A 56029-nucleotide genomic window follows, 5' to 3' on the forward strand; every position below is an offset into this window, starting at 1 on the left:
CGTGTGCGCGATCCCCGCCTTGGGCATCTTGAGCCCGATCCCTTCAACGATCTCCTTGAACAGTTGACGATCCTCCGCACGGTAAATCACCTCGCGGTTCGCCCCGATCATCTCCACACCCAGCCGCTTGAGCTCACCCGAATCGTGCAGCGCACACGCCGTGTTCAACGCCGTCTGCCCGCCCAGTGTCGGCAGCAGCGCATCAATCGGCTGACCCAACTCCGCCTCGCGCTCAATTATCTTCACTACCGCCTCGGGCGTGATCGGCTCGATATACGTCCGATCGGAAAACTCCGGGTCGGTCATGATCGTCGCGGGATTCGAGTTGATCAGCACCACCCGATACCCCTCCTCCCGCAACGCCTTGCACGCCTGAGTCCCGGAGTAATCGAACTCACAGCCCTGGCCAATCACAATCGGGCCAGAACCAATGATGAGGATGGTCCGCAGGTCATTCCGCTTGGGCATGGCGCAGCTGGGCTCTCTGGGCTTGAGGTGGGAAACGCGCGAAAACCGCGCCATCCCTTCCAATGTAGCCGCACCCCCCCAACCATGCCAAAAAAGCAGTCCCTAAGCCGCCGCCGACGTCCCCTCACCACCCAGGTGTAGCTGCTCGCCCCAAGCCAAACACTCCGAATACGCGCGGATCGCCACCCACGGGTCCAGACCCAGCCCCCCGCACAACCCCGCCGCAGCCACCCCGTCGCCTCGCTCACAAGCCCGTGCCAGCGACAACACCCGCCCTATCTCCGACTTGCTCCCCAGCAAAGCCAGCCGAACCTTCCGCGACAAACCCAGGCTCATCGTCAACTCGTCCGCCGACTGCGACGTGATCACCTCAAGCAATGACAACAAGCCCGTCAAGTAATACTCCAGCTTCATCTCAGAACGGTTCATCAGGTCCGCAGCCGTCTCGCAAAACCGACCTCGCACCAGCGACAGCATCGACAGATGCTCAGGCTTGCCGTCCGACAGCTGCGCCATCACCAATGTAGAAGCCCACTTGCGAACCTCCGTCTCCCCCAACAACACCAACGCCTGATGCAGCGAACTCACCCGCTCACGCAAGCCCACCATCGGTGAGTTCAGATACTTCAGTAGCTGCGTCGACAGGCTGATGTCCGACTTAATGATCGCCTCAAGCTCCTTGAAATCGACCTGAGAGCTGTTGAGCTTCGCGATCAACTCCATGTAGTTAAAGGTCACGGGCTTGACTTCACTCCGCGGCAGAATCGTTGGCTTCAGAAAGTAATAACCCTGGCACAGATCGATCTTCAATCGATTGGCCATCACTCGCTGACGCGCATCCTCAACACCCGTCGCAATCACCCGCAGCTTGTATCGATGCAGCGCCGCCACCGCAGAACCCAAACGGTCCTCGTCCACAGCACTGCCCAGATCGATGCGAACAAACGACACCAGACCAAGCAGCTTCCGAAACCCTTCTCCCTCACCCAGCCCATTGAGCGCCAGCCGATACCCACGCCTCGTCAGGTGACCGTAGGTCTCAACCAGTTCTTCTGCAGAACGCCCCGAACCCGGCACGCACAGCACCACGCGGTCCTTTGGAAGCTCCTGGGCATGACCCGCCAGCACATCCGTCAGACCCATCCGAAGAAAGATCGGCTTGCTCGTCGTCAAGGTCTCATCCCGCAGCAACTTACTCACCGCACGGTAGTGATCCAGCGCCTCGCCCCGACCCCGCTGCAGGTCAAGCTCCCACCCCACCAGGTGCTCCGAACGATCCAGCAACGGCTGGCGGCCCGCCAGCAGATCAATCCCGCCAGGCATCGCCGTCTTAGGTGGTGAATCACTCATGCCGCAAGACCCCCTGATAGTTCATCTTCTTCCTCAGCACTCTTGATTCCCGCGATAAACTGCTCCGACAGCCGGGCGAGTTGCTCAACCTCCATCCACGCACTCCGCAACCCCTGATTATCCTTGCCCTCCTCCGTCTGCAACAAACGACTCAGCTTCCCTAAAGACTCCGACATCACCGGGAAACCATACCCCCCCGCTGCATTCCTGATGCGCACGACATCCGCGATCACTTCCTCCGCAGAACCCTCCTCACCCAGCTTCGACCTCACCTCATTGAGACTCTCGGCCAGCCGCTCCACAAACGCGATGATCACCGGTCGCAACTGACTGTCCGACCAGAACGTCGAACACATCGGCTCACCCGAGTTGATCCGATCCGCCGTCGGCAGATACGTCGCCAACAACTGATAAAGATCACCCTCCTGCACGGGCTTCTGAACCAACGCCTCACAACCGCTCGGCAGCGCATCACCAGAATCCGAATCCTCCGACGTCAACGCCAGAATCGTTGGCTTCGGCTTCATCTTCGACAACTTTTTGATCACTAACTCCCCAGGCATGTCCGGCAGCGATAACTCAAGCAGAACTGCATCAAAATCAATCTCCTCCATCATCTCGAGCGCCTCGCCCCCGCTGTCAGTCGTCGTGATGTTCACGCCCATCCGCGCACACTGAAACCGCAGCAACTCCCGAAAATCCACCGAAGGCTCCACATACAACACCTTCCCCACCAACTCCCGACGGACCGACCCGCCGTCCGCATCCGCCCTCAGAAAATCATGAATCGGGATCGACGCATCGAACTTCACCCCCAACTCGTGGACCCGCGACTCGAAATAACTGCACCGAACAATCACACCCCCAAACCAGTGCCGATCTCCCTGCACATTCTTGAGGCCCACAAAGACCCGGGTCCCCGTGTGCAGAAAGCTCCCGTGCAAGATACTCACACCACCCGCCGAAATGTCTCGTGGAAGCACCATGCACTGTGCCGTCGATCCACCCGGATGCGTTACCCGCATCAACACCGACCCGCAATCCTTTAAGGCCTGACGCGTGTGGCGACGCTGATCACTCCCCGCGTGCATCTTCTCACGACCCTTGAGCTTCGCGAGAATCTTGTCCACCGTCACCGGCGGAAGCCTCAGCGTGTCAAGAAACTGCTCTTCTTCACTAGGTCGTGACACAGCCGATCCTTCACACCCGAAATTACAACAGCATCAGTTATCCCCCTCTTCATCGGCCAGATCACCGGCCCGCTTCTCCTCACAACGAGAGGATCAGACCCAACCCCACCCACCCGATAACCCGCCAATAACCAACTCAGCACAACGGTAAACCCCTATAGTCCTCACAGTTGACCCTCATCGCACATGGAGAAAAACCATGCCTCGCTCCCTCACGATCATCCTCGCATTCCTCACCTTCCTCTCCCCCGCCATCGCTCAACCCCCCGCCGAGCCCGGCCATCCGCGCCAGAGCCCGTTCATCAAACGACCCTTCGACCCCACCGTCAATGGTCAGTGGGCCGGCGAAGCCATCTGCTACGGACCCCACCGCGACGGTCAGTCCCCCGATGGCCTCCAACCCACCCCCGACCAGGTCCTCGAAGACCTCCACATCATCACCCGACACTGGAACATGCTCCGCATGTACGGTGCCCGCGGAGCCACCGAAACCAGCCTCCAACTCATCCGCGAACACGACCTGCCCCTCAAGGTCGTCGTCGGCGCCTGGATCGCCACCGAAACCAGCCTAGACGAAGGCGGCAACCCTCTGGAAACCTTCCCCGAGACCATCGCCAACAACCAGGCCGAAGTCCAAACCGCCATCCGACTCGCCAACCAATACCCCGACATCGTCGCCGCCGTCACGATCGGCAACGAAACCCAGGTCGACTGGTCCTTCCACCCCGTCCAGCTCCCTGTCCTCATCAACTACATCCGCCATGCCCGCGCCCACACCTCCGCGCCCGTCTCCACCGCCGACGTCTCCACCTACTGGGCCACCCCTGAGAGTAAACCCCTCGCCGATGAGCTCGACTTCATCATGACCCACATCTACGCCATGTGGAACAAACAGTCCCTCGACACCGCCCTCGACTGGACCCGCGATCAATACAACCAGGGCACCACCACCCACCCCGATCACCAGTTTGTCATAGGCGAAGCCGGGTGGGCCACCACCTCACGCAAAGCTGGCGAAGAAGGCGAGCTCATCACAGGCGTCGCCAGCGAAGCCAACCAGACCACCTTCTACCGCGAGTTCGTCGACTGGACCACAGCCGAAAAAATCCCCAACTTCTTCTTCCAGGCCTTCGACGAAAAATGGAAAGGCGACGAACACGCCGACGGAGCTGAAAAACACTGGGGCCTCTACTTCTCCAACAGAACCCCCAAACAAGCCCTCCGCCAACCCCAACCCTGAACCCTCCCCTCACCTCCTGACGCAGGCCCCTAAGGCCCCGCGTACACCTCCACCACATCCGCCTTCAGCGTCTCCAGGTCCAGCAACGCCACCGTGCATCGATCCGTCACCCACCCGCAACACTCCCCGGGATTCAGGCGCAACTGCTGCTGTCCTCCCACCTCCACGACCTCATGCCCCGCCTCGTGCGTGTGCCCCGTGATCACCACATCTGCCCCCATCATCTCCTCAGGCCGCAGCCACTCAATGAAGTGCGACATCACCACCACGCGCCCCCCCACCTCCACCCGCAACGACCCCTCCACCACCTGCGGCAGCATCGCCTTCAACCCCGCACGCTCCCCATCGTTGTTCCCCAGTACGCAATGAACAGGCGTTTCCCCGAGCCCGCTGACCTCAGGCAACAGCAACTTCGCCGCAAATGGAGCCACGAAATCGCCCGCATGAAACACGGCCCCCACCCCCACCTGACGGAACATAGCCATCGCCCGACGAAATGTCGGCAGCCGGTCATGCGTATCACTGATCACACCAACGCGCATAAACAAGACTATCGGACCTCCCGCCAAAACACCATAAATCCCGCTGAGCCTTCACCCTAAAGAAAAATCCCCACCCCGCCCAGCAACCGCCCGAGTGGCCGGAGTCGAGTGCAGCGAACCCGGGACCCAACGAACTCTCACCTCGGACAACCCCCTTTTCCGCCCTCAAAGCCCAAAAATTCTCGATCCCACCCCACCGCCGGGGTAGAGTTCATCATCGTGACACTCGAAGTTCCCACCATGCCCCGCACCCACCTCGCCCTGCCCAGCTACGTCGCCCTGCTGGCACCCGCCCTCTTCCTCCTCGCCCTCGCTCTCCTGAGCCGCTTCGCCGATCAGGGCACCCCTCTCGACCTCACCCTCGCCCTCGCCGCGGCCGCCCTTGCCTTCATCCTCATCATCGCCCTCCTCCAGCCCCACCTCACCCTCAACGCACCCCCCCGCCGGCACAAAACCGGCTAAACACCCACGGCCGCCCCAATCTCCCTTCCGGCCGACGCCACCCCCCCCTTTCTGCACTGATCTCTCGCCATCGGATGGCCGAGGACGAGCGCAGTGAGCCCACGGATCCAAGGGTTTCACTCACCCATCCCGCGTCGAATCCTCTAACCTCTCTCCTATGAGCGACCGACTCCCCCAACTGCAGAAACTCCACGACCTCGACCCCAAGGACCCCTTCCTCACCTACGCGATCGCGCTCGAACACACCAAGGCCGATGACCCCGCCGAAGCCATCATCTGGCTCGACAAAACCCTGGAACTCAACCCCGACGAGTTCTACGCTTACTTCCAAAAAGCCAAAGCCCTCGCCGACCTGGGCGAAACCCCCGCAGCCATCGAAGCCGCCACGTCTGGCCGCAACCGCGCTGCCAAAGCTCAGGACGAAAAAGCCGCCTCCGAACTCAACGAACTCCTCCACATGCTCACCACCGACCTCGACTAAGCAGCCCCCCGCTGGTATTGCTGATCAAGGTGATGCTCCGCTGTGAACCCTGTTGCCTTGGGTGCGGGCAGCTTGAGAGAGATAGAGCATTTCTCCGGTACAGAGGCCTGTAGAGGTCTGCGTCTGCGTTTGATGGTTATGGATCGTTTATGGTTGGGGGATGAAGTACCGGATGATTGGTGTGGACCTGGATGGGACGTTGTTGCGGGGGGATTCGACGGTGTCGGATCGGGTGGTGGGGGCGATCGAGGCGGCGGTGGCGGCTGGGGTGTTGGTGGTGCCGTGTACGGGTCGGACGTGGCGGGAGGCGCGGCGGGTGATCGGGCATGTGGGGGCGTTGGACCTTGGGGTGTTTCTGACCGGTGCGCACACGGCTCGGCTGTCGGATGGTCATACGCACGAGGCGCGGACGATCCCGGACGGGTTGCTGCGGCGGTCGCTGGACCTGTTGTGGGGGTTGCCGCAGGCGCTGCTGGTGTTTCGCGATCCGGATGTGGCGGGGTATGAGTACATGATCACAGGGGCGGGCGAGATTCAGGGTGAGACGACGTGGTGGTTTGAGCATAACGGGACGCCTTACCGGGAGGTGAGGTCGCCTGTGGCGGGGGATTTTGAGGGGTGTCTGCGGCTGAGTGTGGTGGGGTTTCGGGAGTCGATCGAGGGGTCGTACGGGCGAGTGCAGCGGGCGTTGGGGGACGCGGTGGAGACGCATCATTTCGCGACGATTCCAGCCCCGGACGGTGAGCGGATGTATCACCTGCTTGAGGTGTTTCCAGCGGGGGTGACGAAGTGGACGGCGTTGGAGCGGCTGGCTGTGGAGCGGGGGATTGAGGTGGGTGAGGTGGCGGTGGTGGGGGATCAGGTGAACGATCTGCCGATGCTGCGGGGAGCGGGGTTGTCAGTCGCGATGGGGAACGCGCCTGGACATGTGAAGGCGGAAGCGCATCAGGTAACGGAGTCGAATGAGGAGGATGGTTTGGCGGTGGCGATTGAGCGGATGTTGGCGGGGAAATGGTGAGTCCCCCCACCCCCTCCACTTTTTAAGGTTGAGAGGGGATGGAAAGGTTGATGGTGACAGTACAGGGCATTCGGAGGACCGAACTGCCCTGTGGCACCCGAGCGTGGTGCCGGAGGGGTTATGCTGGGGGGATGAAGATGAATGTGACGGAGCAGGCGGTGGTTGAGGTGTCGATGCGATGGCTGGAGCATGGGCGGGGGCTGCCGGTGCCTTCGTATGGGACGGAGCATGCGGCGGGGATGGATTTGCATGCGGCGGTGGGTGCGGAGACGCCTGTGACGATCGAGCCGGGTCGGATTGCGTTGATTCCGTGTGGTTTCGCGATGGCGGTGCCGGTGGGGTATGAGGCTCAGGTGCGCCCGAGGTCGGGGTTGGGTTTGAAGTTCGGGATCTCGATGCCGAATGCGCCGGGGACGATTGATGCGGACTACCGGGGCGAGGTGGGTGTCCCGCTGATTAATCATGGTGGGAAGGCGTTTGTGGTGGAGCGTGGGATGCGGATCGCGCAGATGGTGGTGACGCCTGTGCCTAGGGTGGTGTGGGAGGTGGTGGAGGTGCTTGAGGAGACGGGAAGGGGCGGGGGAGGGTTTGGGAGTACGGGGGTGTGAGATCACATGAATCTAAAGAAGATAAAGACGTTTCATTTGCTGCTTGCAGTGCTTTGTCTGGTTGTGGTTTTGTCTGCCGCTGGTGCGATTCTTTTTGTGGCACCTCCCCCTTCACAAGAGACCATCGACGCCGTAAAGACTCGATTTGTTCTACGCGATGTTGAGCACGGCCTTCTGATGTACCAGAGGCAGTTCGAGAGGCATCCGGATGAAAGCACGTGGCTCGATGAACTCCGAGCCTCCGAGGGTGACGTTGCAGATTTGGGAGTTGATGCGTGGGGACGGATAGTTGAGGTTGACTTCAAGGAGTGGGAGATTCGGTCGGCGGGTCTTGATGGCGTGATGGGGAATGAAGATGACGTGACGCTGGCTATCACGCAGTTGCAGGCTCCCTGATTCAGCGGATTGGCAGGTATGGCGTTCAGTAGGGGGAGTCGCCGATAATGTTGTGGTGCGCCCGTGATGGGCGGGAAGGACCTAAGTACTGATGGCTGCGAAGCGGAAGACGAAAGCGGATGAGGGGTCGGGGTCGTTGGCGGTGCCGGTGATTTTGTGGCTGGTGGGGGTGGTGTTGGTGGTGCTGCTGGGGGTGTCGCTGGCGAGTTATGACGCGATGGACCCCCCCACCATTGCCGAGGGGGTCACACGGGATGAGGTCAAGAACCTGGCGGGGCCGATCGGGGCTTATCTGGCGCACAAGGCTTATCTGATGCTGGGGCCTGGGGTGTGGATTCTGGTGGCGGGGTTGGCGGCGTATCTGGGGTTGCGGGGGTTTGGGGTGCCGGTGCGTCATGTGGCGCTGCGTGGGGTGGGGCTGGTGTTGATGGCGGTGGCGGGGAGTGCGTTGGTGGCGGCGGCGACGCCTGGGGGGATCACGGGGCCGGCTTCGGTGCCGGGGCCGGGGGGGTTGTTGGCGGCGGTGATCTCGATGGAGCTGACTGGGTGGTTTTCGCTGGTGGGGGCGGTGCTGATCCTGGGGTTGGTGTTCTGGGTGGGGGCTATCGTGACGGAGGAGAAGCTGGCGGTGGAGTGGCCGCTTCGGTTGATGGGGCTGAGCTGGCGCGGGGCGCGGGTGGGGGTGCCGGTGGCGTTGGGGGCGATGGGCGGCGCGGTGGGTGCGTTGGGTGAGATGACGCGGCCTAGGGAGCGGGGTGCTTCGCCACTGGAGCGGATGCGTGAGGCGTCGAAGAAGCGGTCGGCTGCGGCGCGGCAGAAGCGGAAGGGTGAGGTCGTCGAGGACGAGGATCATATTGATGAGGATGCGGGCGGGTTTGCGGGGACGCACTCCTTCGATCCGGATGCTGAGGAGGTGGGGTACGAGGACGACGAAGAGGAGTACGAGTACGAGGATGAGGAGGAGGACGAGGAGTACGACGAGGATGAGGTCGAGGGGGGTGCGGATGATGAGGAGGATGACGTCGAGGATGAGGCGGAGGTCGCGGAGGCTTATCTGTCGAGTCGGAAGAAGTTTGATCCTGATGAGTTGCGGGCGAAGATGGCGCAGCTGCCGATCAACTTTGCGCCGAAGCAGCGTAAGAGCAGTTCCCCGCCACGGGAGATTGATCTGAAGGGTTATCAGTTCCCGGGGATGGATATTCTGATGGAGCCGGAGGGTGATTTCACGGCGGAGCAGGAGGCGATTGTTCGTGAGCAGGCGGTGGACCTGGAGAAGGCGTTGCAGCAGTACCGGATTGAGGGCGAGGTGGTGGGGATTGATTCGGGTCCGGTGATCACGCTGTTTGAGGTTCGGCTGGCCCCCGGGACGAAGGTCTCGCGGATCCAGGCGGTGGATTCGGATCTGGCGCGGGCGTTGAAAGCTCAGAATATTCGTGTGGTGGCGAACATGGCGGGGAAGGACACGGTGGGGATTGAGGTTCCGAATCTCAAGAAGGAGCGGGTGAGGCTCAAGGAGTTGATGCAGGGTTCGGAGGATCAGACGCGGAAGATGAAGCTGCCGATGTTCCTTGGGAAGGATGCTTCGGGGACGCCTTTGGTGTCGGACCTGGCGGCGATGCCTCATGTGCTGATTGCGGGGACGACGGGTTCGGGCAAGTCGGTGTGCATGAACGCGATCATCATGTCGTTTTTGTATACGAAGCGGCCGGATGAGCTGAAGCTGGTGCTGGTGGACCCGAAGATGGTGGAGATGTCGATGTATCGGGACATCCCTCACCTGATGTGTCCGGTGGTGACGGAGATGGCGAAGGCGGCGTCGATTCTGGAGTGGGCGGTGACGAAGATGGACGAGCGGTACGAGCTGCTCGCGGAGGTGGGGGTTCGGGATATCTCGAGTTACAACGAGCTGGGTTGGGAAGAGATCAAGGAGCGGATGGAGCCGGGTAGTGAGGCGGAGGAGGCGCGGATCCCGAAGAAGCTGCCTTACATCGTGTTTGTGATTGACGAGCTGGCGGACCTGATGATGACCAACAAGGAGGTGGAGGGAGCGATCGTGCGTGTTGCGCAGAAGGCACGCGCGGTGGGGATTCACCTGATTCTGGCGACGCAGCGCCCGCAGGCGAATGTGGTGACGGGGCTGATCAAGTCGAACATGCCGTCGCGGATTGCGTTCAAAGTGGCTTCGGGAATGGACAGCCGGATTGTGCTGGATCAGAAGGGTGGGGAGTTGCTGCTGGGGCATGGGGACATGCTTTATCTGTCGCCACGGTCGAACAAGCTGACACGGGCGCAGGGTTCGCTGGTGGAGGACGCGGAGATCCGGGCGGCGTGCAAGTTCATCAAGACGCAGGCTCAGCAGAACTTCGAGCCGTCGCTGGTGCAGTTACGGGGTGAGGTGGATGCGGACCTGAGTGAGCGTGATCCGATGTTTGACGAGGCGGTGAAGGTGGTGATCGAGTCGAATCGCGGGTCGGTGTCACTGATTCAGAGGCGGCTGAATATTGGTTATGGGCGGGCGTCGCGGATCATTGAGGTGATGGAGGCGTCGGGGATTCTGGGGGGCCACAAGACGGCCCAGGCCCGAGAGGTGAATATTTCGCTGGATGAGTGGGAGGCGATGAAGGCTCAGGCGGAGGCGGATGCGGCGCTAGAGGAGGTCGAGGGGGCGGAGTTAGCGGACGAAGAGGTGGAGGAGGACGGGGAGGCGATTGAGTACGAGGACGAGGAAGCTGATGAGGGGGATGGGTCCGAGGAGGGTTATTGGGAAGAGGATGGCAGTGAGCAAGAGGAAGAGGACGATAGCGAGTGTGATGAAGCGTCGTCTGAGGACGGTGAGGATGTTCTCGCCGAGGACGACGCAGAGGACGATGACTCACCGCCTCGGCGTGCTTGAGATGTGACGCTCGCGGCGGGAGGTCTTACGAGGCCCGCTGCCCGAGATGATTCTTGTCTGGCTAGCTCTGGTCTTCACGATTGCTCTGGTGACGTTCACCGGTGGGGTGTTTCTTGCCTTTCATCCGTTGCATCAGTGGTCGCATCCGATGCGTGGGGTCGCGCGGGTGTTGTCGGTGGCTTTGTTTGTGGCGTTCGGGCTGAACGTGGCGGCGTGCTGGTCGTCATCGCAGACGATTCGGTCTTACTGGCGGGCGCAGGCTACTTTGGTGTCGGAGATTTACCCGGAGGTTGAGACCTACGCGAGGAATCATCCGGAGCGTTTGGTGCCGGCGCGTTGGGTGGGGAGGACGATGGAGCCGGTGTTTGAGGGGGGTGTGCGGCCGTTGTCTTATGGGTATGTGGAGGTGCAGGGTTTTCGTGGTGGCGAGAATGATTACCGGTGGGTGGCTTTTACGCCTGAGCCGTTCTATCAGCCAGCGTGGTCGTTGTGGAAGCCGTTGGGGGATCGGACACGTCTGGTGTTGCTGGCGTCAGGTAGGTTGTTGTGGTTGACGGAGCAGCAGTTTCAGGAGTTGCGGCCAGACATCGCGACGCCACAGGGTGGTGAGGGGCTGGCATCGGTGAGTAGCGGGCGAGATTAAGTCAGGCGGAGAGCGCGACCGGGGTGGGGGTAAGTGAGTTTTTGAGGAGGGGTTTGCGAATGAGTTCGCGGGTACGGACGACGCCTACGAGGGTAAGTCGCGCTTCGAGTCGTGTCTGGGTTTGCCAGATGTGGTCGAGGACGGGGTCGAGGGGCTGGGGTGCGGTGGACCATACGCCTTGGGTGGTGTCGGGCCAGGGGAGAGGTTGGGCGGCGATAAGGAAGCCGTCGCGGGTGTCGAGGGTGCGGGACCACATGGGTGCGGTGAGCCATTCGCGGAGGTCGGTGGCGGTGGCGAAGACGGAGGCGTGGGGTCGATCGAGGCGGTCTTGTGCGGCGGCGATGTCGATGGCGGAGGTGGCATTGATCTGGGCGGGTGCGAGGCCGCGGATGAGGTCGCCATCGGAGGTCATGGCCTGGGTGAGTAGGTGAGGGAGAAGGCCATCGGGTGTAGCTTCGAGGGACCAGAAGCCGCGTTCGCCGAGGCGGACGAGTTCGAGTCCTGGGTGGAGGCGTTGGGCGAGGGCGTCGTGGTCGGCGGTGCCGATCCAGAGGGTGCGTTCGTAGCGTTTGCCGGTGACGGCGTGGTGGATAGGTGTCTGGGTTTGGGTGGTCATCTGGTTGCCTCCTCTTTGGTGGCACCGGCGGGGGTGAGCCAGCGGCCGACCTGGTCGCCCATCTGGAAGAGTCTTCGGACGGCCCCGCTGGGGAGCCGCCGAAGTCGTGCGTACCAGTCGTTCATGGACTCGACCATACCGAGGAGCTGTTCGAGTTGTTCCTGGGTGTGCTGGCTTTCGCGGCCGGAGATGCGGGCTTCATCGACGCAGTCGCGGAGGGCTTCGAGGGTGGGGTCGAGCTCGCGTTTTTTTCGTTCATCGAGGATAGCGAGGCACATGGCCCAGACGTCCTGGACGGCGACGAAGTGGTCGCGGCGGTCGCCCATGACGTGGACGACTTTGACGACGTCCCATCCCTGGAGTTCGCGGAGGGAGTTGGAGACGTTGGAGCGGGCGACTTTGAGGGTGGCGGCGATCTCGTCGGCGGGGAGCGGGCTTTCGGAGACGAAGAGGAGGGCGTGGATCTGGGCGACGGTGCGGTTGATGCCCCAGCGAGTGCCCATTTCCCCCCAGTGGAGGATGAAGCGTTCGGTGGCGGGGGTGAGGTTCATAGCTACAGTTCTTTCTGTTGTGACAGAAAGAACATACATAACGATCGGCCGGGTGTCCAGTGTTGTTGATGTGGTGAGAAAAACATCAGTTAATTTATAATATAAAACTATTATTGACTGATGTTTATAGCGACGATGAGTTGAGAGGTTCGAGGGTGATGGCGGGATCAGCGGCTTGGTTGAGGGGTATTGTGTCCCCGGTAAGTCGTTGGCGCTCTGCATGCCAGAGGAGGAGGGGGCCTTCGGTGAGTCCGAAGTTGGGGCCTTCATAGGTGGCTCTGAGTGCTTCGAGGGGGGCGGTTTCGATGGTGAGGCTGAGGGTCTGGCCATCGCGGAGGACGGTGAGGCTGAGGATGGAGCCGGGGGGCTGGCTGCGGGTGTGGGCCTGGAAGTCTTCCATAGTGGATCCCTCTTCGAACCATTCGCCAGCGAGTTGGACGACGAGATCGCCTTCGCGGAGGCGTTCGTGGCCGGGAAGGCCGGGGAGGGTGCGGATGACGGAAATTCCGGCGCGGGGCTGGCCATCGATCTCGATGGAGGGGGCTTCACGTTGGATGATGCCGATGGAGCCTTCGCCTTCCCAGGCGAAGTTTTCGCGGATGAGGCGTTGGACGAAGTGGTGGTGGGCGACCTCGATTAGGCGGTGCTTCTGCTCGGGCGTGGTGGCCTGAGTCATGAGTTCGTGGAGGCGTTGAGGGTCGATGCGGGGGTTGGTGAGGAGTTCGCGGGTGGCGGTGTCGCGGACGGACCAGTCGTCATCATCAAGCCGGGTGAGGATGTCGCGCGGGGCGAGGGCGACGGTGTCGGGGTTGGCCTGGAGGGGGACGCCACGGGGCTGGGCAAGAGTTGTAGAGATGATGAGCAGTGAGAGACAGGTCAGGCGAATGATGAGTCGGGTGGTGACGGTCATGGGGTCACTCCACGTTCTGGACCTGTTCCTTGATGCGATCGATGGAGCTCTTGATTTCGACGACCGCCCTGCTGATGGCGCCATCGTTGGACTTGCTGCCGATGGTGTTGGCTTCGCGGAGGAGTTCCTGAGCGAGGAAGTCGAGTCGTCGGCCGACGGGTTCACCGTCGCCTGTGGTGACAAGTTTCTCGAACTGGCCGAGATGTCCTGAGATGCGTGAGACTTCTTCGCTGATGTCGATGCGGTCGGCGTAGATCGCGACTTCGCGGAGGAGATCGACTTGGGCGACATCGAGTTCGGCGCGGGCGAGCATCTGATTGACTCGTGTTTTGAGGCGTTCGTGGTATTCCTCGGCGACGTGGGGAGCACGATCGCGGACTTCGGCAAGGCGGTCGATGATGCTCTGGCGGATTTCGAGGAGTTCGACGGCGAGGGTGCTGCCTTCGGTGGCGCGCATGGCTTCGAGCCGGTCGGCGGCGAGACTCATGAGGCGTTGGAGGACGGGTGCGGAGTGTTCGGCGAGGTGTTGCTCGGCTTCGGAGGGCTGGAGGACGCCTGGGAGGGTGAGGAGTTGGGTGAGGTCGACCTGGACAGACTGGCCGTCGACTTTGGAGCGGAGGGTTTCGAGGTGTCGGATGTATTCGAGCAGGGCATCATCATTGATGCGAGACATCGCCCGGGCTTCGCTGATGCGGTGGAAGACGGTGAGGGTGATGGAGCCTCGGCTGAAGCGTTGGCGGAGTCTCGATTCGAGATCGGATTCGCGTTCGGCGAGTTCATCGGGGAGTCGGATGAGGCTTTTGAAGTAGCGGTTGTTGACGCTCTTGATTTCGACGGCGTAGTGGACGCCATCGGCCTCCTCGGAGGCGCTGCCGAAGCCTGTCATGGATCGGATCATGCGTTGGCCAATGGGGGGTGAGAGTGCAGGCGGTTATTGAGTGGGCGTAGGTGTTGAATCGGGTTGGGCGGGAGCTGTTTCGGGGGCGGTTGAGGTGGCAGGGGCTGTTTCGGTGATGGCGGGGGGCGCGGCGATGCTGCTGATTTCTGCGGCGATGGACCATTGCATGCCCATGGCGAGGAAGATCCAAACGACGAAGAAGCCGACGGTGATCCAGGTGAGGACGTCGCCGATGGAGGCCCCGAAGACGGCTGCTGCGTCGGTGGAGGCCCCGCCAAAGGCTCCTGCCAGTCCGCCGCCTTTGGGGCGTTGGATGAGGACGACCATGGTCATCACCACGCCGACGGTCAGGAAGCCGACCATCAGGGCGGTGGTGAGGGCGGAAACGGCGATCAGAGGAATCACAGGGTCACTCCGTAAGGTACGATTGATGAGTATAGCCCGATTTGAGGTCGGGTTTTAGATGGCGGCCTTGATGATGGCGGCGAAGTCGTCGGCTTTGAGGGCGGCCCCGCCGATGAGTCCGCCGTCGATATCAGGCTGTCCGATGAGGTCTTTGGCGTTGGCGGGCTTCATGGAGCCGCCGTATTGGATGCGGACGGCCTGGGCGACCTGGTCGTTGTAGAGGAAGGCGAGGGTTTTCCGGATGGCGGCGTGGGCGGCCTGAGCGTCCTGGGGGGTGGCGGTCTTGCCGGTACCGATGGCCCAGACGGGTTCGTAGGCGAGGGTGATGCTGGCCATCTGCGAGGCGGTGACGCCTGCGAGGCCGAGGGAGAGCTGGCCGGCGTTGATGGCGTCGGTCTGTCCGGCTTCGCGCTGTTCGAGCTTCTCGCCGATGCAGAGATCAACATCGAGCCCGGCTTCGAGGGCGGCGAGAACTTTTTCGTTGACGAGGGTATCGGTCTCGCCGATGACATGGCGTCGCTCGGAGTGACCGACGAGGAGGGTGGAGACGCCAGCGTCTTTGAGCATGGAGAGGCTGACTTCGCCGGTGAAGGCACCGTTCGGCTGGGTGTAGGCGTCCTGGGCCCCGAGGCGGATTTTGGACGGTGCCAAGGCTTCGGCGACGGGGAGAAGGTAGGGGAAGGCGGGGAAGACGGTGACCTCGACGCCAGTGAAGGTGTCGGCCTGGGCGGCGAGGCCCTTGGCGAGAGCGATGGCCTCATCGTGGTGGAGGTTCATTTTCCAGTTACCGCCGACGGTGGGCGTGCGGGTGGACACGGCCGGTCTCCTAAATCAGGGAGTGTTTTAAGATAGCCACGGGCCCGGGTGGCCTTGGCGGGTAATGCACTATATCGGATCGTGTGACGATCCTGAGTCAAGCTGGGGTTGGGCGTGTGGGCGTGGGTTGGGTGGCTAAGAGGCGGTCGACTCCCTGGTCGAGGAGAGTGGTAATGGCTTTGGCGACGACGCGACGGAGGGATTTGGTGTTGGCTTGCTCGTCGAGGTAGAGGCAGGTGGTGCCGTTGGCGTCGTAGACCTGGGCTCGGAAGCGGAACTGGCCGGGGTTGATCTGCTCGGCGAGAACGGCGACGGGGAGGTTGCAGTCGGCGTTGATGCCGGCGAGAAGTTGGCGTTCAGCGTGGACCTCGGCGGCTGAGACGGCGTTGTTGAGGGGGAGGCAGCGAGTGAGGGCGACATGGTCGTCGGACCGGATAACGAGGGCGATGGCACCCTGGCAGGCGGCGGGGAGGATGTTGTCGGTCGGTATGGGATGCTTGAGGTGATCGGCCAGCCCGAGGCGTTTGAGGCCGGCGGCGGCCATGAGGGTGAAGGTGATGCCATCGTGTCCATCGTTGACACGTTGGAGGCGTGTGGGGACGTTGCCGCGGAGGAGTTTGACGTTGAGGTTGGGACGAAGGCGGAGAAGTTGGGCACGGCGTCTTGGGCTGCTGGTGCCGAAGACGGCGTCGTTGGGGAGTTCGGCGATGCTCGTCGCGCCGTTGGGTGCGATGAGGACATCGCGGGTATCGTTGCGTTTGGGGATGGCGGCGAGGGCGAGTCCCGGGGTGTCTTTGGCGGGCAGGTCTTTGAGGCTGTGAACGGCGATGTCGGCGGCACCGTCGAGGATTTTCTGGTCGACGGCTCGGGTAAAGAGTCCTTTTCCGCCGGCGTCGTTGAGGGCTCTGTCGGCGAGGCGGTCGCCGTGGGATTCGATCCAGAGGAACTCGACGGTGAGTTTGGGATGGAGCTTGGCGAGCGCAGCGCCCACGCGTTGGGCTTGAACACGGGCGAGGTCACTCCCACGCGAGGCGATGACAATAGGCTTACGGCTGCGTCGCACTCACTACTCCAAGAGGCGGGGCGTACTATAACGCCTGGGCCTGGTTTGTCAGGCATAAATGCAGGGTTTATTTGAGCTTCTGCATGAACTCAACTCATCTGGAAAGGTATCACGATGGCAAGAATGATTCGACATGAGGCGACGGGTCCGATTGAGGTTCCGCCACAGGACAAGAGTGTGTGGGTGTGTGCGTGCGGACTGAGTCAGAACCTGCCGTATTGTGATGGGGCGCACAAGGTTTGTCGTCAGGCTGAGAAGGAGGCTTCGGGGCAGGTGCATGTTTACAGCAGGGACCGGACGAGGGTCGTGCGGATTGAGGAGGATGAGGAGGCGTAGGCGGTCAGGTCATGGATGACCTCGGGGTCTGCCAGCTATCGGCAGGTGATCAAGGGGGAAGGGAGGGCGTGCGAGGGGCCGGAGGGCGAGTTGGAGGAGGGCGAGCTCCTGGTCGTCGCCGGCGATGCGGTTGGTGCGGAAGGTGTTGCAGGCGGTGCAGCGGTGGATGAGGCACCATTCGCCGTCGTCGCGTGTGTGGATGGCGATGGGTTCCATGGGAGCGCGGCAGGTGGCCTGTCGGTCGCCGATGGCCTCGTCGACGTGACGTGACCAGAGGCAGAGGGGGCAGTGGTTGCGGTGTCGGCTGCCTCTGGGGTCGCCAGAGACGTGCATACGACAGCGGATGCAGGTGAAGCCGTCGTCGTTGTCACGGCGTTTATTTCGTGATGACATGGAGGCTTTCCGTGGCTCATCGGCGGAGTGATCGCGCCGTGGGATATCGATGAGTCCGATGAACGTGCGGAGTTAACCCGGCTACGAGCTGGCTCGGAGCGGACCTACAGCTCGCGACGATGTCGGGTGCTGGGTAACCGGGTTGTGCCTCAGGCAGTGGCCATATGATTTGAGCGTAACTCGGGATCGATGGGGAGACAAGAGAAAAGTCAGGACGATCGCGGAGGTTTGTGGTGACGGTGAGATGCGATCGTGGTGTGGTCGGTTTGCGTCAGGCAGCGTGGTTGGCGGGGGCCTGGGGGGTGATATTGGGGATGTCTTCGATCCGCCAGAGGGCCATATCGCGTCGGCGGTAGCCCCAGGCTGAGTCGCGGATGGAATGGCGGGGTTTGGGGAGGTTGAAGGGTTCGGCGGTGAGGTTGATGGGGAACCAGCGGCCGGTGGCGATGTTGATGTTGGTGCCGCGGGGGTGGGTGGTGGTGAGGAGGTAGGTGCTGCCTGAGTTTTTGATGGCGGCGAGGGCTTTGGCGACGTTCTGGAAGGAGAAGTGGAAGAGGCAGTCGCGGCAGACGATGATGTCGACTTTGGGGAGTTGATCTTCGAGGAGGTTGATGACCTCGAAGCGTCGGCGTGGTCCGGCGTGCTGCTGGCGGTTGGCGTGGATCAGGGGCTCGACGATGTCGGCACCGAGGTAGTCGACGCCTGCGAGGTCGACGGTGCGCATCCAGTGGAAGTCGCCACAGGGGAGGTCGAGCATCGAGGTGATGTTGAGCTTGCTTATGAGTTCGGGGAGGTTGTTGCGGAGCGAGCGGGTGTAGAAGAGCGTCGAGCCGGGGCCTGAGCGGGACTCGTCGTTGCCCCAGTGGTTACGGGTGTAGTAGTCGGTGAAGATTCCGGCCACGGGGCGGGCTTCGGTGTCGGACGTGGCTCGGGGCGCGTCTTCGACCCGGCGGCTCAGGCGTTCGTGGAGCCACCACTTTGAGCCAGCGAGGATTTTACGAAGTGAGTAGGGGCAGAGGTCTTTGATGCTGCGGGTCAGGGTCGATGGCATGGGGTTTCCTCGCGGGTGGTTCCCTGAGGATCGGCCATGGCTGCGTGGGAGCCGTTGCGGGAGATGGGAGGACCGGTAAGAACCGGCTGCGAGGATCAGTAGCGATCGATGCTGGCGCAGATTTCGCTGTCCTGGACGGAGGAGGCCATGGCGAGTTTGGGGGTGGTGTCTTGGGCGGCGACGTAGCGGTGGGTGCTGGTGGTTTCGGAGGCGCGGAGGCGGGGAGCACCCATGAGGGTGCAGGAGCCGGTGGCGCAGGTGGAGCGGTTGATGATCCCGCGGAGGGCTGAGGTGAGGTGTTCATCGACGGCGACGCGGAGGCCGGGGAGTCGGAGGGCGATGGTGGTGGTGGTGTCGCGGAGCGAGAGGTGGACATCGGCGGCGGCACCATTAGCGCGGCGAGCGGCCTGGCGGAGGACCTCGCGGATCTCGGCGAGGGTCTGTTTGTAGTCGCCGGCGTGACCGTTGTTGATGGAGGAGTCGGGGATGAGTTCGATGAGGACGGTGCGGGTGAGGCGCGTTTCGGCGAGGTCGGCGGGGATGACCTTATCGACGATGATGTTGGGTTCTTCCCGGCGGCGATCGACCTTGCCGATGAGGTAGACGACCTCGTCGGCTTCGAGGAGGGGTGCGACGAGGTCGTAGGTTTTGGGGAAACAGACGGCATCGATCGGTCCGGTATGGTCCTCGATCGTTAGCATCGCCATTTTTTCCTGTTTGGCCCGGGTGACGGTGGTTCGGACGCGGGTGAGCATCCCGCCGAGGATGATCTCGACGCCTTCGGCGAGGTCGGCGATCTCGGCGGTGGTGGCGGTACCGAAGCGAGCGATGGCGTCGCGGTGTTCGTCGAGAGGGTGGCTGGAGACGTAGAAGCCGAGAACTTCTTTCTCGAAGGCGAGAGTTTCGCGTCGAGCCCATGGTGCGGTATTAGGGAGTTGGGCCTGGGCGGCCTGTGTGGTGTCGGCAGCGGGCCCGCCAAAGAAGTTCATCTGACCAGAGGCGCGGTCGGCGGCGGCTCGTTTGCCGGCGACGACGGCGTCGGGCAGGGCTTCGAGCATGGCGGCGCGCTGGTCCTGTCCGTGGAGTTCGTCGAATGCCCCGCATTTGATGAGGGCTTCGATGCAGGTTTTGTTGACGGCGTCGAGGGGGACGCGTTCGCAAAAGTCGTGGATGTTCTTGTATGGCCCGCGTTTGGTTCGCTCGGTGATGATGGCGTTGATGGCCTTTTCACCAGCGCCTTTGACGGCGGAGAGTCCGAAGCGGATGTGGCCGTGGTGGGGTGCGCGGGCCTCGGGTCCGGGTTCGTCGGCGTCGTAGACGACGGTGAAGCCGATGTCGGAGCGTTGGATGTCAGGCTGTTTGACCTCAACGCCTCGGCTGCCATCGGGGAGGGCGAGTCGTCGGCAGGCGTCGATGTATTCAACGACCTTGTCGGTGCTAACGGATTCGTAGGTGAGCACGGCGGCCATGTACTGGATGGGGAAGAGGGTTTTGAGGTATGCGGTCTGGTAGGCGACGATGGCGTAGCCGGTGGAGTGAGATTTATTGAAGCCGTAGCCAGCGAACTTGAGGATGAGGTCGAAGAGTTCGCCGGACTGTTCTCGGGGCAAGTCTTTCTTTTCGGCGCCGTCGAGGAAGGCCTCGCGGTTGGCGTTGATGACCTTTTCTTTTTTCTTGGAGATGGCTTTGATGAGGGTGTAGGCCTGCCGGAGTGGGATGCCGCCCAGTTCGTGGACGATCTGCATCACCTGTTCCTGGTAGACCATGATGCCGTAGGTCTCGTTGGTGAACTTCTCGACGATGGGGTGTTGTTGGGGGACTTCTTCGCGGCTGTTTTTGCGGTTGTTGTAGTTGGGGATGAGCTCCATGGGGCCGGGACGGTAGAGGGCGTTGGCGGCGATGAGGTCTTCGAGTCGGTCGGGCTTCATAGCCATGAGGAGGTTGCGCATGCCCCCTGATTCGAACTGGAAGACGGCGGCGGTTTCGCCTCGCGCGAAGAGCTGGAGGACTCTGGGGTCGTCGTATTCGAGTCGTTCGAGGTCGAGGGGGTCCCAGGCGGGGTCGTCGATCTGGCCGGTGCGGTCGGGGCGAGCGGCGGCGGCGCGGGTCTGGTCTTCGGAGAAGGACTGGCGGATGAGGGTCTTGGCACGCTCGATGATGGAAAGGGTGCGGAGGCCGAGGAAGTCCATCTTGAGGAGGCCGACGCGTTCGCAGGTGGGTCCGTCCCACTGCGTGACGATCTGTTCGGTGCCTGCGGGTTGGTAGAGGGGGACGATGTCGTCGAGGGGTCGGGTGGCGAGGACAACGCCGGCTGCGTGGACACCGGCGTGACGAGCCATGCCTTCTAGCCGCCTGGCCGTGTCGATCATGCGGCGGTGCTGATCGGAGTTGTCGTAGAGTTTTCGGAGTTCGGGTTCCTGGTCGAGCGCTTTGTCGAGGGTGGTGCCGAGTCCGTCGCCGACGAGTTTGCAGACCTTATCGACTTCGGCGAGGGAGACATCGTGGACGCGGCCGACGTCGCGGATGGCAGCGCGGGCCTTGAGGGTTCCGAAGGTGATGATCTGGGCGACGTGGCCGTACTTGTTTCGGACGTAGTCGATGACGCTCTGTCGGCCATCCTGGCACATGTCGATGTCGATGTCGGGGTATTCGGAGCGGTCGGGGTCGGTGAAGCGTTCGAAGAGGAGTCCGTACTCGACGGGGCAGGCGTTGGAGAGGCCGAGGACGTAGCCGACCATGGTGCCGACGCCTGAGCCACGGGCATTGGCGGGGATGGCGTTGGCACGGGCGTAGTTGACGAAGTCCCAGACGATGAGGAAGTAGGCTGAGATGGATTTGTCGGCGAGAATCCCGAGTTCGCGGTCGAGGCGTGCGCGGATCTCGTCGGTAATGCCGTCGGTGCCGTAGCGCCAGATGAGGCCAGCTTCGCAGAGGTCGCGGAGGGCTTTGTCGCACTGGGTTTTAAGGTCATCGGCGGAGAGTTTGGCATCGCGGGTGGCGTCGAAGGGTAGGAGTTCGTACTGGGCGCAGACCTGTTTGAACCAGGCGGTGGTGCCGGGGGCAGGGGCGTTTTTGGCTTTGAGGGCTTTGTCGGCCTTGAAGGCGATGTGGACGACGGGGGCATGGCTTTCGGAGAAGTCGAGATCGACGTTGCAGCGGTCGGCGATCTTGAGGGTGTTGTCGAGGGCTTCGGGGATGTCTTCGAAGAGGGCGCGCATCTCGGCGGGGCTCTTGACGTAGATCCCGCGAGGGTAATGGAGTCGGTTTTCGTCGGTCTTGATCTTGCCCATCGAGATGCAGCAGAGGGTGTCGTGGGCGTCGTAGTCGGATTCGAGGAGGAAGTGGGCGTCGTTGTCGCAGACGAGGGGGATGTCGAGTTTGCGGGCGATTTTGATGACGTGGGGGTTGATGTCGTCCTGGAGTTTTTCTTCGTGGCGCTGGAGTTCGAGGAAGAAGCGGGGTTCGCCCTGATCGTTGACGCCGTAGATGCGTTTGTGCCAGGCGGCTTCGTCGAGCGCGCGTTGGAAGTGGGCTTTTTCGCCGGTCTGGACGTGTTTTACCAGCCAGTGGGCGACCGAGGAGCCGAGGTGTCCGTTGATGGTGATGATGCCTTCGGCGTGCTTCTCGAGGGTGGACTTGTCCATTCTCGGTTTGAAGTAGAAGCCGTTGATGTAGGCGTCGGAGGAGAGCTTGAGGAGGTTGTGCCAGCCGGTGAGGTCCTCGGCGAGCATGACGAGGTGGAATCCGCCATCGGCGACGCCGGTGAAGTTACGTGAGGTTCGGTCGGAGGGTGAATCGACATCGGGGGCGACGTAGGCTTCGATGCCAAGGATGGGTTTGACGCCCGCGTCTTTGGCTCGGGTGTAGAACTCGACAGCGCCGAAGAGGTTGCCGTGGTCGGTCACGGCGACGGCGGGCATGCCGAGTTCGGCGACCCGTTTGACGAGGCGGTCGAGCCGGTTCCCGCCATCGAGGAGGGAGTACTGGCTGTGGAGATGGAGGTGGACGAAGCCGTTGGAATCGGTGATGGAGGGGGCGTTGGCCATCCCTGGCGAGCCTTTCGAGGGTGTTGAATCGTGACTGATTCAATCACTTTAGCAGGCGGTTCAGGGTGCGCGAACGGTCATGTCAGAGATCAGATCGTTTGGGGCTTTGGCTTGCGCGAACGCGGTTTTGGGGATGTTCCGTTGATCTGGGTCTCGACGGCGTTAATGCGTTTCTGGGCGAGTTTGGCGTAGTCTTTGCCTTGTTCGCAGCCGAGGTAGTCGCGGGCGAGGCGTCGGGCGACGGCTAGGGTGGTGCCGGAGCCGGTGAAGGGGTCGAAAACGAGGTCGCCGGGGTTGGAGGAGACTTTGATGATGCGTTCGAGGAGGGCTTCGGGGAGTTGGCAGGGGTGGAATCCAGAGCGTTCCTTGAAGGTTCCGCAGAGGCGAGACTGATACCAGGTGTCGAGGTCGGCGTCGAAGTGACCGCCCTGCTCGGTTTCGGCGGCTTCCTGGGGGCGGGTGTACCAGTGTTCGGTGTCGGGGTAGCGTTTGAGGTACCAGGTATCGTCGGGGAGTTTGCCTTTGGGGTTGGCGCGTTTGTCTGCGTAGGTGGTCTGGCGGGCTGAAGGGACGGCGACTTCGTCGTAGTGGAAGGTGAAGGTGTTTTTTTTGCCGAGGTTGCTGAGGGGTTTTCCGTCATTGCCGACGGAGGCTGAGCCGACGCAGTAGAAAAGGTGGGCGTGGGAGCGGTTGAACTTGAGCTTGCAGCGTTGGCCGAAGGTGTAGTGCCAGACGATCCAGTTGCGGAAGAGGAGTTGACGGTCGCTTTGGAGTTTCTTGAGGTGGACGCGGAGTTCGGCGGCGTACTCGTCGCCTATGAGGATGTAGAGGCTCCCGGTGGGGCTGAGCAGGCGGGCGCAGGCATCAACCCACCGACAGGTCCAACCGACGTAATCGTCGTCTGATCGTTTGTCGTGGTATTGGTCACCGTAGTCGAACCCGATGTTGTAGGGGGGGTCGGCGAAGATGAGGTCAACGGAGTCTTGCGGCCAGCGTGCCATGGCCTTGAGACAATCCTCGGTGACGAGCTTGTTTCGGGGTATCTGGGTCGGCTGCGGCATCGGGGCAGGATACTCGGGGGGGTTGGTGAAGGGTGCGTTGGAAAGAGCACTAAATTTGTTGGCGTTGCCGGGTTGGGGATCGTACCTATACTGCTAGATCACCAAGTGCCCGCGTTGTCGGGTGGCTTCTGGGAGGTATCAGGCTATGCCGCATATTATTGCTGAGCCGTGCATCGGGACCAAGGACACCGCCTGCGTGGCGGTCTGCCCGGTGGACTGCATCCATCCGACATCGGACGAGACTGAGTTTGAGGGCGCCGATCAGCTCTTTATTGATCCCGACACCTGCATCGACTGCGGACTATGCGTGGACGAGTGCCCGGTGAAGGCGATTTTCCCTGAGGAGGATCTGCCGGATGAGTGGGCTGCGTTCATTGAGACAAACGCTCAGTACTACGCTTAACCCCCATTCTGCGCAGCGTCTACGCGCTGCTCGCTATCTGTGGGTACCCTAAAGGGGTCGAGTATTCGGCCTCTTTTTTCTGCGCGTGAGGGTCTGCGATGAGTGAGATGTCGATGCCGAAGGTTGTGATCAGCGAGACGCTCAGTGCCGAGCCTGCGGCGTGGCTTGGCGAGCGTTGTCGTGTGGTGTGGGCGATGCACGATTCGGCGTCGTTCGATGGTGAGTTGGCGGATGCTGAGGGACTGGTGGTTCGGACGTACACGATCGTGGGTCCGGCCTTGCTTGATAGGGCTCCGAAGTTAAGGGTGGTGGGTCGTGCGGGGGTGGGTCTGGACAACATTGATCTGGAGGCATGCCGGTCTCGTGGGGTTGAGGTGGTATCGACACCGGATGCGAACAGCCAGGCGGTGGTGGAGTATGTGCTGGGGTTGATGCTGGATGCGTTGCGGCCGAGGGTTGATCTGCCGGAAGATGTGGACGCGCCGGGGTACCACCACATGCGCAAGAAGCATGTGGGGCGGCAACTGGATCGGATGACGCTGGGGATTCTGGGGTTTGGTCGGATTGGTCGTCGGCTGGGGGAGGTGGCGCACGCGATCGGGATGAATCTGCGGGTGTGCGATCTGCTGCCTGAGGCTCAGATGCGGGAGGCGGTGGAGTATCCGTTTCGGTTTGTGGGGCTAGAGGAGCTGCTAGGTGAGTCTGACATTGTCAGTGTTCATGTGGATGGGCGGCAGTCGAATCGTCATCTATTGAATACGCGAACGCTGGGTATGCTTCGGGATGACACGGTGCTGATCAACGCGGCGCGGGGCATGCTGGTGGATCAGAAGAGCTTGGCGGCGTGGGCAAGTGCGCATCCGGAGGCGCGGGTGGTGTTAGACGTACTGGACCCGGAACCGCCTACGGCGAATGAGAGGCTGCGTAAGGTCTCGAAGAATGTGCGGATTTTGCCTCACCTGGCGTCGCGGACACATGAGGCGATGGAGAACATGTCGTGGGTGGTCCGGGATGTGTGGGCGGTGCTGGAGGGTCGGGAGCCGGCTTATTCGGCGATGGGTGATTCCTCGTCTGGGGACTGATCCTGTCGATCGCGTAGAGCGATGAGGGCCTCGCCAGCGAGTCGCAAGCGGGTGGCGTCGCCGGCTTCGCGGGCGGTGGCAAGGGCAAGGTGCAGGGCTTCGGCGGCTTCGGCGTCGCGTCGCTGGGCCATGAAACTCATCCCGGCACGCAGCGCGCGATCGGCGGCGAGGTCGCTGCGGACGGACTCGGCGTAGACCCGGGCGGCGCGGTGGAGTGACTGGGCCATGGGGAGGTAGCCTCGGGCTTCGCGCCAGCGGTCCGCTTCGAGGTCGTAAGCGATGCTGGCGCGATCGAGGTCGCCGGATTCATAGGCGAGTCGTCCTTCGAGACGGAGGGTTCGTGCGGCACCGGAGGGTTGACGGAGTAGCGCGGCGATGGCGGTGGCGTCGTGCCAGGCGAGTTCGGCTTTCGCGGGACGGCCGAGGTCGAGTTCGGCGTGTCCGGCGATGACGTAGGCGTCGAGGCGTTGGTCATCGTCGGTGGGGATATCGCTGGTGAGGAGGGGCTGGATGGTGAGGATGGCCTGCTCGGAGCGGCCTTCGCGGAGTTCAGCGGCGGCGCGGAGCAAGTGGAGTCCCGCATGGCGGAGGCCCAGTCGTTGGGCGGCAAGTTCGGCTTCATCGAGGATGATCCCGACTTGTCGTGAGCGCCCCGAGGCGATGAGTGCGCGGGTGGTGCGTTCCGCTGCGGTAATAAGGCGGGTGGCATCGTCGGCGAGTCTCGCGCGTTCGAGGCTGCGTTCGTAGAGTTCGGCGGCCCGTGCCGTGTCGCCACGCTGCATAGCCTCTTCGGCGAGCTCGATGATCTGGCGATCGTAGGCATCGATGGGGTCATCGTTGGTGACGGGCCGATTCGATTGGCAGCCGGTAATAATGAGAACCAGCCCAAGGGCAAGGGGCGTTCGCAAGTTTGTCATCGGCGACTCCCGATGAGGTCGACGGCACCCCCAGCAGCCTCGGCATCGTGGCGAGGGTCGGCGTCTGCCCCGCCAGGGCCTGTGACGAGCCAACTGTTGCGTAGGGCTCGGCTGAGTTCTTCAACTTCGCGAAGTGTGGCGCGGAGCTGGACCAGCGAGCCGGGGGCATCGCGGAGTTCTTCGCCGAGGGTGTCGGTGATGGACTGAAGGGACTGGATGACGTCTTTGAGTTCGGTGAGGTTGCCTTGGATGAGCTCGATGGTTCCAGCGGATTGTTCGGCGAGTTCGGGGAGGTAGGCGAGTTGCTGATCGATGCCTCGGACAGTGGCGGTGGCGGTCTGGACGCCTTCCGTGGCGACGGTCATGAGCTGGTCGAGGTTAGCGATCATGCTGTCCATACGTTGACGAAGGGCTTCGAGTGTGCCAGCGAAGTCGTTGTCGTCGAGGGCGGTCGAGACCTGCTGGAGGTCGTGAGTGATCTGGTCGGCGGCGGTGATGATGCGCTGGTATCGGCCATCGGGATCGCGGAACTCATGGGCGATCTGCTCGTAGGCCTGAGCGGCGGAGGCAATGGTGGCGAGGGTGGACTGGAGCTCGCTGGGGAGATTTTCGACGGAGGGGTCGGCAGCAGCGAGGAGTGCGAGTGGCTCGCCTTCGGCGAAGGTGGTGCCGGTGCCGGCACCGATGTCGAGGTACGTGTCTCCGCCGAGGACAAGGGTCTTTTTGATGCGGACAGGTGCATCGACGGTGACGAGTTGGGCGAGATCCTGTCGGACGCTGCCATGGGCGACGAGCCGGTCGCCAGCGACGCGGATGGTCGAGACGTTGCCGACCACGATGCCAAGGGCCTGGATCTCGGCGCCCTGGCGGAGGCCGAAGGCGCCTTCGTGGGGGAGTGTGATGGTGATGGGCACGTTGGAGGCAAGCCACCCGCCTCGGGCCCCGGCGGCGAGGACGATGAAGAACAGGAGTAGCAGGACGCCGACGACGAACGCCCCGGTGATCGGGCCGGCGTAACGCTGGACGACGGGCGTGCTCATGAATCACCTCCCAGCGGGCCGGGTCCGGGCTCGACGGTGAGTCCGGTGCCTTCAACTCGTCCCAGCTTATCGGGAAGCATGCCGGGGAGGTCAATCGGGACGGGACGGTCCGTGATCCAGATGATGGTGGCCCCTTGTTCACGCAGGGATCCCAGGGCGTGGGCAAGTCGTGGGGCGTCGCTGACGTTGAGTCCCTGAAGGGGGCGTTCGAGGATGATGAGTCGGCGCGGCCCGAGGAGGGCTCGGACCCAGGCGACTTTCTGTCTGGTTGCTTTTGGTGCCTGAGACACCGGCGTCTCGGGTAGGCGGGGGATGTCGAAGACTTCGCAGAGCCGTCGGGCCTCGTGGATCATGGTGCGTTCGGGCATGAGGCGGTGATAACGGGAGGCGAGGTAGACATTCTCAGCGAGAGTGAGCCCGCTGACCCATCGCTCGTTGTCGAAGACCCGGCCAACTTGGCTTCTTAAGCGGCTAATTTTAGAGGGTGAGAGATCGCGCCATTGCATGCCGTCGAGGGTAATCGTTCCCCACATCGGGCTGATGAGCCCGAGGATGGCGTCGGCGAGAGGCAGTCGAGGGTGTCCTTGCTCGGTCTGGACGATCATCATCTCGCCAATGCCCAGCTCGAAACTTACGCCAGAGAGGGGTGTGTCGTGACGCTCACTGGCGGGCAAGTCGACGGCATCGAACACGAGGCGAGCCGGGTTGGCGTCGTGCTCGATGGCGGACTGAGTGTCTTGTCTTAGTTCGGCCATGGGTGATCAGATGTAGATGGTCAGAGACACGAATGCGGAGACGACCAGGAGTGCGGCCATGCAGCGGACGAAGGCTTCGCGGGCTGCGGTCGCGACGCCAGCGGTGTCGCCGGTGATCTGGAGACCGGTGACGCAGCAAATGGCACCGGTGAGCATGCCGGTGAGGAAGGTTTTGGCGAGGAAGTTGAAGACGTCGATCAACTCCAGGGACTGGAGGATCTGGTCAGCGAAGGTGACGAGTCGTGAGGGGTCTGACGTGAGTTCAAGGGCGAGGAGTCGCCCGCTGCCGATGCTGACAACGAGAACGATGAGAGTCAGGCAGGTGACAGCGAGTCCGGTGCCGAGGATTCTGGGGACGATGAGATAGACAAAGGGATCCACGCCTTGAGCATCCAGCAGGTCGATCTCGCCGAGCATCTTCATGTTGCCGATCTCGGCGGTCATGGACGTTCCGCTTCGGCCGATGACGAGCATGTTCGTGGCGAGGGGTCCAAGTTCGCGGACGACCGACATCACCAGGAGAGGTCCGAGCAGGGAGGTGTGTCCAAGACGGTCGAGCCATTGCTGGGCCTGAACGACGACGAAGACGCCGATGCCCAGCGCAACCATGATGGCAAAGGGGACGGCGGTGACGGCGGTCTTGAAGAGCTGTCGAGCGAGCTCCTGGCGGACGGCGTGGGTCCAGGTTGATGGACGAACACAGAGGGCGACAGTCGCACCGACGGCGGCGAACATCATCAGCCCCCGAACAACCTGTCGAAGAAGGAAGGCGATGGGGTAGACCAGCCCGCGAAGCAGGTCGGCGATGACCGGCCGTGAGCTGGTGGGCAGCAGACGCATCAGCGAGATGGCGATGGTCCTCATGGCGTTCTACTTGGTCTGCTGAGCGTCTTGGGGTGTGTCGATGGGGTTGCCCGCGGCGTCAAGTTCGTTACCGAGGTCGTCTTTGCCGAAGTCGACGGGTGCGGGGCGATTCTCTTTCCAGGGCTGGCCCTCGACGATCTGACGGGCGGCGCGCATGCCCTGAGCCATGGATCGGCGGTCCGAGTTGCGTTGAGGTTTGTCGTGCTGACCGTACTGCGGAGGTTGTTCTTCTTTGTAGAGATGAACAGTGGTAGTGGGGAACGCAAAGCTCACGCCGATGGTGTCGGCCAGGCGAACGATATCGACAAGCAGTCGTTCGCGTTCGCGCAACTCGGTGCCCCAATCGGGGACCTCGAAAAAGAGGTAGAGGAGAATATCGATGCTGGAGCTGTTGAACTCGTTGACCCAGACGTGGTAGTAGTCCTTGCGCGTGTAAGGGTGCTGTCGGATGAGTTCGCGGACGCCCTCGGCCATGGCGAGGAGTCTGTCTGGCGGGGTGTCGTACTGGAGGCTGAGGACTGATTTCCATCGGCGGTACTTGCGGCGACCGTAGTTGTCGACAATGGCTCGGACGAGGTTGGCGTTAGGGACGGTGATCTGTGAGTTGTAAAACGTGCGGATGCGGGTGGATCGGAAGCCGACCGCCTCGACCATGCCCTCGTGGCCGTCGATGACGACCCAGTCGCCGATATCGAAGGGTCGGTCCATGAGCACGGCGACGGAACCGAAGAAGTTTTCGACGGTGTCTTTGGCGGCAAAGGCGAAGGCGACGCCGCCGATGCCCAGAGAGGCGATCAGCGGCCAGACCTCGATGCCCAGCGAGTTAGCGAGGTAGAGCAGGCCGATGGCAACGACGAAGATCTTGAGGGTCTTGCGGACCAGCGGGATGATGATGTCATCGAAGCGGGTCGCGGTTTTCTCGGCTTGTCGTGCGAGGTATTGGCCAATGAGATCCACAACACGCCAGGCTGACAGGGCTCCGGCGAGAACAGCGAAGACCGCGAGCGCCCCGCTGGCGATCTCGTAGACGGCTCCCTCGAACTGGAGGAAGTTCAGGGTGAGTTGGCAGAATACGGCGGCGGCATAGAGACCGAACGGCCGCATGGTGCGGCGGAGTTCTTCGCGACGTTCTTTTTGGTCGGCTCCCGACAGGCGACGGCGGACGAGAACACGGAAGGCGAGTTGGACAGCGAAGTCGATGATGACAGCGGCAAAGATGAACAGGAACAGCCATATCCACTGCCAGTAGGCGAGGCCGAGGAGTTGACGGTCGATCAGCGTTGGCGGGGCGACCACCTCGATCCATTCCTGGGCGAGCTTCCAGCGGGGGTCATCGGGCTCAGGAATTACCTTGACAACCGGACCTGAACCGTCCTCCTCGACGGAGGATTCTTTCTGTCCGGGATCGGTGTCGGTCTGCTGGACCTCTTGGGCAGAGTCTTGAGCCGCATCGAGGTTGGGTTGCTGGGCCTGAGCGACCACGCCAGCGATGCCAGCAAGGGCGAGCATCACGCAAAGGATGACGACAAGGCGGTAAAGGAACTGGTTCATCGGATGATTCGCACGTTCTCACGCCCATGATCATCAGGCGGCAGGGGTTGATTGGGAATAATGCCGATGGCCTGAAGCAGGCTGTTGATGCCCGCGAGCAAAGCAGCCAACAGACTCAAAACGATGTAGGCCACCATACCGACAAGGACCGCAGTCAGAAACAGGGCGATCAGGGGCAAAACAACCACCAGGGCGGCGAGGAGGATCGACACCGAGAACGCCCAGTTTGCCCGAGCCGCACGACCCCACGGGTTAGTGGGTGTGCTGAGATTTTGATAGCGGAACCCCCAAGGCATCTCAGCCATGCTAGACCTCCCCACCCGACCCCGCAACGCGGGTGGTCAGGCAGGGCTGGTCAAGCCGGTGGGTGTGAGCGTCGATGCCGGTAAGGACCTTCACATCGGATAGGGAAACATCAGATGAGCACAGCCAGCAGCACCAAGGCCCAGGCCACGCCGATCGCGGCTCCGATCAATGAGGCAGAGAAAGCCGCAGAGCCGGCGATCCGTGAGATCAGCCATATCGCCACCCTGCCAGAGATCACGATCCGGATCATGGACCTGATCGATGATCCGTCGGCGACGGCGGCGGACCTCAACAGCGTGATCGAGAGCGATCCGGCGCTGGGGGCTCGGATCCTGAAAGTCGTCAACTCGGCGTTTTACGGCGTTCCGGGACAGGTGGCTTCCATCAACCGAGCCATTGTTCTGCTGGGATTGAATGCGATCAAGAACATCGCGATTGCAGCGAGTCTGACCAAGCTGTTCCGAGGCGGGAAGATCGCTCAGGAGTTCGATGCCAGGGACCTGTGGCTGCACAGCACGGCCACAGCGGGTGCATCGAGACTGATCGTCAACGAGTTATCCATGGGTTACCTGGACGAGGCTTTCCTGGCAGGGCTGATCCACGATCTGGGGCTGATGGTCGAGATTCAGGCCCGGCGTCCAAAGTTCATCCAGGTTCTTGAGCAGGTTTTGGGTGATCCGGATGTGAGCCTGCGTGAGACGGAGCAGAAGGTATTTGGGGCGACGCACGAGGACTTCGGGCGCGTGCTGGCGCGGTCGTGGAAGTTCCCGCAGACACTGATCAACGTCGTGGGCGGGCATCACGACCCGGAGCAGTACAGCGGCGAGGAGGCCTTGCTGCCGACGATCGTCGCGGTGGCCGATAGCCTGGCTGCGAAGGCTGGCTACGGGTTCACACGCGGCGAGGAGGTCGCAGAGCCGAAGCCGGAGTGGCTGGCCACGCTGGGGCTTTCTGACGAGGCCTTAGCGAGGATCGAAGAACAACTGCCCGAGGCATACGAAGAAGCCTCGACGCTGATGAAGGGCTGAGAGGCCCGAGCGAATCTCTCTTTTCCCTCCGGGCGGCGGATCGTAAGGATCCGTCGTCTTTTTAAGGCTCGTGGAGACCGGCATGAAGCAAGTCGCCAGATTATTCGAGATCGATTGTCTTGACGCTCAGGGCGTCATGCGTCGTCGGATCCGGTTGATCGCCCGTGACCTGCGACACGCTGAAGGGTTGCTCCGCGATCAGTATCCGCAAGCGATGGTGCTGCGTTGTGAGGAGATCGCTGCGGGCAAGCTGGTCCCGGCGGAGCGTCAGACCGGTTAAGGGCATCAGCCGTCTTGAAACAAGACAACGCCGCGCTCCGGTGGGGAACGCGGCGTTGCTGTTTATCCAGAAGAGGCTTGATCAGGCCTGACGACGAGCGAGCAGACCGGCCAGACCCAGCAGGCCCGCGAAGGCGGCCGTGGGGGTCGGGATGATCGGGGGCGGGGGCGGCGAGTCCATGAAGTACATCTGATCCTGCTTGTTCGCTGTGAGCGGGACATTGGGGTCGGGTGAGGAGAGCCCACCGAGGCTGTAGTCCATGGCACCCGTAAAGGCGATGGCATCAGCAAGAAGGCTCTGGGCATCGGTCAACCAAGGCTCGCCGGCATCGGCCGATCGGAGCTGGGCTCGGAAGCTGCCGTCGGTCAGGCTCAGGCTGCCGAGGCCCGTGGTGGTCTCGTTGACGATCTCCCAGATGGCCATCTGGAAGGGGACGATCTGGTCGAAGCCCCAGGAACCAATGGAAGCACCGAAGTCATCGATGGCGACGTTGGCGAGCTTGGTAAGGAGGGTCGCGCGAGCGACGCCCATGGGGCTGGGGTTCGGCGGCCCGCCGTTGTCCTTGGGCGCGTCCCAGATATCCACGACGCTGTAGGTCGCCGAGTTGCCGACGGTCTCGAAGGCTTCGATGCAGAAGGTGATGAGATCGCCTGCCGACTCGACAGCGCCGAGTGATCCGCCTCCGTTCCAGGTGAAGCGTCCGCCCGTGAGGCTGGTGTACGAAGCCCCGCTGTCGGTGGAGATTCTCACGGCCTTGCCTGAGAAGCTGGTACGCGTGAGCGAAACCGTCGCCGCCTCCGCCGCCACGCTGGCTGCCATCAGCGCAGTCACAGCTACAATTATTCCTCTACCTGCGATCATCTCAAATCCTCTCCCAGTTGGGAAACTGTGTTATGGGTCCCTACCCAAATAATACCCTAGCACAGATTCCGGCCTGCACCAATGAAACTTAGAGATATGGCAGAAGATCGCGGGCGATTCGCGTGAAATGTCAAGATAGAGAAGCAGCCCGTCGCGTGACGGGCTGCTTCGTGTGAATCTGGGATGTCATGAGTCGCTCGAACCTAAGGCCGATCAGGCCTTGTTCCGGCGGGCCAGGAGGCCGGCCAGACCGAGAAGTCCGGCACCCGCGGCGGCGGGGGTGGGGACAACCGGGGGCGAGGGCGGGACGTTCCGCACGGTCACCTGGTCCTGGATGCGAGCCGTGAGGGACTCGAAGGGTGAACCGAAGGCGATCAGTTCGACCGAGTTCTCGGTGGACATGGTCATGTCCAGGAGGTTCTGAGCGGTCGTAGCAATGTTGTTGGTGTTGCCGTAGGTGCTGTAGAAGGCACCTCGGTTGCCGCTGGACTGCATGATGTTGAGCATCTGCAGGCCCTGGACGACATTCTCATTGACGACTTCCCACACGGCGAGCTGGAAGGCCTTGATGTAGGTGAGGTCGAACGATCCGTTGACCTTCCAGTCGTCGAGGTCGGTGCCCAAGAAGCCGACAGCGAAGAGCTTGGACAGATTGTCCGCACGCACGACACCCATCGGGTTGGGGTTCGGCCCGCCGACGTTGTTATTCGGTGCCTGAGCGGCATCGAGCACGTGGTAGGTGTTGTGGCCGCCGCTGAGGCTCTCAAACGCCTCAATGCAGAAGGTGATGAAGCCCTGGGCGTTCCCGATCGAGGTCAGATGGACCTCGGGTGTGTCGCCAGCGACCTGCGTCCACTTGATGATGCCAGCGCTACGGGTTCCGAAGTTGGTGTTGATGCCACCGCCGTGGTAGCCCTCGTAGTTCAGCGTGACAACGCTGCTGGCCTGAGCCGTTCCAGCCATGGTTCCGGCCACAAGCGCGGTGGCCAACATCAAACGATTCATAATCTCCCCAATCACGTAGAGGTTAAAAAGAACCGGCGGTTGCCGGACAAGAGAACCATGCCATTCAACAGCTGGCTCTCCAAACGCCTGGACTGAAAGTTCCGAGAATCTGTCGGCGCATGGCATCACGGTCGGCAAGCGTGCCGCGTCTAACCCAACCGATACAAGCCTTACAAGTTGTCTATTTGCGAGAGCGTTGCCGCTGGCCCGCGACCATCATGGGCAGGCCGTACAGATCGATGAAGCCTCGGGCTGCGGTGATGTCGTAGCCCGCCATCGCGAAGCTCGCGAGCTTCTCGTCGTAGAGGGTGTTGGGGCTGTTGGCCTCGACGGCGAGGGCCTGACCTTTATAGAGACGAACCTTGACGTCGCCGGTCATCACCTCGTTGGCACGATCAAAGAACGCCTGGAGGGCATCGCGCAGCGGGTGGAACCACTGGCCGTTGTAGACCAGCTCGGCGTAGCGCGACGCGAGCCTGAGCTTCTCGTGGTAGAGGTCTCGTTCGAGACAGAGCTGTTCGAGTGCCTTGTGTGCTTCGTAGAGAATCGTTCCGCCGGGGGTCTCGTAGACACCGCGCGACTTCATCCCGACGAGCCGATTCTCGACCAGCAGCGTGGTGCCCACAGCGTGCTTGCCGCCCAAGGCGTTGAGTTTTTCGATCACCTCGTGGCCGGCGAGCTTCTTGCCGTTGATCGAAACCGGGTTGCCCTTCTTAAAGCCGATCGTCACAACCGCACCCTTGGCCGGTGCCTTCTCAGGCGGCACGGACATGACCAGACAGTCGTTCCACTTCGGTTCGCTGCCGGGGCTTTCGATCTCGGCACCCTCGTGAGAGATGTGCCAGAGGTTACGGTCGCGCGAGTAGATCTTCTTCTTGCTCTGATCGATGGGGATCTTGTGCTTCTTGGCGTAGTCGATCGCAGTCTCGCGGTCGGTCAGACCCGAGTCTAGGAAGGCGGGGTCTTTCCATGGCGAGATGATCTTGAGCTTGGGGTTGAGGGCCTTGTAGGTCAGCTCGAACCGGACCTGGTCGTTGCCCTTGCCGGTGGCTCCGTGGCCCACGGCGTCCGCTTTGGTCTGCTTGGCGACCATCACCTGGTGCTTGGCAATCAGCGGACGCGCGATGCTGGTGCCCAGCAGGTAATCGCTCTCGTAGATCGCGTGGGCCCGGATCATCGGGAAGCAGTATTCCTCGGCGAACTCCTTACGGAGGTCCTTGACGACGACCTCGTCGGCGCCCGAGGCGTAGGCTTTTTTCTCGATACCTTTGAGCTCGTCGCCCTGACCCAACTCAGCGGCGAAGGCAACGAGTTTGACGCCCGGGTAGCGGCCCTTGAGCCATGGGAGGATAACGGAGGTATCCAGCCCGCCTGAGTAGGCGAGCACGATCTTTTTCGGGTCTGAGCTGGCGGGCATCACAATCTCCAGGTGGGGACCATGCATCATAAGAAAACGCCCGCAGCATGTGTGCCGCGGGCATTCGAGAAGAGGGGGGTCAAAGGTAAGTGGCCCGATTAAGCGGTCTGCTCGGCGAGTTCCAAGTCCTCGGCGAGGTCTTCGAGGTTGGCGTGGCTATCCAGGAACGTCTCTTCGAGTCCCTTGCGGAGTTTGCGTAACGCGCGGTTCTGGATCTGGCGGACGCGCTCCTTGGTGAGACCGATCCGTTTACCCACTTCGAGGAGCGTGGAGGGCTGCTCGGCGGTTGCCTCATCAAAACCAAAACGCTGGCGGATGACCTCGATCTCCAACTCGCTGAGCCCGGCGACGTTGTGCTCGAGGAGTCGCACGGCGTGCTCGGCACAGCCAAGCTCCTGCTCCTGGGCTTTGCGCTCGGCGTGGTCCGATCGCTCGAAATCCGGATTGGCCTCGACGGGAAACAACTTGCGGTAGCGCGTGGTTTTCTCGCCCAGGCGGCTGAAGGATTTGAGGATCGAGCGACAGGCATAGGTCGAGAACTTGAAGCCGCGGCCAGCGTCAAATTTCTCGATCGACCGTACCAAAGCCATGTTGCCCTCGGCGATCATCTCCGAGAAGTCGAGTCGACTGCGCTCGAACTTACGAGCCATTGCCAGGACGAGTGCGACGTTGTACTCCGCGATGGTCTCGCGGAGATGTTGTGCCCTGCGGTCCCAGTCGAGGAGTGCCGTTGCCTGGCGGATGCCGACACGACGGGTCTGGATCGACTCGCGGACCTCTTCGGCTTGGTACCGGCAATAGTTGTAAGCCGTGAAGATCACCCGTTCCTCGGCCGCGGTGAGAAGCTGAGGTTGTTGGGGCTTCGCGAGCTGAAGCACCGGCGTGTTCTGTTCGAGATGGTAGTACCAATCGACCGAAGCACGGGGGATTGACTCGGCCTCTGACAGCAGCTCGGCGATACCCAAATCGTCATTGAAGAGGTCGCTACCCATGTAAGCAATGGAGTCGGCGAGAAGTTCGATCAAACGCTTGTGATCAGCCGCGGGCAGCACAGCGGGGAGAGACCAACCTTCGAGGGTGAGGGTCGCTGAGGGACCCGTGGCCTGATTTCCGGTGTTCGATTTTTTCTGAACTTGTCCGACCATGATGTCACCTCATTCTGGGGTCTGGGAAACGGGAGGGGATAGTCACGCTCAAATATATCTAAAGCGTTCATATCGTTCACGATCACCCTAGCGTATACCAGTAGTCACGTCCAGTGCTGGATCGCTCATATGGGAAAAATTTGAGAAAGTAGGCAAAAAACTTCCCCATTAGCCGGTTGTGGCTTATAGTCAAAGCGTCCAAAACATTCGGAATGCAATGCCAAAGCACTACTTAACAACCAAAGAGATGGCCCGGGCCATCGATGTCAGCCCCTCGACGCTCAAAAGATGGGTGGATCTCGGCAACATACGGGCTCCCCGGACCGCTGGCGGGCACCGGCGAATCCCCATAGAAGAGGCAATCCGGTTCATCCGGACCAGCGGACTCCCGATCCGTGACCCGAACGCGGCTGGTCTGCCCGAACTCGTCGAGGCGATGAAAAATGGCCCGGCGAGTGTGGCCTCATCCCCATCGGATCAAGGCAACCTGTGCTCTGTGCATCCTGTCGACGAGGCTTTGAAGAGTGAGGACATCGTAAAGTTTCGGGGGGTCCTGCTGAACTTCTACTTGAAGCACGCGTCGGTGGCTGGCCTCTGTGACGGCCCGCTGGGTCCGTACTACAGCGCTAAGCCTGCGTCAAAATCACCCACGCCGGGTGAGGTGGCGGTCCGTCATCGGGGGGTTGATCTGTGCGTGCAAGGGCTGAACCACATCAGGCGGCTCCAGCCCAAGCCCGCAGATGATGCGCCCCGAGCCCTGGGCGGGGCGGCCCCGGGTGACCCCAACACGATCGGTTCGCTGATGGCCGCGACGCTGCTCGCAGACTTGGGGTGGCAGGACACCAACTTCGGCGCGTCGCTGCCGATCGATGCTCTGTTGGAAGCCGCACAAGAACAACCACCGAGGCTGATCTGGGTGACGGTGTCAGTGCCTGTAAGCGCGAACATGCTGAGTGAATGGTGCATGGCGTTGAGCGCAGCAGCGGCTCAATACAATGCTGACGTCGCGATCATCGGCGACGACCTCCCTTCCCTGCCCGAGCAGCAGCCAGAGCGTCTCCATCTGGTCAGTAGCATGGCTGGTCTCGAACAGCTTGCCTCCGGTTGGTATCGCCAAGACACACTAGCCATCACCTGACATCCTTCAAGCCGGCTCCGTGGCCTGCTCAACCCGCGTGGTGTACCGTGGTTGGATCACCGACGCGATCTCACGGAGTCAAACATGGTCAAGACCACCTCAGGCAAGAAGTCCCCCGCCGTCCCCGCCCTTCTGGAGCAACTCACCACGACCGCAGGGGTTCCGGGTCGCGAACATCGAGTCCGGCAACTCATCGAAAAGCAAGTCAAACCCTTGGTGGATGAACTCCGCACCGACCGGCTGGGGTCGCTGATTGCCACGCGCTATCCCAGAACCAAGTCGGGCGCGAAGAAGAATGCCAAGCCGTCATTGCGCATCATGATCGCAGCCCACATGGACCAGATCGGGTTCGTGGTGAAGCACATCGACAGCAACGGCTTTCTCCGGTTGGTCTCGGTCGGCGGGTTCGATACCCGCAATCTTTTCGCGCGTCTCGTGAAGGTCTGCCCGGATGTTCGAGACCCGAAGAAGGACCTCCCTGGCGTCCTCAATCCGGGTGGGAAGCCCGTGCACATCGCCTCGGCGGAGGACCGCAAGAAGGTGCCCGAGATCGACGAGCTCACCGTTGACCTCGGGCTCCCCGCTGAGAAGGTCAAGAAACTGGTGAAGATCGGCGACATGGTCGTGCTCGATGCGCCGGTCCGCTCCGTTGGGCAGTCGATCGTCTCGCAGTGCATGGACAACCGAGTGGCCTGCTACATCGCTATCGAGGCGCTGCGCCGTCTCAAGGCACACAACGCGGAGATCAACATCGTCTTCACGGTGCAGGAGGAGGTCGGTCTGCGTGGTGCCGGGCCTGCCGCGTTTGGGATCAAGCCCGATGTCGGGATCGCGCTCGACACGACGCTCTGCTGCGACACGCCCGGCGTCCCCGACACTGAGCGCGTCACCGAGCAGGGCCAGGGCGTCGGGCTCAACGTCATGGACGGGGCCGCCATCACCGACCTGGACCTCTACGAGCAGATCGAGGCGATCGCCACACGGAAAAAAATCAAGGCCCAGCGCACGCTACTGCACCGAGGCGGGACCGACGCGGGCACCATGCAGCGTGCCGGCGAGGGCATCCCGGTGATGACACTCCTGACACCAACGCGGTACATCCACACCGTCACCGAGATGGTCCATCGTGACGATCTGCAGTCCGCGATCGACCTGCTGACGGCGTATCTCGAATCAGCTTGATAAAGAGGGTTCTTGATGAAACGAGCCAGGGCTTACGTCGTGCTGATGGGGTTGCTCTGGTGGTCGCTGACCACGACAGCACTCGCCCTGCCCCCTGTCGAAGATGTCGTGGTGTACGAGGTGAACCCGCGTGCCTTCAGCGATTCAGGGGACCTGACTGGCGTGACCGAGGGCCTTGATCGCATCGCCGGGCTCGGCGCTAACGTCATCTGGCTGATGCCGATTCACCCGATCGGCCAGGTGCGGAGCGTGGGCGGCCTCGGATCCCCCTACTCGGTCCGAGATTATCTCGATGTAAACCCGGAGTTGGGCGACCTCGATGACCTGCGTGCATTGGTCGCTGCGGCGCACGACCGCGATATCGCTGTCATCCTCGACTGGGTCGCCAACCACACCGCGTGGGACCACGCCTGGGTCGCGGAGCAACCGGATTGGTACACAAAGGATGAGGCTGGCGACATCACGCATCCGCCCGGCACGAACTGGCTGGATGTCGCGGACCTGAACTACGACAACCCGGCGCTCCGGCGGGCCATGATCGACGCGATGATTTACTGGGTCCGCGACGTGGGCGTCGATGGCTTCCGATGCGATTTCTCCGATGGGGTGCCGATTGACTTCTGGCAAGAGGCCATCACGCGGGCCAGGGCTTCGGTCGATCGCCCGCTGCTGATGCTCGCTGAGGGCACGCGCCCGGAGAACCTCACGCAGGCCGGTTTCGACCTGAACTACGACTGGTCCTTCTACGATGCGCTCAAGAAGGTCTTTGTTGAGAATCAGCCGCCGTCGCTGATCCTTCGCACCCACGCGGAGCGTTATCGCGGACTGCCCGCGGGCAGGCACTGGCTGCGATGGACCTCGAACCACGACCAGCACGCGTGGGATGCTTCGCCGATCGAGATTTTCGAGGGTGAAGAAGCTTCGCTGGCAGCCTTCGCGGCGGCGTTGTACGTCGGCGGCGTCCCGCTGATCTACAACGGGCAGGAGATTGGCGTCGCCGAAACGATCCCGTTCTTCGAACGAGCCCCGATCGACTGGTCCGCAGACACAGGACTCCGCGAGCGCTACCGCCAACTCATCGAGAGCTACAACGCCCATCCCGTCCTCCGCAACGGGCGGCTAACGAACCTGAGCAATCAGGATGTCCTGGCCTTTGTCCGCCACGAGGGAGATCAACGCGCCCTGATCCTGATCAACACCCGGCCCAAGCCATCAGACATCACCCTTCCATGGTCCCGAAGCTGGCTCAACGGATTCAGCGGAGAGCTCACCGAGATACCCCGCCGACTGAGCCTGGATCCCCACGAAATCAGATTGCTGATCCAGCCCTGAGGGCTCGGAGCCAACTCAGGGTATACTCCGCTGCTCGCGCGGGGGGCAGATCGGGGCGTAGCTCAGCTTGGTAGAGCGCGGTCTTTGGGTGGCCGAAGTCGTCGGTTCAAATCCGGCCGCCCCGATTGGTTTCCTTTGTGACCTTGATGCATCTATTGAATGAAAACACAGGGCTTCATTCATGGCACTTGTACCCTGCCCAGACTGCGATAATAAAATCTCAGATGCGGCTCATTCTTGCCCGATCTGCGGTCGCCCGATGCGTTGGTCTGAGTCGCGCATTTCCTCAGCTGCACCCTCTTGGAATCCTGGCGTTGCTGCTGTTCTTAGCCTTGTGATTCCGGGCGCGGGACAAATCTACAAAGGGCAGATAGCAAACGGCTTGCTATGGCTAGTTGTGGTTGTCATTGGATATGCCCTGCTCGTCGTCCCGGGTTTGATTCTTCACGTTTTTTGCATCTGTGGTGCGGCCTCGGGAAGAACATCAAACTAAGACCCGGCAACTCGGAGCGTCTTCGTTTTGACTAGCTGGTGCTAGGACACATCCACATAGTTGGATCGTCTTGTTAATCTGAGAATCATGGAAGGCAGCCCATCCTCCCCCACCCCCGACGCCCCCATCTTCTCAATCGAGCGTATCAGCTCGATCCTCACGAACACGCTCCAGCAGTTCGTTGATGGCTTTGTCGCGAGCCTCCCACAGGTGTTCGCCGGACTGCTGATCCTGATCCTTACCGGGGTCCTCGCGGCCATCGCTCAGCGGGTCTCGCATCGAATGTTGCTGCCAGTCAAGGTCCGTGAGTCGCTCAAGGAACTCGGTGAACGCTTCATCACGTTCGTGGTCTGGTTCATCGGCCTGATGGTCGCGACCATGATCGTGTTCCCCGACATCTCGCCGGGTGACGCTCTGGCCGCCCTGGGCATCGGCTCCATCGCGATCGGCCTCGCCTTCAAGGACATTTTCGAGAACTTTTTCGCCGGCGTGCTCATCCTCTGGCGCTTCCCGTTCGAGAACGGCGACTTCATCGAGTGCGACGGCCACATGGGCAAGGTCGTTTCCGTTACCGTGCGCAACACGCTCATCCGCACCGTAGAGGGGGTCCTGCTGGTCATCCCCAACGCCACGATCTACAAGAGCGTCGTCCGCATCCTCACCCACAGCACCACCCGCCGACAGTCCATCACCTGCGGGATCGCCTATGGCGAATCCGTCGCCGAAGGACGCCGTATCATCAAGGAGTCCGTTGAGGGCTGCAAGAGCCTGGCACCGGGCCGCCCGGTCGAGATCTTCGCGATGGCCTTTGGCGCCTCGAGCATCGACTTCGAAGTCGCGTGGTGGTGTGGCTCAAAGCCCTACGACATCCGTGCCTCACGCGATGAGGTCATCCAGGCCGTGAAGGAAGGCCTGGACAACGCCGGGATCGAAATCCCCTTCCCCTACCGCACGCTGGTCTTCAAAGATGGCGGCCCCGTCCGCATCACCCAGACCGGCAGCAATCAACCTCTAACCGGAGAGAACGACAATGCCTGACACCACCGAACTCCGTGCCCGATTTCAGGCCCGTAAAAAAGAGATCGAGGCCCAGCTCGACCGCGCCAGAGCTGACGCATCGGCCAAAAGCGATGAGCAGACCAAGAAGCTTCAGTCCCAACTCGATGAACTCAAGAAGGCCGCCGTCGAGGGTTGGGAGAACCTCAGTCAGTCAGCTATCGATCAGCTCAGCGACCTCCTGAAGAAGTGAGTCTGCCAGAACCGGCCGATGCGTCCGGATAATGCCCCGACCCCTGCGTCTTGCCAACGTCAACCCGTATCGGTCCGCACCCTGAAAGAAGCAGGGTGAACCCCCCATAGACCGATTAAGGTCTTACATGATCCCCTTGTTTGTCGATCTTGACGGCACCCTTGTAGCCACAGACTGCCTGGTCGAGAGCCTCATCGGGGTTGTCCGCCGTGCGCCTCGGCGAGCACCTGAGGTTCTGCTCGCCTGGCGCAGCCAGGGGCGACCGGAACTCAAACGATTGTCCGCTGAGATTGCTGACATCGACCCCGCCACACTCCCCTACCGAAAACCAACCCTCGATCTCATCGAACAGGCCCGAGTGGCGGGGCGACCGGTCATTCTGGCGACAGCCTCCCACATCGATATGGCCCGTAAGGTCGCCGACCACCTCGGCGTCTTTGACGATGTCCTGGCCTCCGAAGGCTCGATTAATCTCAAAGCTCACCGCAAGCTCGAAGCTATGAAAGCTTGGTGCGCCCAGCGCGGCCACGACCACTTCGCCTACGCAGGCGACGCCAACCCCGACTTGGCCATCTGGCCCGAATGCCATGAAGTGATTGCCGTGGCACCTTCGCGTGGTCTACGCAAAAGCATGGACCAACTCGGACTCAAACCACGCATCATCGACGAAGGCGGGATCCAGCTCAGTCACATCTTCAAGCTCATCCGGCCCTACCAGTGGACCAAAAACCTCTTGGTCTTTGTACCCGCCATCCTCGCCCATGAGTTGAGCGATCCAACCATACTGATGATGGCGATCGTTGCCTTCGTTGCCCTCTCGCTCATCGCCTCTGCGGTGTACGTCGTGAACGATCTGCTCGACATCGAGTCTGACCGTCACCACCGCTCGAAACACAAGCGCCCAATGGCCTCAGGCTCGGTCCCACCGACCGCTGGACCCGCGATCGCTGGCGTCCTCGGCATCTCAGGTCTCATCCTTGCCGTCACGTTGCTCCCGTGGATCGCCACCGGCGGGCTGCTCCTCTATCTGCTGCTCACCAACCTCTACAGCTTCTGGCTCAAACGCAAAGCCGTCGTCGATGTCATCATCCTTGCCTCGCTCTACACCCTCCGTGTCCTCATGGGCGCATGGGCATGTGGGCTCGATCCTTCCAAATGGCTTCTGGCGTTTTCGATGTTCTTCTTCCTCTCGCTGGCCTTCGCCAAGCGTTACACCGAGGTCTCCCGGATCGAATCCGAGCGCGATGCCGACAACACCGGACGCGGTTACCGTCTTGGCGACGAAGCGATTATCCGTGCCATGGGCCCTTCTTCCGGCTTTGTCTCCATCCTTGTGCTGGCGATGTTCATCGCCGAAGCCAACCGGGCCTGGTATGCCCGCCCTGAACTTCTCTATCTGCTCTGCCCCCTTCTGCTCTACTGGGTCTCCCGCGTCTGGCTTATGGCCCATCGCGGAGAGCTTCACGATGACCCCGTCGTGTTTGCCCTTCGAGACGGCGCCAGCCGTATCCTCGCCGTCGTTGGTCTACTCATCTTCGTGTTGGCCAGCGGGACCTGATCGCTAGAAAGCACACGCCATGGTCACCTGGGCAACACAATCCGTCGGCGGCTGGGGACGATTCCCAATCCACGACTGCCCCGTCAGCCGACCCGATGGAGAAGAGCAAGTCCGCTCCGCACTCTCAGGCAGCAACGGTCGATCGATCATCGCGCGGGGACTCGGTCGATCATACGGCGATCCCGCCATCAACAACCAAGGCGGGGTCGTTCTTCAGGCCCAACGCAACCGCATGCTCGCCTTCGACAAAACGACCGGCGTGCTCACCGCAGAAGCCGGTGTCAGCCTCGCCGAGATCATCGACGCCTTCCTGCCTCGTGGCTACTTCCTACCCACCACACCAGGCACCAAGTTCGTCACCCTTGGCGGGGCCATCGCCGCAGACATCCACGGCAAGAACCATCACATCGACGGCTCGTTTGGCAGCTTCATCACCTCGCTCCGGCTGATGCTTGCCAATGGCTCGATCCTGACCTGCGCAAGAGACGAGAACCCGGATGTGTTCGCCGCAACCCTTGGCGGGATGGGTCTCACAGGCATCATCCTCTCCGCATCACTCCGCCTGCGCCGCGTGCCCTCGGCCTACTACCAGGTCGCTTACCGGCGCGCGAGCAACCTTGACGCTGCACTCGAACTGTTTGATCGTACAGACACCGAATACCCCTACTCCGTCGCCTGGATCGACTGCCTGGGCAAGGGATCCTCACTCGGTCGATCAGTCCTGATGCTCGGCCGGGATGCCCAACCCACCGACCTGCCCGATCGCCTCCGGGACACGCCGTACCAGATCCGCAAACAACGAACCAAATCCGTCCCATTCGACTTCCCCGCCATCGCACTTAACAGTTGGTCCGTTAAAGCCTTCAACACTCTCTTCTATGCCAAGCACGCCGACACCACCAAGATCGTAGATTATGACACTTACTTCTATCCCCTCGATTCCATCCATGCATGGAACCGCATCTATGGCCGCAGGGGCTTCATCCAATATCAGGTTCTGCTCCCGCGTGAGAACTCGCGTGAGGGACTGATCCGCGTGCTCGAAGCAATCTCGTCCGCCGGTGCCGCATCTTTCCTCGCGGTGCTCAAGACCAGCGGACGTGTCGGCGACGGCCTGCTCTCCTACCTCTTCCCGGGCCACACCCTCGCCCTCGATATCCCCAACTACGGCCCGCAACTCTTCGAACTCACCCGGAAACTCGACCGCATGCTGCTCGACGCCGGCGGACGACTCTACCTCGCCAAAGACGCCACTATGGATGCCGAAACCTTCTCCGCGATGTACCCGAACCTCAACCGCTTCAAAGCGATCAAAAATAAAGTCGACCCCGACCAACGCTTCGACTCGGTCCAGGCACAACGACTCGGTATCACGGAGCCCCGATGATGAGTCAGCCTTCTCTCGGCAACTGGGTGGTACTGGGCTCAACCTCGGGAATAGCCCGAGCCATCGCCCTTGAGCTAGCAGGGCAAGGCGCTTCGCTGATCGTTGCGGCACGTGATGAGGACCAGGCGCGAGTTCAGGCAAAAGATATCAAAATCCGCACCGGCTCTAGCGCGACCGCCTTCTGGTTCGAGGCCACAGCATACGATGGCCACCACGCCTTCGTCTCCGCCTGCGAGGAAGCCTTTGGCGAACCGATCGCTGGCGTCATCCTCTGCTACGGTGCAATGCCGCCTCAGGAAGAAACCGAGCACGACTTCGCGATCGCCCGAAAAACCATCGACACCAACTACACCTCCGCCGTTTCGATCCTCCACGCCTTCGCTGGCAGATTGGAGAAGCAGGGTACAGGCACGATCGTCGCGATCTCATCAGTCGCAGGCGATCGTGGCCGCGCGACCAACTACACCTACGGCTCTGCCAAAGCCGGGCTATCTGCTTTCCTCCAGGGCCTCAGAAACCGGCTCCACAGCAAGGGCGTTCACGTCCTCACAGTGAAACCCGGATTCGTCGATACCCCGATGACCCACGGACTGATCAACCCTGATTCGCCACTTGTGGCCAGCCCACAGCGCGTTGCCGGCGACATCGTCAAAGCGATTCGCCGGAAGCAGAACGTGCTCTACACACTCTGGCTCTGGCGATGGGTCATGCTCATCATCACCCTGATCCCAGAGCCGATCTTCAAACGCATGCGCATCTAAAATCCGCGCCGGAGAACCTCATGCACCTGCTCGCGCTGGCCATAGGCATCATCAGCAACGCCGCTGCCAACATCCTGATCAAGACCGCGATGCGCCGCCTCAGCGATGCCCAGCTAGGGCCCGCCTTCTTCCTCCAGGCCATCCTCGATCCAATCCTGATCACTGGCATCCTCTGTTTTGGCCTAGCCCTAGCGTTCTACGCTTTTGCCCTGACCAAGATCGACCTCTCCATTGGCTACCCCGCGATGACCTCTCTGGGCCTGATTATCGTTGCCGCATGGTCGGCCGTCGTCTTTGGCGAAAAACTCTCCATCATCCGCCTCGCAGGCATGGCCGCCATCCTCCTCGGCGTCGCCCTGCTCTTCTGGTCGTCAAACGGACAACAAAATCTCAAATCTGAAGAAACCCCGTTTCCATCCGAGGCTGCCACTGATGCCTGAGATCCCAACGATTCCCCGCGACCACCAGCACACCACGGGGTGGGTCACCCACATTCTCCTTACAGGCCTCTTCCTCCTCGGATTCTTAGGCCGAATAATTCCTCTGCTTGATCCCAATCGTGTCTTCACGCAATGGGCGACCGAGGATGGCTATCTCACGCTCACCATCGCCCGTAACATCGCGCTTGGTCGGGGCATGACTGTCTCGGCTGGCACCGTCGAGACCAACGGCACACAACCCCTGGCGACCTTCACTTATGCCGTCGGCTTCCTCCTCGCTGAAGGTGATCGCTGGTGGGGCGTCCTCTTCGCTCATATTTATCAACTAGCAATCTTCCTGCTCGCCGCCTGGCTTCTCTACCAACTAACAAGCCGGGTCCTTGCCGGATCAAACCTGCCACGCTGGGTCGGTCCCATGGCGGTTGCCTTCTGGTACACCGGCGGCCCCCTCACAGGACATGCCATCAACGGCCTGGAGACCTCCACCTACCTCGCAACACTAATCCTCTCGATCCTCGTCTGGCATCGCTGGGTGATTGATGGCCGCCCTGGCTGGGCGACACCAGGACCATGGCTGGTCGGATTGAGCCTGGGTCTGGTGGCATGGGCACGAATCGATGCTGTCCTGTTCATTCTCGCATTGACCATCTGGCACGGCCTGTACAGGCTGGGCACGCGACGTGCCTACCTCGTCACAGCATTCAGCGAATCCATGATCATGGGCTGCACCGCCGCAGCCGTGGTCAGCCCATGGCTGATCAGCAACAAGATACGCTTCGATCGCTTCACACCCATCAGCGGCGTAGCTCAATCAGCTTCCGCCAGCTTTGCCAGCAACCTCACCACCGTGCCTGCCAAACTTTCCGAGTACGCCACCGGCGTCCTGCTCATTCCCAGTTCGCTGGAAACCAGGCCCGCAGTCATGGCTCTTTGCTGGGTCGTCGTTGCCGCCATCCTACTCATCACGCTCATCAACTGGCATCGCTTGACACCCGCCGCTCGTCTCTTCGCCGGGCTCGGGATCGCCGCTTCGGCCATCTATGTCAGCTACTACGGGCTGTTCTTCGGTGCCGAGCACTTCATTGCGCGATACCTCGCCCCGCTCTCAATCTTTCTAGTTTTGGTGACCCCTCTACTCCTCGCGTGGATGTCAGCTCGCCTGGGCCAACTCGGCCGCTTCCTACCCATAGTCGCCCTGCTTCTCGCCATCGTGATCTCCTCAGGCTTCTACTGGCGTAGCTATCAACAGGGCACCAACAATGGACACTTCCAATCCGTTGACTGGGTCAAAGCCAACGTCTCACAGGACACTTGGGTCGGTGCGGTCCAGACCGGAACCCTCGGCTTCTTCCACGAGCAAACCCGAAACCTCGATGGCAAGGTAGACCCCGTCGCACTCCAGCATGTTCTCGACGGCACGATCCCGCAGTACATTGCTGATAGCGACATCGACGTTCTCGCCGACTGGGCCAGCCTGTCCGTCTGGACCAGACATCAGCCCATCGCTGATAACTTCGATCTGATTGTCAACGATACGAACCTCAACCTCGCCGTGTTTACACGCAAGGGTTTCGTCGTGTTGACACCTCCCACCACCCCCTGACCACAAGACCCAACCGATCCGGTACCCTGTCAACGCCCTGCACGAGGGCTGTCGTGGTTCTGGCCTGTATCCCCTCTTCGCTCTGGAGGGCTCTCACGTGTCCGATAGCAGATCCCCCTCTCGCTCGCTCTCACATCGTCTGCTCCACCCCGGCTTCTGGCTGATGCTCCTGTGCCTCGGCAGCGCCGCCTACGTCGGCCTCTACGTCCCGCCCACCTGGATCGTGCAGTCCACCACCCTCGACGCCTACCAGAACGCTGAGGGAAGCTGGGTCTACACCTACCGCGGCAACGAAACCTCACTCGAAGCCGCCGTCCCCGTCGGGGATTCTCCACTCGTGGAGAAGAACCTCATCGAAGGCACCTCGCCGCCTGTCACCAGCCAGATGGTCTACGAGACCAACGATGATGGCCGACACTATTTCGAGCTGCGTGCCTACCAGCACTGGCATCTCTGGTCGCTGCTGCCCGCCTTCACCGCCATCCTGCTCTGCGTGGTCACCCGTGAGCCCCTGACCTCCCTCGCTGGCGGGGCCATCGCGGGCGTCCTGCTGCTTGGCCGTTACAACGTCATTGACGATGTCCTCATCCCCACCATCGCTTCCGACTCCGTCACCGAAGTCATCCTCCTCTACTGCGGACTCCTTGGCGGGCTCGTCGGAATCTGGTCCCGTGGCGGGGCCGCCCTCGCCTTCGCCCACTGGGCCGCCAGCCACATCGTCACCGGACCACGCTCGGCCAAGTTCCTCACCTGGCTCCTTGGCGTCAGCTTCTTCCAGGGCGGAACCGTCTCCACCGTCATGGTCGGAGCGACTTCACGCCCCATCGCTGACCGCGAGAAAGTCAGCCACGAGGAACTCAGCTACGTCGTCGACTCCACGGCATCACCCATCGCAGCCCTGATCCCCCTCAACGCCTGGCCTGCCTACGTTCAGGCACTCATCTTCGTCCCGGGCGTCGTCTACCTCGCCACACCCGAAGACCGCCTGGCTTTCTACTTCTCCTCGATCTTCCTGAGCTTCTACGCCCTCTTCGCTGTCATCGGCACACTCCTGCTCTGCTTCGAGAAGCTGCCGTTCATCGGTCGCCGATTCCAGAACGCCATCATCCGCGCCCGCACCACCGGCGAACTCAACGCACCCGGTTCTTCACCTCTCTCCTCTAAGGAACTCGAAGACCCCGAAACCCCCGAAGGCTTCACCCCAAGCCTCTGGAGCTTTGTCGTCCCGCTGGTGCTCCTGATTTCCTTTGCGATCGGTACCTACATCCAGACCGGCTCGCCCAATGTCACGCTGGCCTTCTTCATCGCCTTCGTGTCCGCAATCGTCATGGAAATGGCCCGCGGCATGAGCCTCCACGAGATCGTCGAGGGCATCGGCCTCGGCATCAAAGCCGTGGTCGTCGCCGCCTTGATCCTGGTCACCGCCATCATGGTTGGCAATCTCTCCAAGGACGCCGGGGGGGCCGCGTACCTCATCTCCCTCCTCGGCGACAAGATCCCCTACATCGCTCTGCCGGTCTGCTTGCTGTTCCTGACGATGGTCATCTCGTTCTCCACGGGAACGAGCTGGGGTACCTACGCCGTCGCCTTCCCCCTTGGCATGCCCCTCGCGTGGGCCATCGCCCAGAATCAGGACCTTTCCAACCCCAAACTCTACATGATGGTCTGCTTCGCCACGATCCTCAATGGCTCGCTCTATGGCGACCAGTGCTCACCCATCTCCGATACCACCGTGCTCAGTTCGATGGTCTCGGGTGCCGACCTGATGGATCACGTGCGCACTCAAATCATCCCCGCCTCCGTCGCCATGGCCTTCGCCACCGTCTGCTGGACCGCCGTCGTCTTCTTCTTCTGTTAAGCCCACCCGAGAATCCTCACCATGCGTCCGTTGATCACCCTGCTCAGCACTCTCGCGCTTATCACACTCACCGCCTGCTCCTCAACGCCATCAGCCGCCACGCTCGATCCCGACCTCCGCGTTGATGTCGCCACATCGACGTCAGGCATGGTCGTCACCAACTCCGAGCAGGCCTCCCAGATCGGTGCCGACATCCTCGCCCGAGGCGGGAACGCCGTCGATGCCGCCATCGCCGTCCAGTTCGCCCTCGCCGTCACCTGGCCAGAAGCCGGCAACATCGGCGGCGGCGGCTTCATGCTCGTTGCACCCGCCGATGCCAACAGCGTCACCTGTATCGACTACCGCGAGACCGCCCCCGTCGCCTCGACCCCCAACATGTACACCTTCGGCGAGAACCGGCACCACCACCGGCACGTCGGCGTCCCCGGCACCGTCGCGGGCATGGCTCTTGCGTATGAGCACCACGGCACGCTCCCGTGGGCCGATCTGGTTGCCCCCGCCATCGATCTGGCTCGCAACGGCTTTACCGTCGATCAGCACCTCGCCGCCTCGGTCAATCGCGTCCTTGATTCAAAAAAGACCCAGACCGCCGACAACCTCGCTGAACTCCGCCGCGTCTACACCAAAACCGATGGCACGCCATGGGAGGCCGGCGACACCATGACCCTCCCCGATCTGGGTAACACCCTCGATACCATCGCCGCTCAAGGGGCCGACGGCTTCTACCACGGGCAAGTCGCCAAGGTATTCGCTGATGACATGACCAACAACGGCGGCATCATTACCGCAGACGATCTCGCCAGCTACCACGCCAAGTCCCGTCCCGCGATCAGCACCAACTACAATGGCCACACCGTCTACGGTGCCCCGCCACCCAGCTCAGGCGGGGTCACGATCACCCTCATGCTCAACATGCTCGAAGCCTTCGATACCGAAGGCACCTCACGCTACGGAAGCTCACGCACCCACCTGCTCGCCGAAGCGATGAAACGCGCTTTCTCCGAACGAGCCAAACACCTCGGCGACCCTGACTTCGTCGAGATCCCAGTCGCCCAACTCACCAGCAAACCCTACGCCCACCAACTCGCCGGCTCGATCTCGATGGCCCGGATGACGCCCAGCGAGCAACTCGCCCCGCCCATCGAACTCGCCGACGAATCACCCAGTACCACCCACTTCTCCATCGTAGACGCCTCAGGCATGGCGGTCTCCAACACCACCACCCTCGAACAAGCCTGGGGCAGCCGCATCATCCCCAAGGGCCTAGGCTTTGTACTGAATAACGAGATGGGTGACTTCAACTGGAAACCCGGTTACACCGACCGCACCTGGAAGATCGGCACCCCCGCCAACGTCATCGAGCCCGGCAAACGCATGCTCAGCTCCATGTCCCCAACGATCGTCAAACGCGAAGGTGAAGTGGTTGCCGTGATTGGCTCACCCGGCGGACGCACCATCATCAACACCGTCTTGGGCATCATCATCAGCACCATCGACGACCAGATGCCCATGCCAGAGGCTGTCGAAGCCTCCCGCATGCACCACCAGTGGTTCCCCGACAAGATCGTCGTCGAAGACACCTACTCCGACTCGACCATCACCGCCCTCCTCACCCTCGGCCACACCGTCGAGGTCCGCGATGGATCACAAGGCGCAGCCCACTGCATCGCCGTCGATCCAGGCACCGGCGTCATCACAGGTGTCGGCGATTACCGCCGTGGCGGGTACGCCATCGCTCCTTCTCAATAATCAGGCCCCCGCCACCGCCCCGCGGATCCCGGCGATCAGCATCTCCACGCCGACCACCGCCAGGATCAGACCCATCAACCGCGTGATCACCTTAATCGCGTTCTGACCGAGAATGCCGACGAACCACCGACCACCCAGAAAGAAACCGAGAGTCACCAGGCACACCACGGCAAACGCAGCCGTGACTCTGACCTGATTCCCAACACCGCCTTGTGCCGCATAACTCATCGCCGTCGCGATCGTTCCGGGTCCGGCGAGCAGCGGCATCGCTAAGGGTGAGACCGCCATATCCATGACATCATCCTGGCTCGAGACCTGATCATCCTCACTGGGATGATGGACCCGTGACGATTCCCCCTGCAGCATGTGATAGCCAACCAGCGCTACCAGGACCCCGCCCGCGATCCGGAAGGCAGGAAGACTGATCCCGAACAACTCGAAGATCAGGTTCCCCGTTAGCGTGAACGCCAGCACAATCAGGAACGCGAACAGGATTGAACGGGTCGCAACCAGTCTCCGCTGACGATCAGATAACTCCGAGGTCAAACCAAGAAATACAGGCGTATTCGCAATCGGATTCATGATCGCCAGAAACGCGACCAGAACTGTCGAAAAGTGCACCAAGGGATGATCCATCCCATCAGCCTATCAACAACGAGCACACCGACCACTCACACACTCCACAACCCCAGCGCCGGCTTGTCAATCACATAAGCCTCCTCGCCATCGGCCAGCGTGCGCCAGCCCGGCGTCAGGTCCTCAAGCCCCAACTCCGATCGCACCGTCTCCAGGTCCGCGTGCTCGTAACCCACCGATTCCACCTGCGCCTTGGTCACGCCCGGGCCGGTCGCGTACACGATCTTGAACCGCCCCTCACTACTGCCATGAATCAGGTGCGCCGCCGCGGAGAGATTGTCACGCAAGGCCTGATGATCCTTGACCGCCTTGAGCGTCGCAGGCGTCCCGCGATAGCCAAACCGCCGGATCAACCCATCAATCGCCTCGTCCTCGCCGAACGTCTCGATGCCGGGAGCCAGCACAATCAGGGTCCCGCCATCGGCCATCGCAAGCCGAGTCCGGTACACCGCCTTATTCCCCAGCCAGGTCGAGGCGAACTCTTCAGGCTCCAGATAGACGACACACCGATCGACCGGCCGCCCGAGCCGTGTCAGATTCACTCGCTGGCTCAGTTCCGCCGCCTCCTCGAAGGTCCGACGCTCCTTGCCGTAGAACAACCCGCGCAGCTTGAGCCCGCTGACCAGCGACTCGATCGCCGTGAACACAAACCGCACGTCCACCCGAGGCGTCACGAATCGCTCGAACCCCGTATCCAACGCCCGACGCACCGGCGTATCGAGCCGCCCCATGATCGACTCCATCCCGCACACCGCACCGAGAAAATGAGACAGGTGAATCGTCCCCGGCCCCCCCACGCCGATCAGAATGTTCTTGCTGTAGTTCGCCAGCCCGACAACCTCGTGCGGGACCACCTGCCCCAGGCTGATGACCACATCGTGCCCGCCATGAATCAGCTCACGATTTACCGCGACCTTCATCGGCGTAGCCACCCCCGCAGCCGACAGACGCCCACCCGACAACTCATCCACCCAGCCAGCATCAAGCTCACCCAACTCAACCAGGTCCTCGCGCCAGCGATGCGCGAGAATGTGCTCGGACAACACCGCCTCACCAAACATCCGACGATTCTGATCCGCCGTCATCGGCCGATGCGTGCCCAACGCCGGCATCAAGCGCACCCGCACCCCGCTCCGCACCAGCCGCTCGTACAAACCCGCCGCCAACTCCCCCGCCATCGAATCCAGCCGCGTGATATCTGGCGGGATCAACAGCACCGACTTCGCCCCGCCACTGCGCACGTCCTCAGCGATCCGATCCAGCGCCGAAGCCACCGCTGGCTCATCGAGCGATTGCGCCACGCCGCCCATCCGAAAAGCCTCAGCCATCACGCACTCCTGTCTGGCAACACCGCCAACACCTCGCCCACAATCTGCTCCGCCTCCTGATCAATCGCCACATGAATCGCCGAGTCCGTCGGGTCATCCACCCGCCCGGGTGCTTCCAGCGTCTCGAACTGGCTATCCAGCAACGCCGGCGGCATGAAGTGCCCCTGCCGCTGCGCCATCCGCTGGCGGATCACGTCCTTCGATCCCGACAGAAACACAAAACGCACCCGATCCGTCTTCGCCCGCAGCCGCTCCCGATACGCCCTCTTAAGCGCCGAACAGGCCAGCACCGCGCCCTCCCCATCCTCGGCCCAGACCGCCGCCTCTTTGGCCAGCAGATCCAGCCACGGCCAGCGGTCCTCATCCGTCAGCGCTTGTCCCGCCGCCATCTTGACCCGGTTCGACTCGGGATGAAAATCATCCGCATCATAAAACGGCACCCCCAGCCGCTCGGCGAGTAACGCCCCCACCGTCGACTTCCCGCAGCCGCTGACGCCCATGACGATGAGGACTAATGGTTTTTTCTGCACCATGAAAAGCACACCTTTCCATGGCCATCGTAACCGCCAACACCACGAGACTCATCTGACGACTTGAACAGACGATGCCGCCGCAAGATCCCCGCCATTCCCACGCTCAGCAGCACCAGTCCCGTCGGCTCGGGCACCGTCCGTCGCCCCATCAAACCCAAAGCTGCGCGATGAGCTATTGGCCCGAGAGCGGTTCGACACGCTCAAGGAGTCGAAGGTCTTGATCGAGCGGTGGCGGGTTCATTACAACACCCAGAGGCCGCATTCGTCGCTGGGTTACCGACCGCCAGCACCGGATTCCAGGGGTAAGTGTTACCACTGGCGCTAAACTCGGGGGCTGGTCATTCCCGACGGTGATTCATGCCTCGTCCCAAGCCCGACTATGACCTGATTTGACTATTAGAGCTAAGTATAACTCAGATAATGAACTACGAGGCTAGCAGTTGAAGTATTGGATGGGGTTCTGGCTGTGCTGGGTGAACTGGTCGGCGACAGAGCGGTCCAGGTATTTTCGACGGACGTTGTCTCCTGCGACGACGCCTATGAACTCCCAGCGGTCGGTGCGAGGATCGCCTTGCGGGTAGATGGCTTTGAAGGTTGAGCCGGAGGGCACCCATGCGGTGATGCGGTAGACCTCGCGCACGACGCCCTCGAAGACGGCCAGGGCGTAGTCGGCCCCGTCTCTCCTGCTGCCTGCTTTCCAGGCCGAGCGGGTGGCGTCGTAGAGTTCGATGGCGGGCATGCCGTAGTAGTAGGCCCTGGCTATGCGGATGGTGATGATCGGCTCGGCGATTTTGACCGGTCGTCGGTCGTAGAGAGACTTGATCTGGTCGAGAGACATCCGACCGTAGCGACGCTGGTGATGGCCCTGGACACGGTTGGCAAGTTGATCGAGACCCAGCAGGGTGATGGCAGCCATCTCGACGTTGAGGGCATCCGACTCTTCTTCAAGCCCGTGGATGAGGATCTCGACGCGAGGTTCGAGCTTCTTCTGGTGGAGTTCGCGGATGATCTCATCGTGGGGGGTGCCGCCCTTGCCGTCGATGTGTGCGAGGGCGCGATTACCCTTGCCTTTGCCGACGTAAAACACCTGATCAGTATCAGGCCGAACATACAGATAGACGTAGTAGCCGAGGGCACGTGTGACGGAGGCGGGGAGGCGTTTGGGGAGAGACATGTTCGGTGTCCCCAGAAAGAAACATGATTTGATGCGGTAAGGATGTTATTGAGCCGAACACGCCAGGCAGGACTCGAACCTGCAACCTGCGGATTTGGAATCCGCTGCTCTGCCAATTGAGCTACTGGCGTAACAGCGCACGAAGCGCCAAAACTCTAACCCAACCAACCTGGACCCTTGTGCACCCAGCCAACCTGCCTTGAATGCGGGGGGCGGGGGGGTTACTTGCGCTTGATCTTGTGGAGCGTGTGCTTGCGCAGGCGGGGGCTGTACTTCTTCAGACCCTCCTTGAGCTTCTCGGGCAGGCCGCCCTTGACGTTCACGGGGGTGCGGTAGTTCAGGTCCTGCGTCTCGGTGCACTGCAGCCAGACGTACTCGACAGCATCTTTCGACTTGGCCATCACAGGCCTCCAATCTTCATGAACCAGCCCGAATCAGCGGGCCGGGGATCCGCAACCCCTGTAGCGACGGGGGTTGCGTGGGGGGGTCAGTAAAAGCGGGCGGCGGAGTCAACCGCCGCCCGCATCAGAATACCTGATTCAGCCTCATCTCAGAAGCCCTGCGATCAACTCCTTGTCAGGAGCCGACAACCCGACTTCCGAGCCTGGCTGGTTGTTACGCCAGGATCTTGGTGACGACGCCGGCGCCGACCGTTCGGCCGCCTTCACGCACCGCGAACCGCAGGCCCTCTTCCATGGCGATCGTCTTCTCGCCGAGGTCCACTTCCATGGTGATGTTGTCGCCGGGCATGCACATCTCGGCTCCACCCTTGAGGGTGATGCCGCCGGTGACGTCGGTCGTGCGGAAGTAGAACTGGGGCTTGTAGCCGTTGAAGAACGGCGAGTGACGGCCGCCCTCTTCCTTGGTGAGGACGTAGACCTCACCCTCGAACTTGGTGTGCGGGGTGATGGACTTGGGCGCCGCGATGACCTGGCCACGCTGGACATCTTCTTTTTCGATGCCGCGGAGCAGGGCACCGACGTTGTCGCCGGCCTGGCCCTGATCGAGGGTTTTGTTGAACATCTCGACACCGGTGACGGTGGTCTTCTTCTGCTCGCCGAGGCCGATGATCTCGACCTCGTCGCCGACTTTCATGACGCCACGATCGATACGGCCGGTGGCGACGGTTCCGCGGCCCTTGATGGAGAACACGTCCTCGATGGACATGAGCAGGGGCTTGTCGGTTTCGCGCTCGGGCTCGGGTATCCATGTGTCGATAGCGCTCATCAGCTCGCCGATGCAGGCCGAAGCGGTGGCATCGTCGGGCTTCTGGAGCGCGGGGAAGGCGGCGCCGCGGATGATCGGGGTGTCGTCCTCGAAGTCGTACTTGGCCAGGAGTTCCTGGACTTCGAGCTCGACGAGGTCGAGGAGTTCCTCATCGTCGACGAGGTCGACCTTGTTGAGGAAGACGACCAGCTTGGGGACGTTCACCTGGCGGGCCAGGAGGACGTGCTCTTTGGTCTGGGGCATGGGGCCGTCGGCGGCGGAGACCACGAGGATGGCGCCGTCCATCTGGG

Annotated in this window: 56 protein-coding genes, 2 tRNA genes and 1 pseudogene (2 of these 59 running past the window's edge); 27 read left to right on the plus strand and 32 right to left on the minus strand. The window is 61.8% G+C overall.

Features of this window, described 5'->3' with window-relative positions:
- From carB to RIG82_02860, 3 genes are all read right to left on the minus strand, one after another.
- On the minus strand, positions 1-468 hold the 5' end (the start) of the coding sequence (gene carB, locus RIG82_02850; protein MEQ9459881.1) for a carbamoyl-phosphate synthase large subunit. It extends 2970 nt beyond the left edge of the window; the window shows 468 of its 3438 coding nt (coding positions 1-468); its start codon is at positions 466-468; the stop codon falls past the left edge of the window.
- Positions 469-570: 102 nt separating this feature from the next.
- A complete protein-coding gene (locus RIG82_02855) occupies positions 571-1818 on the minus strand; it encodes an HDOD domain-containing protein (GenBank protein ID MEQ9459882.1) in 1248 nt (415 codons plus the stop codon).
- Positions 1815-3008 carry a response regulator gene (locus tag RIG82_02860; GenBank protein MEQ9459883.1) on the minus strand — a complete coding sequence of 398 codons (1194 nt, stop codon included), beginning with the start codon at positions 3006-3008 and terminating at the stop codon, positions 1815-1817. The genes RIG82_02855 and RIG82_02860 overlap by 4 nt, the downstream gene beginning before the upstream one ends.
- A gap of 199 nt (positions 3009-3207) precedes the next feature.
- Between RIG82_02860 and RIG82_02865 the strand changes: the two genes are divergently transcribed.
- Positions 3208-4248, plus strand: a complete 1041-nt coding sequence (locus RIG82_02865; protein MEQ9459884.1) for a glycosyl hydrolase family 17 protein — start codon at positions 3208-3210, stop codon at positions 4246-4248.
- Positions 4249-4277: 29 nt separating this feature from the next.
- Here RIG82_02865 and RIG82_02870 read toward each other — a convergent pair whose 3' ends face one another.
- Positions 4278-4790, minus strand: coding sequence for a YfcE family phosphodiesterase (locus tag RIG82_02870; GenBank protein MEQ9459885.1), 513 nt, complete (start codon positions 4788-4790; stop codon positions 4278-4280).
- A gap of 240 nt (positions 4791-5030) precedes the next feature.
- On the opposite strand from RIG82_02870, the gene RIG82_02875 reads away from it, so the two are divergent.
- The 7 genes from RIG82_02875 (at position 5031) to RIG82_02905 (ending at position 11291) form a co-directional block, all read left to right on the plus strand.
- Entirely contained in the window at positions 5031-5252 is a 222-nt protein-coding gene (locus RIG82_02875; protein ID MEQ9459886.1) for a hypothetical protein, read from the plus strand.
- Between the two features lie 157 nt (positions 5253-5409).
- The gene (locus tag RIG82_02880) at positions 5410-5733 is read left to right on the plus strand and encodes a hypothetical protein (protein ID MEQ9459887.1); all 324 of its coding nucleotides are present in this window, start codon (positions 5410-5412) and stop codon (positions 5731-5733) included.
- Positions 5734-5893: 160 nt separating this feature from the next.
- Positions 5894-6751, plus strand: coding sequence for an HAD family hydrolase (locus tag RIG82_02885; GenBank protein MEQ9459888.1), 858 nt, complete (start codon positions 5894-5896; stop codon positions 6749-6751).
- 131 nt (positions 6752-6882) lie between these two features.
- A complete protein-coding gene (gene dut, locus RIG82_02890; GenBank protein ID MEQ9459889.1) occupies positions 6883-7359 on the plus strand; it encodes a dUTP diphosphatase in 477 nt (158 codons plus the stop codon).
- Positions 7360-7365: 6 nt separating this feature from the next.
- Entirely contained in the window at positions 7366-7755 is a 390-nt protein-coding gene (locus RIG82_02895) for a hypothetical protein (protein MEQ9459890.1), read from the plus strand.
- Positions 7756-7846: 91 nt separating this feature from the next.
- Complete coding sequence (locus RIG82_02900; protein MEQ9459891.1) at positions 7847-10648, plus strand: DNA translocase FtsK 4TM domain-containing protein; 2802 nt, start codon at positions 7847-7849, stop codon at positions 10646-10648.
- A gap of 46 nt (positions 10649-10694) precedes the next feature.
- Positions 10695-11291 (plus strand): hypothetical protein, encoded by a 597-nt coding sequence (locus tag RIG82_02905; GenBank protein ID MEQ9459892.1) that lies wholly within the window; start codon positions 10695-10697, stop codon positions 11289-11291.
- 1 nt (position 11292) lies between these two features.
- Here the strand turns inward: RIG82_02905 and RIG82_02910 are convergent, their stop codons facing one another.
- The 7 genes from RIG82_02910 to hemC all read right to left on the minus strand — a co-directional run bounded on the left by RIG82_02910 (position 11293) and on the right by hemC (position 16550).
- Positions 11293-11907, minus strand: a complete 615-nt coding sequence (locus RIG82_02910) for a hypothetical protein (GenBank protein ID MEQ9459893.1) — start codon at positions 11905-11907, stop codon at positions 11293-11295.
- Positions 11904-12458, minus strand: coding sequence for an ArsR family transcriptional regulator (locus tag RIG82_02915; GenBank protein ID MEQ9459894.1), 555 nt, complete (start codon positions 12456-12458; stop codon positions 11904-11906). Before RIG82_02915 ends, RIG82_02910 begins: the two co-directional genes overlap by 4 nt.
- A 124-nt stretch (positions 12459-12582) precedes the next feature.
- Positions 12583-13368 (minus strand): hypothetical protein, encoded by a 786-nt coding sequence (locus RIG82_02920; protein MEQ9459895.1) that lies wholly within the window; start codon positions 13366-13368, stop codon positions 12583-12585.
- A gap of 4 nt (positions 13369-13372) precedes the next feature.
- Positions 13373-14266 carry a YicC/YloC family endoribonuclease gene (locus RIG82_02925; GenBank protein MEQ9459896.1) on the minus strand — a complete coding sequence of 298 codons (894 nt, stop codon included), beginning with the start codon at positions 14264-14266 and terminating at the stop codon, positions 13373-13375.
- Positions 14267-14299: 33 nt separating this feature from the next.
- Entirely contained in the window at positions 14300-14671 is a 372-nt protein-coding gene (secG, locus tag RIG82_02930) for a preprotein translocase subunit SecG (GenBank protein ID MEQ9459897.1), read from the minus strand.
- 54 nt (positions 14672-14725) lie between these two features.
- Positions 14726-15487, minus strand: a complete 762-nt coding sequence (gene tpiA, locus RIG82_02935; protein MEQ9459898.1) for a triose-phosphate isomerase — start codon at positions 15485-15487, stop codon at positions 14726-14728.
- Between the two features lie 97 nt (positions 15488-15584).
- On the minus strand, positions 15585-16550 hold the full coding sequence (hemC, locus tag RIG82_02940) for a hydroxymethylbilane synthase (GenBank protein MEQ9459899.1): 966 nt from the start codon (positions 16548-16550) through the stop codon (positions 15585-15587).
- A gap of 123 nt (positions 16551-16673) precedes the next feature.
- Here hemC and RIG82_02945 point away from each other — a divergent pair, with 123 nt between their 5' ends.
- The gene (locus RIG82_02945) at positions 16674-16886 is read left to right on the plus strand and encodes a CDGSH iron-sulfur domain-containing protein (GenBank protein ID MEQ9459900.1); all 213 of its coding nucleotides are present in this window, start codon (positions 16674-16676) and stop codon (positions 16884-16886) included.
- A gap of 9 nt (positions 16887-16895) precedes the next feature.
- Here the strand turns inward: RIG82_02945 and RIG82_02950 are convergent, their stop codons facing one another.
- The 4 genes from RIG82_02950 to RIG82_02965 all read right to left on the minus strand — a co-directional run bounded on the left by RIG82_02950 (position 16896) and on the right by RIG82_02965 (position 23437).
- On the minus strand, positions 16896-17279 hold the full coding sequence (locus tag RIG82_02950) for an RNHCP domain-containing protein (protein ID MEQ9459901.1): 384 nt from the start codon (positions 17277-17279) through the stop codon (positions 16896-16898).
- A gap of 271 nt (positions 17280-17550) precedes the next feature.
- The gene (locus tag RIG82_02955) at positions 17551-18330 is read right to left on the minus strand and encodes a class I SAM-dependent methyltransferase (protein MEQ9459902.1); all 780 of its coding nucleotides are present in this window, start codon (positions 18328-18330) and stop codon (positions 17551-17553) included.
- A 95-nt stretch (positions 18331-18425) separates the two neighbouring features.
- Positions 18426-22376 (minus strand): DNA polymerase III subunit alpha, encoded by a 3951-nt coding sequence (gene dnaE, locus RIG82_02960; protein MEQ9459903.1) that lies wholly within the window; start codon positions 22374-22376, stop codon positions 18426-18428.
- 89 nt (positions 22377-22465) lie between these two features.
- A complete protein-coding gene (locus RIG82_02965) occupies positions 22466-23437 on the minus strand; it encodes a site-specific DNA-methyltransferase (protein MEQ9459904.1) in 972 nt (323 codons plus the stop codon).
- A 145-nt stretch (positions 23438-23582) separates the two neighbouring features.
- Between RIG82_02965 and RIG82_02970 the strand changes: the two genes are divergently transcribed.
- The gene (locus RIG82_02970) at positions 23583-23840 is read left to right on the plus strand and encodes a ferredoxin family protein (GenBank protein ID MEQ9459905.1); all 258 of its coding nucleotides are present in this window, start codon (positions 23583-23585) and stop codon (positions 23838-23840) included.
- Between the two features lie 98 nt (positions 23841-23938).
- On the plus strand, positions 23939-24922 hold the full coding sequence (locus tag RIG82_02975; protein ID MEQ9459906.1) for an NAD(P)-dependent oxidoreductase: 984 nt from the start codon (positions 23939-23941) through the stop codon (positions 24920-24922).
- On the opposite strand, the gene RIG82_02980 is transcribed toward RIG82_02975, so the two are convergent.
- From RIG82_02980 to RIG82_03005, 6 genes are read right to left on the minus strand one after another with little or no spacing between them, the layout of a single operon-like run.
- Positions 24886-25839 carry a hypothetical protein gene (locus RIG82_02980; protein ID MEQ9459907.1) on the minus strand — a complete coding sequence of 318 codons (954 nt, stop codon included), beginning with the start codon at positions 25837-25839 and terminating at the stop codon, positions 24886-24888. The genes RIG82_02975 and RIG82_02980 overlap by 37 nt on opposite strands.
- Complete coding sequence (locus RIG82_02985; GenBank protein ID MEQ9459908.1) at positions 25836-26879, minus strand: hypothetical protein; 1044 nt, start codon at positions 26877-26879, stop codon at positions 25836-25838. The genes RIG82_02980 and RIG82_02985 overlap by 4 nt, the downstream gene beginning before the upstream one ends.
- The gene (locus RIG82_02990) at positions 26876-27634 is read right to left on the minus strand and encodes an ATP-binding cassette domain-containing protein (GenBank protein MEQ9459909.1); all 759 of its coding nucleotides are present in this window, start codon (positions 27632-27634) and stop codon (positions 26876-26878) included. Before RIG82_02990 ends, RIG82_02985 begins: the two co-directional genes overlap by 4 nt.
- A gap of 6 nt (positions 27635-27640) precedes the next feature.
- Positions 27641-28498, minus strand: a complete 858-nt coding sequence (locus tag RIG82_02995; GenBank protein ID MEQ9459910.1) for an ABC transporter permease — start codon at positions 28496-28498, stop codon at positions 27641-27643.
- 6 nt (positions 28499-28504) lie between these two features.
- Entirely contained in the window at positions 28505-30049 is a 1545-nt protein-coding gene (locus RIG82_03000) for a mechanosensitive ion channel family protein (protein ID MEQ9459911.1), read from the minus strand.
- On the minus strand, positions 30046-30354 hold the full coding sequence (locus tag RIG82_03005; GenBank protein ID MEQ9459912.1) for a hypothetical protein: 309 nt from the start codon (positions 30352-30354) through the stop codon (positions 30046-30048). Before RIG82_03005 ends, RIG82_03000 begins: the two co-directional genes overlap by 4 nt.
- Positions 30355-30468: 114 nt before the next feature.
- Between RIG82_03005 and RIG82_03010 the strand changes: the two genes are divergently transcribed.
- Both RIG82_03010 and RIG82_03015 read left to right on the plus strand, forming a co-directional pair.
- On the plus strand, positions 30469-31383 hold the full coding sequence (locus RIG82_03010; GenBank protein MEQ9459913.1) for an HDOD domain-containing protein: 915 nt from the start codon (positions 30469-30471) through the stop codon (positions 31381-31383).
- Positions 31384-31465: 82 nt separating this feature from the next.
- Positions 31466-31663 carry a hypothetical protein gene (locus tag RIG82_03015; protein MEQ9459914.1) on the plus strand — a complete coding sequence of 66 codons (198 nt, stop codon included), beginning with the start codon at positions 31466-31468 and terminating at the stop codon, positions 31661-31663.
- Between the two features lie 81 nt (positions 31664-31744).
- Here the strand turns inward: RIG82_03015 and RIG82_03020 are convergent, their stop codons facing one another.
- The 4 genes from RIG82_03020 to RIG82_03035 all read right to left on the minus strand — a co-directional run bounded on the left by RIG82_03020 (position 31745) and on the right by RIG82_03035 (position 36091).
- Entirely contained in the window at positions 31745-32494 is a 750-nt protein-coding gene (locus tag RIG82_03020) for a hypothetical protein (protein MEQ9459915.1), read from the minus strand.
- Positions 32495-32737: 243 nt separating this feature from the next.
- Positions 32738-33517, minus strand: a complete 780-nt coding sequence (locus RIG82_03025; GenBank protein MEQ9459916.1) for a hypothetical protein — start codon at positions 33515-33517, stop codon at positions 32738-32740.
- Between the two features lie 193 nt (positions 33518-33710).
- Positions 33711-34946 carry an argininosuccinate synthase gene (locus RIG82_03030; GenBank protein ID MEQ9459917.1) on the minus strand — a complete coding sequence of 412 codons (1236 nt, stop codon included), beginning with the start codon at positions 34944-34946 and terminating at the stop codon, positions 33711-33713.
- A gap of 98 nt (positions 34947-35044) precedes the next feature.
- Positions 35045-36091, minus strand: coding sequence for a sigma-70 family RNA polymerase sigma factor (locus tag RIG82_03035; protein ID MEQ9459918.1), 1047 nt, complete (start codon positions 36089-36091; stop codon positions 35045-35047).
- A gap of 217 nt (positions 36092-36308) precedes the next feature.
- On the opposite strand from RIG82_03035, the gene RIG82_03040 reads away from it, so the two are divergent.
- The 13 genes from RIG82_03040 (at position 36309) to ggt (ending at position 50841) form a co-directional block, all read left to right on the plus strand.
- Positions 36309-37229 (plus strand): excisionase family DNA-binding protein, encoded by a 921-nt coding sequence (locus RIG82_03040; protein MEQ9459919.1) that lies wholly within the window; start codon positions 36309-36311, stop codon positions 37227-37229.
- A gap of 84 nt (positions 37230-37313) precedes the next feature.
- The gene (locus tag RIG82_03045) at positions 37314-38411 is read left to right on the plus strand and encodes a M20/M25/M40 family metallo-hydrolase (GenBank protein MEQ9459920.1); all 1098 of its coding nucleotides are present in this window, start codon (positions 37314-37316) and stop codon (positions 38409-38411) included.
- 15 nt (positions 38412-38426) lie between these two features.
- On the plus strand, positions 38427-39743 hold the full coding sequence (locus tag RIG82_03050) for an alpha-amylase family glycosyl hydrolase (protein ID MEQ9459921.1): 1317 nt from the start codon (positions 38427-38429) through the stop codon (positions 39741-39743).
- Between the two features lie 51 nt (positions 39744-39794).
- Positions 39795-39868: transfer RNA gene (locus tag RIG82_03055), tRNA-Pro, on the plus strand.
- A gap of 455 nt (positions 39869-40323) precedes the next feature.
- Positions 40324-41274 (plus strand): mechanosensitive ion channel family protein, encoded by a 951-nt coding sequence (locus tag RIG82_03060; GenBank protein MEQ9459922.1) that lies wholly within the window; start codon positions 40324-40326, stop codon positions 41272-41274.
- The gene (locus tag RIG82_03065) at positions 41267-41485 is read left to right on the plus strand and encodes a hypothetical protein (protein MEQ9459923.1); all 219 of its coding nucleotides are present in this window, start codon (positions 41267-41269) and stop codon (positions 41483-41485) included. The genes RIG82_03060 and RIG82_03065 overlap by 8 nt, the downstream gene beginning before the upstream one ends.
- Positions 41486-41612: 127 nt before the next feature.
- Entirely contained in the window at positions 41613-43043 is a 1431-nt protein-coding gene (locus tag RIG82_03070) for a UbiA family prenyltransferase (protein MEQ9459924.1), read from the plus strand.
- A gap of 19 nt (positions 43044-43062) precedes the next feature.
- The gene (locus tag RIG82_03075) at positions 43063-44430 is read left to right on the plus strand and encodes an FAD-binding oxidoreductase (protein MEQ9459925.1); all 1368 of its coding nucleotides are present in this window, start codon (positions 43063-43065) and stop codon (positions 44428-44430) included.
- Positions 44430-45191 carry an SDR family oxidoreductase gene (locus RIG82_03080; protein MEQ9459926.1) on the plus strand — a complete coding sequence of 254 codons (762 nt, stop codon included), beginning with the start codon at positions 44430-44432 and terminating at the stop codon, positions 45189-45191. The genes RIG82_03075 and RIG82_03080 overlap by 1 nt, the downstream gene beginning before the upstream one ends.
- A 20-nt stretch (positions 45192-45211) precedes the next feature.
- A complete protein-coding gene (locus RIG82_03085; protein ID MEQ9459927.1) occupies positions 45212-45631 on the plus strand; it encodes an SMR family transporter in 420 nt (139 codons plus the stop codon).
- Positions 45624-47234 (plus strand): hypothetical protein, encoded by a 1611-nt coding sequence (locus RIG82_03090; protein MEQ9459928.1) that lies wholly within the window; start codon positions 45624-45626, stop codon positions 47232-47234. Before RIG82_03085 ends, RIG82_03090 begins: the two co-directional genes overlap by 8 nt.
- 97 nt (positions 47235-47331) lie before the next feature.
- Positions 47332-49092, plus strand: a complete 1761-nt coding sequence (locus tag RIG82_03095) for a Na+/H+ antiporter NhaC family protein (protein ID MEQ9459929.1) — start codon at positions 47332-47334, stop codon at positions 49090-49092.
- Between the two features lie 21 nt (positions 49093-49113).
- Entirely contained in the window at positions 49114-50841 is a 1728-nt protein-coding gene (gene ggt / locus RIG82_03100; protein MEQ9459930.1) for a gamma-glutamyltransferase, read from the plus strand.
- Here the strand turns inward: ggt and RIG82_03105 are convergent, their stop codons facing one another.
- The 3 genes from RIG82_03105 to RIG82_03115 are packed head-to-tail and all read right to left on the minus strand — an operon-like array spanning position 50842 to position 53338.
- Positions 50842-51477 carry a MarC family protein gene (locus tag RIG82_03105; GenBank protein ID MEQ9459931.1) on the minus strand — a complete coding sequence of 212 codons (636 nt, stop codon included), beginning with the start codon at positions 51475-51477 and terminating at the stop codon, positions 50842-50844.
- A gap of 35 nt (positions 51478-51512) precedes the next feature.
- On the minus strand, positions 51513-52805 hold the full coding sequence (locus tag RIG82_03110) for a lactate racemase domain-containing protein (protein ID MEQ9459932.1): 1293 nt from the start codon (positions 52803-52805) through the stop codon (positions 51513-51515).
- Positions 52805-53338, minus strand: coding sequence for a gluconokinase (locus tag RIG82_03115; protein ID MEQ9459933.1), 534 nt, complete (start codon positions 53336-53338; stop codon positions 52805-52807). Before RIG82_03115 ends, RIG82_03110 begins: the two co-directional genes overlap by 1 nt.
- 151 nt (positions 53339-53489) lie before the next feature.
- Between RIG82_03115 and RIG82_03120 the strand changes: the two are divergent.
- Positions 53490-53663: pseudogene (locus RIG82_03120) on the plus strand (integrase core domain-containing protein).
- 108 nt (positions 53664-53771) lie between these two features.
- Here RIG82_03120 and RIG82_03125 read toward each other — a convergent pair.
- From RIG82_03125 to tuf, 4 genes are all read right to left on the minus strand, one after another.
- The gene (locus tag RIG82_03125) at positions 53772-54512 is read right to left on the minus strand and encodes a hypothetical protein (GenBank protein MEQ9459934.1); all 741 of its coding nucleotides are present in this window, start codon (positions 54510-54512) and stop codon (positions 53772-53774) included.
- A gap of 58 nt (positions 54513-54570) precedes the next feature.
- Positions 54571-54643: transfer RNA gene (locus tag RIG82_03130), tRNA-Trp, on the minus strand.
- A gap of 90 nt (positions 54644-54733) precedes the next feature.
- Entirely contained in the window at positions 54734-54913 is a 180-nt protein-coding gene (rpmG, locus tag RIG82_03135) for a 50S ribosomal protein L33 (protein MEQ9459935.1), read from the minus strand.
- A 214-nt stretch (positions 54914-55127) separates the two neighbouring features.
- Positions 55128-56029: the 3' portion of an elongation factor Tu gene (tuf, locus tag RIG82_03140; GenBank protein MEQ9459936.1), read on the minus strand. Its footprint extends 304 nt past the window's final position; only the last 902 of its 1206 coding nucleotides appear in the window; its start codon lies off the right edge, out of view — the gene reads right to left on this strand; it ends in the stop codon at positions 55128-55130.

This window comes from Phycisphaeraceae bacterium, from assembly GCA_040222855.1.
Taxonomy (GTDB): Bacteria; Planctomycetota; Phycisphaerae; order Phycisphaerales; family Phycisphaeraceae; genus Mucisphaera.

Excerpts from the sequence above, each read along its gene's own strand:
- RIG82_02855 (MEQ9459882.1), bottom strand. The coding sequence starts at position 1,818 with ATGAGTGATTCACCACCTAAGACGGCGATGCCTGGCGGGATTGATCTG.
- RIG82_02865 (MEQ9459884.1), top strand. The coding sequence starts at position 3,208 with ATGCCTCGCTCCCTCACGATCATCCTCGCATTCCTCACCTTCCTCTCC.
- RIG82_02870 (MEQ9459885.1), bottom strand. The coding sequence starts at position 4,790 with ATGCGCGTTGGTGTGATCAGTGATACGCATGACCGGCTGCCGACATTT.
- RIG82_02875 (MEQ9459886.1), top strand. The coding sequence starts at position 5,031 with ATGCCCCGCACCCACCTCGCCCTGCCCAGCTACGTCGCCCTGCTGGCA.
- RIG82_02880 (MEQ9459887.1), top strand. The coding sequence starts at position 5,410 with ATGAGCGACCGACTCCCCCAACTGCAGAAACTCCACGACCTCGACCCC.
- RIG82_02885 (MEQ9459888.1), top strand. The coding sequence starts at position 5,894 with ATGAAGTACCGGATGATTGGTGTGGACCTGGATGGGACGTTGTTGCGG.
- dut (MEQ9459889.1), top strand. The coding sequence starts at position 6,883 with ATGAAGATGAATGTGACGGAGCAGGCGGTGGTTGAGGTGTCGATGCGA.
- RIG82_02895 (MEQ9459890.1), top strand. The coding sequence starts at position 7,366 with ATGAATCTAAAGAAGATAAAGACGTTTCATTTGCTGCTTGCAGTGCTT.
- RIG82_02900 (MEQ9459891.1), top strand. The coding sequence starts at position 7,847 with ATGGCTGCGAAGCGGAAGACGAAAGCGGATGAGGGGTCGGGGTCGTTG.
- RIG82_02905 (MEQ9459892.1), top strand. The coding sequence starts at position 10,695 with ATGATTCTTGTCTGGCTAGCTCTGGTCTTCACGATTGCTCTGGTGACG.
- RIG82_02910 (MEQ9459893.1), bottom strand. The coding sequence starts at position 11,907 with ATGACCACCCAAACCCAGACACCTATCCACCACGCCGTCACCGGCAAA.
- RIG82_02915 (MEQ9459894.1), bottom strand. The coding sequence starts at position 12,458 with ATGAACCTCACCCCCGCCACCGAACGCTTCATCCTCCACTGGGGGGAA.
- RIG82_02920 (MEQ9459895.1), bottom strand. The coding sequence starts at position 13,368 with ATGACCGTCACCACCCGACTCATCATTCGCCTGACCTGTCTCTCACTG.
- RIG82_02925 (MEQ9459896.1), bottom strand. The coding sequence starts at position 14,266 with ATGATCCGATCCATGACAGGCTTCGGCAGCGCCTCCGAGGAGGCCGAT.
- RIG82_02945 (MEQ9459900.1), top strand. The coding sequence starts at position 16,674 with ATGATTCGACATGAGGCGACGGGTCCGATTGAGGTTCCGCCACAGGAC.
- RIG82_02950 (MEQ9459901.1), bottom strand. The coding sequence starts at position 17,279 with ATGTCATCACGAAATAAACGCCGTGACAACGACGACGGCTTCACCTGC.
- RIG82_02955 (MEQ9459902.1), bottom strand. The coding sequence starts at position 18,330 with ATGCCATCGACCCTGACCCGCAGCATCAAAGACCTCTGCCCCTACTCA.
- dnaE (MEQ9459903.1), bottom strand. The coding sequence starts at position 22,376 with ATGGCCAACGCCCCCTCCATCACCGATTCCAACGGCTTCGTCCACCTC.
- RIG82_02965 (MEQ9459904.1), bottom strand. The coding sequence starts at position 23,437 with ATGCCGCAGCCGACCCAGATACCCCGAAACAAGCTCGTCACCGAGGAT.
- RIG82_02970 (MEQ9459905.1), top strand. The coding sequence starts at position 23,583 with ATGCCGCATATTATTGCTGAGCCGTGCATCGGGACCAAGGACACCGCC.
- RIG82_02975 (MEQ9459906.1), top strand. The coding sequence starts at position 23,939 with ATGAGTGAGATGTCGATGCCGAAGGTTGTGATCAGCGAGACGCTCAGT.
- RIG82_02980 (MEQ9459907.1), bottom strand. The coding sequence starts at position 25,839 with ATGACAAACTTGCGAACGCCCCTTGCCCTTGGGCTGGTTCTCATTATT.
- RIG82_02985 (MEQ9459908.1), bottom strand. The coding sequence starts at position 26,879 with ATGAGCACGCCCGTCGTCCAGCGTTACGCCGGCCCGATCACCGGGGCG.
- RIG82_02990 (MEQ9459909.1), bottom strand. The coding sequence starts at position 27,634 with ATGGCCGAACTAAGACAAGACACTCAGTCCGCCATCGAGCACGACGCC.
- RIG82_02995 (MEQ9459910.1), bottom strand. The coding sequence starts at position 28,498 with ATGAGGACCATCGCCATCTCGCTGATGCGTCTGCTGCCCACCAGCTCA.
- RIG82_03000 (MEQ9459911.1), bottom strand. The coding sequence starts at position 30,049 with ATGAACCAGTTCCTTTACCGCCTTGTCGTCATCCTTTGCGTGATGCTC.
- RIG82_03005 (MEQ9459912.1), bottom strand. The coding sequence starts at position 30,354 with ATGGCTGAGATGCCTTGGGGGTTCCGCTATCAAAATCTCAGCACACCC.
- RIG82_03010 (MEQ9459913.1), top strand. The coding sequence starts at position 30,469 with ATGAGCACAGCCAGCAGCACCAAGGCCCAGGCCACGCCGATCGCGGCT.
- RIG82_03015 (MEQ9459914.1), top strand. The coding sequence starts at position 31,466 with ATGAAGCAAGTCGCCAGATTATTCGAGATCGATTGTCTTGACGCTCAG.
- RIG82_03025 (MEQ9459916.1), bottom strand. The coding sequence starts at position 33,517 with ATGTTGGCCACCGCGCTTGTGGCCGGAACCATGGCTGGAACGGCTCAG.
- RIG82_03030 (MEQ9459917.1), bottom strand. The coding sequence starts at position 34,946 with ATGCCCGCCAGCTCAGACCCGAAAAAGATCGTGCTCGCCTACTCAGGC.
- RIG82_03035 (MEQ9459918.1), bottom strand. The coding sequence starts at position 36,091 with ATGGTCGGACAAGTTCAGAAAAAATCGAACACCGGAAATCAGGCCACG.
- RIG82_03040 (MEQ9459919.1), top strand. The coding sequence starts at position 36,309 with ATGCCAAAGCACTACTTAACAACCAAAGAGATGGCCCGGGCCATCGAT.
- RIG82_03045 (MEQ9459920.1), top strand. The coding sequence starts at position 37,314 with ATGGTCAAGACCACCTCAGGCAAGAAGTCCCCCGCCGTCCCCGCCCTT.
- RIG82_03050 (MEQ9459921.1), top strand. The coding sequence starts at position 38,427 with ATGAAACGAGCCAGGGCTTACGTCGTGCTGATGGGGTTGCTCTGGTGG.
- RIG82_03060 (MEQ9459922.1), top strand. The coding sequence starts at position 40,324 with ATGGAAGGCAGCCCATCCTCCCCCACCCCCGACGCCCCCATCTTCTCA.
- RIG82_03065 (MEQ9459923.1), top strand. The coding sequence starts at position 41,267 with ATGCCTGACACCACCGAACTCCGTGCCCGATTTCAGGCCCGTAAAAAA.
- RIG82_03070 (MEQ9459924.1), top strand. The coding sequence starts at position 41,613 with ATGATCCCCTTGTTTGTCGATCTTGACGGCACCCTTGTAGCCACAGAC.
- RIG82_03075 (MEQ9459925.1), top strand. The coding sequence starts at position 43,063 with ATGGTCACCTGGGCAACACAATCCGTCGGCGGCTGGGGACGATTCCCA.
- RIG82_03080 (MEQ9459926.1), top strand. The coding sequence starts at position 44,430 with ATGAGTCAGCCTTCTCTCGGCAACTGGGTGGTACTGGGCTCAACCTCG.
- RIG82_03085 (MEQ9459927.1), top strand. The coding sequence starts at position 45,212 with ATGCACCTGCTCGCGCTGGCCATAGGCATCATCAGCAACGCCGCTGCC.
- RIG82_03090 (MEQ9459928.1), top strand. The coding sequence starts at position 45,624 with ATGCCTGAGATCCCAACGATTCCCCGCGACCACCAGCACACCACGGGG.
- ggt (MEQ9459930.1), top strand. The coding sequence starts at position 49,114 with ATGCGTCCGTTGATCACCCTGCTCAGCACTCTCGCGCTTATCACACTC.
- RIG82_03105 (MEQ9459931.1), bottom strand. The coding sequence starts at position 51,477 with ATGGATCATCCCTTGGTGCACTTTTCGACAGTTCTGGTCGCGTTTCTG.
- RIG82_03110 (MEQ9459932.1), bottom strand. The coding sequence starts at position 52,805 with ATGGCTGAGGCTTTTCGGATGGGCGGCGTGGCGCAATCGCTCGATGAG.
- RIG82_03115 (MEQ9459933.1), bottom strand. The coding sequence starts at position 53,338 with ATGGTGCAGAAAAAACCATTAGTCCTCATCGTCATGGGCGTCAGCGGC.
- RIG82_03125 (MEQ9459934.1), bottom strand. The coding sequence starts at position 54,512 with ATGTCTCTCCCCAAACGCCTCCCCGCCTCCGTCACACGTGCCCTCGGC.
- rpmG (MEQ9459935.1), bottom strand. The coding sequence starts at position 54,913 with ATGGCCAAGTCGAAAGATGCTGTCGAGTACGTCTGGCTGCAGTGCACC.